A 55599-nucleotide genomic window follows, 5' to 3' on the forward strand; every position below is an offset into this window, starting at 1 on the left:
CACCGGACAACGACTCCTCGCCCTGGCAGCCGGCATCTGGCACAACTGGACCACCGGCGCCAAGATCAAACGATCCCTGATCGCCTACGACCACTGAGAACATCGGACTCACTCATCTAGAGGACTTTCACGGTTCTGTCGTGCCGATTTGGCCTCCGGCCAATCCCCTCGACTGGCCGCCGCGATACCGGTTCGACGCCACCTCCATCCAGGCGCTCGCCGCGAGGATCAACGACAACCGCGAGAACGTGACGATTGACGTGAATCTCGACGCAGCACAACGCGTGAAGCAGGCACCACCGGAAAGCGAATCCACCAGCGAGTCACAGCGGACGGAATGACCTGCACCCTGTCCCGCCAGCAGGGACACCCCGGACCATACTTTCGAAGGCGCCCGAAGCGTCCCACCTCGCTGGCAACTGACCTGGGGCCGCATCTTGCACCCGCCAGATGCCCCATAGGCCCTATCCACCCCTTATCGACAGGACAGGATGGACGATACGAGCGGTATATCTCCGCACCGTCACCCACACGGCCCGAATTCGACCCGGATTCGACCCGGCCAGTTTGTTCAGCGAGAAAACATGGCCTCTGACCTGCGGAAACGTGGAGCGGCAGACGAGCCGGGCCGTACGCCGGGTTCTGTTTCTCCGGGGTCCTCGCGGGCCCTGGAGCGACGGCCATCCATCTAGGGCCAACGTTGCCGTTGGCCTCGTGCGGTCTACCCGCGGACTCGGGCGGGCAGCCCTCGAACGTCCGCGCAGAGCGCTTTTGACGGCGCTCCTTTTGACCTTGCTCCGGGTGGGGTTTACCTAGCTGCCCAGGTCACCCTGGGCACTGGTGGTCTCTTACACCACCGTTTCACCCTTACCCAGCGCCTGAGCGCCGGGCGGTCTGTTTTCTGTGGCACTGTCCCGCGGGTCACCCCGGGTGGCCGTTAGCCATCACCCTGCCCTGTGGAGCCCGGACGTTCCTCGGGAAGCCCCCTAAGGGGACTCCACGCGGCCGTCCGCCCGGCTCGTCTGCCGTGTCGACCATGGTACCGGTCGGGTGCGCCGCCGGGGACCGGCCGCCGTCGCCAGCACCGAGCCCGCCAGGATGAAGGCGAAGGAGAGCAGCACGGTGAGGGTCAGGGGCTCGTGCAGGAAGGCCGCGCCCGCGGCGACCGCCACGGCCGGGTTCACGTAGGTGATGACCGTGGCGCGGGTGGGGCCCGCCTCCTTGATCAGTTCCAGGAAGGCCACAAAGGCGAGGGCGGTGCAGATCACGCCCAGCGCGGCGAGCGCGGCCAGGGCCTGCGGGGAGGGCAGCGCGGTCGGGTGGGTGAGGGCGGCGGCGGGGGCGTAGACCAGGGCGGCCAGGGTCAGGCAGGGGGCCGTCAGGTGCAGGGAGGGGACGTCCCCCAGGTGCCGGGCGGCTATCAGGGGCGCCGTGGCGTAGCCCACGACGGTGAGCAGGACCTCGGCGAGGGACCGGGCGTCGCCGCCGGTGAGGTGGGGCAGGGCCAGGACCGTGACCCCGGCGAGTCCCAGGGTGAGGCCGATCAGCCGCCGGGGGCCGAAATGCTCCGTGCTGCCGAGCAAGCGGGCCGCGAGGAGGCCCACGATCGGCACCCCCGCGATCAGCAGGCCCGACGTGGAGCTGGACAGATGCCGTTCGGCGTCGGTGAGGGTGAACCAGGGGACGACGATCTCCAGGACCGCGAAGGCCAGCATGGGGCGCCAGTGGGTGCGGATCGTGCGGGGCAGGCCGCCCTGGCGCAGCGCGAACGGCAGCAGCAGGGCCGCGCCCAGCGCACAGCGGGTGAACACCAGGACGGGCGGCGACACCTCGGCCACCGCGACCTTGATCAGCAGATAGGGGATGCCCCAGACCACTCCCATCAGGGAGAACAGGAACCAGCCACGTGCAGTCATGCGGCGAGTCTCGGCCACGTGCTCAGCGGGCGTCTTGAACGCTGTTGCGGTACACCGCCGGGGTCACCCCGAGCACCCTGCGGAACCAGCGGGTCAGATGCGCCTGGTCCGCGAAGCCGACCAGCCCCGCCACCTCGGCCGGCCGCAGCCCCGCCTCCAGCAGCACCCGCGCCCTGCCCACCCGGTACTGGGCGAGCCAGGCGTACGGCGGTATGCCCGTCGCCGTACGGAAGGCCCGCAGCAGCTGGTAGCGGGAGAGGCCCAGGTCGGCGGCGAGCAAGGCGAGCGTCGGCGGGGCGGTCAGCTCGTCGGCGAGCCGGTCGCGGACCGTCCGCGCGATGCTGGCCGCGCCGGGTACGCGGTCGTGCAGCGGCCGTGCCGAGGAGTGCCGCCGGGCGAGCGCGGTGAGCAGCCAGGGCAGCCGGGACTCGGCCTCCAACGGGTCGGGGCAGGCGCTGAGTTCGGCGTGCGCGCGGGCCAGCGCCAGGGCCAGCTCGGGGTCGTCCAGCAGGGGTTCGGGAAAGTGCGGGGCGCCCCCGGCGGTGCCCTCCCCCAGCAGGGACGGCTCGGCGTACAGCGCGCGGTAGGCGTATCCGTCGGTGGCGTTGCCGGGGCCGCCGGTGTGCATCTCACCGGGGTCCAGTACGACGATCGTCCCGGCCCCGGTGCGTATGTGGCCGCCCCGGTAGTCGATCACCTCGTACCCGCCGACGCAGACGCCGATCGTGTACTCGTCGTGGGCGTGCGGGGCGTAGGTGTGCCGCTGGAAGCTCGCGGTGAGCAGGTCGAGGGGCGGCCCCTCGTGGCCGAGTCTGGCCCGTCGCCACTGGGCCTGTTCGGGCCCGGATGCGCTCACCGCTTCGGTCATGGACGCCCCCTCGTCGTACGGCGATCATCTCGCCCGCCGTTGGAACGCCCACCGGGCCCCGCTTCCTTCCGCGCAGGTCAGCCGACGGGCCGGTGGCCGAGGCCCGTCCGCTCCAGCGCGGTGAACGCCGTCTCCAGGCGGGCCCGGTGGTCCTCGGCCACCTCTGCCACCGGATCACCGGCGAGGAGCCTGCGGGCGGTGGTGACGAAGACCGTGCGGTACGCGGCGACGGCGAGGGCCGCGAGGAGGTCGGGGTCGGGTGTGCCGGTGTCGGCGAGGGCCGCCGCGAGGGCGGTCTCCACCTCCTCGGCGCCCTCGCGGGCGCGGGCGCGCAGGGCCGGGGAGCCGATGACGATGCGCCAGAAGGGGACATAGTTCTCCCCCACGGCGCTCAACGGGTGCCGTTCGTCCAGGAGTCGCAGGGCCAGGCGGCGCAGGGCGGCCAACGGGGGTTCGCCCGGGGCGCGTTCGCGTACGGCCGCGGCGAGGAGGTCGGCGGCCTCGGGGATGCGGTCGAGGAACAGGTCCTCTTTGCGCGGGAAGTAGTTGAAGACCGTCATGGCGGAGACGTCCGCCGCGCGGGCCACCTCCGCGACCGTCACCGCGTCGAAGCCGCGCTCGCCGAACAGCCGCGTCGCGATGTCGGAGATCCGCCGGCGCGTCGCGCGCTTCTTGCGCTCCCGCAGCGGGAGCGCGTGCGCGCCGTCCAGGCCGTCCCGGCTGCCCACCGGCCCATCGCTCAACTCATCGTTCATGACAAAACTATAGCGGATAAAAACTTTTAGTGACTATAGTTCGGCTCATGACGACGACACAGGGCACGGAGCAGGGCACGGAGCAGGTCACGGAGTACGACGTGGTGGTGGCCGGTGCCGGCCCCGTGGGGCTCTTCCTCGCCGGTGAGCTGAGGCTCGGCGGGGCCTTACGGGTGCTGGTGGTGGAGCGGCTGACCGAGGTGGACGAGACCATCAAGGCGGGCTGGATCAACCACCCGAGCGCGGTCGCCCTGAACCGGCGGGGGCTGCTGCCCGAGCTGGCGGCGGTGCGGGAGGCCGTGCGGGAAGGGCTCCGGGCGTTCCGGGACGCCGAGGAGAACGGGGAGAGCGGGGAGGGCGGGGGCGGCGACCGTACGACGAGGCGCCCCGGGTTCGCCGGGCACTTCGCCGGGATCACCCTGGACCCCGGGCTGTTCGACGACTCCGGCCCCGAGTGGGCGGACGCCGATCCCGCCGCCGGACCCGGACTCGTGCTGCCGCAGGCCGAGTTGGAGCGGGCGCTGGGCCGCTGGACCGAGCGGCTCGGGGTGGAGGTACGGCGGGGCGTGGAGCTGACCGGCTTCGCCGAGGACGCGGACGGGGTCGCCGTACAGCTCGACGGGCGGACCGTGCGCGCGAGTTGGCTGGTCGGCTGCGACGGCGGCCGGAGCACGGTGCGCAGGCTCGCCGGGTTCGAATTCCCGGGCACCGCACCGGAGATCACCGGCTACCAGGCGCTGGTCGAACTCAGCGGCGCCGAGCGGCTGAAGGCGGGCTGGAACACGACGGACGTGGGGACGTACGCGCACGGGCCGTTCCCCGGGCGGATCCTCACCGTCGAGTTCGACAGCCCGCCGGCCGACCGGCACGCGCCCGTCACCGCCGAGGAGTTGGAGGCGAGCCTGCGCCGGGTCTCGGGCGTGCCGGAGGTGCGCGTCACCGGGGTGCGCACCGCGACCCGGTTCACGGACAACGCCCGCCAGGCCACCGAGTACCGCAGGGACCGGGTGCTGCTCGCGGGCGACGCGGCGCATGTGCACTCGCCGTTCGGCGGGCAGGGGCTCAATCTCGGCCTCGGGGACGCGCTGAACCTCGGCTGGAAGCTCGCCGCGGTCGTCGGGGGCCGGGCGCCCGAGTCGCTCCTGGACACCTACACCGCCGAGCGGCATCCGATCGGCGCCTGGGTGCTCGACTGGACCCGCGCCCAGATCGCGCTGATGCGCCCGGACCGGCACGCCCGCGCGCTGCGCCGGGTGGTCGAGGACCTCGCGGGCAGCGTCTCCGGCACGACCTACCTGGTCAATCGCATCTCCGGCGGCTGGCAGCGCTACGACCTGCCCGGCGGCCATCCGCTGACCGGCGCGAGCGCCCCCGATCTGCCGCTCTCCGACGGCACCCGCCTGAACGAGCATCTGCACACCGGACGGCCCCTCCTCCTCGACCTCACCGACTCCCCCGAGCTGCGCACCCTGACCGCCCCCTACGCCGACCGCCTGACCGTCCTCACCGCCGCCTGCCCGACCCGGCCCGCCCTCAGGGCCATCCTCGTCCGCCCGGACGGCTTCGTGGCCTGGGCGGCCGACACGGGCGGGGAGAAGGGGCCGGACGAGGACGAACTCGGCGCGGCCCTGGAGCGCTGGGTCGGGGTGCCCGGGGCCGCCGCGAGGGCGCTCACGCGGGGATGAACAGGGGTTTGGCCCCGCCGGGGGACGCCTTGACGAGACGGACCCGTAGGGGGTCGCCCAGGGGGAGGTCGGGGCCCTCGACGCGGCCGAGGACGGCCGGGGAGGCCAGTTGGACGGTGCCGACGTCCGGGTGGTGGTCGTCCAGGTCGACCACGCAGGCGTCGAAGGTCTCCCCGACCCGGTCCCTCAGCAGGGCCGCGGCGACGATGTCGATGGACTCGTGCTCGACCGCGCTCGCGCGCTGCGCGCCGTCGGCCATCCGGTGCGGCAGGGCGTCGAGGGCGGCGAGGACCCAGTCGGGCGCGGGGTCGTCCGAGGCGGCGGCGAGGGAGAGTTCGAGCGCGTACCTGTCGGCGAGACGCCGTAGGGGGGCGGTGCAGTGGGTGTAGGGGGCGGCCATCGCGGCATGGGTGGTGATCGCGGGCAGCGCGCCGTCGCGGAAGACCGTGTAGCCCGCGCCGCGCAGCAGGGTGGTGCACTCCTGGAGGAACGCCGCGTGGTGCGGCACCCGCGGGTCGAGGGCGCCGATCACGGCCGAGTACGGCACATGGTGCGGCCAGTCGATGCCGAGGGCCCGCGCGGTACGGCGCAGCCGGGCCACCGCGCCGTCCGGGGCGGGCGGCAGCGTGCGCAGGATGCCGGTGCCCCGCGCGAGCATCAGCTCGGCGGCGGCCATGCCGGTGAGCAGGGACAGCTGGGCGTTCCAGTTCTCGGCGGGCAGCGGGGCGCGGTACGACAGCGCGTAGGTGTGGTCCCGTTCGGTGATCTCCTGCTCGGGCACCGTGAGCGAGATGCCCCCGCGCGCGGCCTCCTGCCGCTCCCGCGCCCGGCCGATCTCCCTGAGCAGCGCGACCGGCTCCTCCGCCGTCCCCGCGTCGATGGCCCGCTGGACGCCCGCGTAGTCGAGCCGGGCGCGGCTGCGCACCAGGGCCCGGCGCACCTCGACCGCGAGCGTCCGCCCCTCCGCGTCCAGGTCGATCGTCCACAGCACGGCGGGCCGGGTCCGCCCGGGCAGCAGGCTGGCCGCGTCCTCGCTGAGCACCGCGGGGTGCAGCGGGACCCGCTCGTCGGGGAAGTACAGGGTGTTCACCCGCCGCTGCGCCTCCGCGTCCAGCGCCCCGCCGGGTACGACGAAGGCGGCGACGTCGGCGATGGCGTACCGCACCCGGTAGCCGCTCCCCCGCCGGGACAGATGCGTCGCCTGGTCGAGGTCCGGGGAGCCGGGCGGGTCGAGGGTGAAGAAGGGGAGGTCCGTCGCGTCGTACGACGGTGGCGGCGGGCTCTTCGCCGCGCGCTCGGCCTCCTCCCCCACCTTCGGCGGGAACCCCTGCGGGACGCCGAGGCGGGCGCGCAGGGCGGCGAGCGCGGCCCTCAGGGGTGCCTCGGGGGCGCCGGTCACGCGGATCCTGCGGCTGAGCATGAGTCGAGCGTAGGGCGCGGGGGCCCGGGCAGCACCCCGTACGCTGGCGCCTGAGCGCAAGAGAAGGAGTACGTGTTGCTGGTCCTGCTGCCGCCCTCGGAAGGTAAGGCCGACTCGGGCAAGGGCGCCCCGCTGCGGCTGGAGTCGCTGTCCCTGCCGGGGCTGACCGGCGCGCGCGAGGCCGTGCTCGGGGAACTGGTCGAGCTGTGCGCGGGCGACGAGGAGAAGGCGCGCGAGGTGCTGGGGCTCAGCGAGGGGCTGCGCGGCGAGGTCGCCAAGAACGCGGCCCTGCGCACGGCCGGCGCGCGCCCCGCCGGGGAGGTCTACACCGGTGTCCTGTACGACGCCCTGGGCCTCGCCTCCCTGGACGCGGCGGCGAAGCGGCGGGCGGCGCGCTCGCTGCTGGTCTTCTCCGGGCTGTGGGGCGCGGTGCGGGTGACCGACCGCATCCCCTCCTACCGCTGCTCGATGGGGATCAGGCTGCCGGGGCTCGGCGCACTGGCCGGGCACTGGCGGGCGCCGATGGCCGAGGTGCTGCCGGAGGCGGCCGGGGACGGTCTGGTGCTGGATCTGCGCTCGGCGGCGTACGCGGCGGCGTGGAAGCCGAAGGGCGAGATCGCGGGGCGGACGGCGACGGTACGGGTGCTGCACGCGCCGACCCGCAAGGTCGTCAGCCACTTCAACAAGGCGACCAAGGGCCGGATCGTCCGCTCTCTGCTCTCGACCGGCCTCGCGCCCCGCGACCCCGCCGAACTGGTCGACGCGCTGCGGGAGTTGGGGTACGGGGTGGAGGCCCAGGCCCCGGAGCGGGCGGGGAAGGCGTGGGCGCTGGATGTGTTGGTGGAGGAGGTCCACTGAGGGGGCGTTGCACTGTGCGCAATGGTGATTGCGGGGAGTGTGACCGGTCGGGACGATGAGGGCATGCCGTTGCCGTTGTCGTCGCAGGTGGACTCCGTGCTTGATCTCGCGGCCGTGGTGCCGGTGGTCGTGATCGCGGAGGTGTCCGATGCCGTGCCGGTCGCGCGGGCGCTCGTGGGCGGGGGGTTGCGGGGGGTCGAGGTGACGCTTCGTACGCCCGCCGCGCTGGAGGCGATCCGGGCGATCGCCGAGGAGGTGCCCGAGGCGGTGGTCGGGGCGGGGACGGTGATCACGCCGGGGCAGGTGGCGGCGGCCGTCGGGGCCGGGGCGCGGTTCCTCGTCAGTCCCGGGTGGACGGAGGGGCTGCTGGCGGCGATGCGGGGGTGCGGGGTGCCGTTCCTGCCGGGAGTGTCGACCGCCTCGGAGGTCGTGGCGCTGCTGGAGCGCGGGGTGCGGGAGATGAAGTTCTTCCCGGCGCAGGCGGCGGGCGGTACGGCGTATCTGCGGTCGCTGGCCGGGCCGTTGCCGCAGGCGCGGTTCTGTCCGACCGGCGGGATCGGGCCCGGGAACGCCCCGGAGTATCTGGCCCTGCCCAACGTCGGCTGTGTCGGCGGGAGTTGGATGGTCCCGGCGGACGCCGTTGCGGCCGGGGACTGGGCGCGGATCGAGGCGCTCGCGCGGGCGGCGGCAGGGCTGCGCGGGCCCGCGTCAGCGCAGGTGTGAGGTGTCGTTGAAGAGGCGGACGCTCGCGTTGCCGTCGGCGTAGTACGCCACCGCGGAGAGGGAGGCGGCCGAGAGTTCCATGCGGAACAGGGACTCCGGCGGGGCGCCGAGGGCGAGCCGGACGAGCGTCTTGATCGGCGTCACATGGGTGACGAGCAGGACGGTGCGGCCCGCGTGCGCGGTGACCAGCTCGTCCTTCGTGACGGCGATACGGGCGGCGACCTCGGCGAAGCTCTCGCCGCCGCCGGTGGGGCGGGCGGCGGGGTCGGCGAGCCAGGCGTTCAGGTCGTCCGGGTAGCGGTCGCGGACCTCGCCGAAGGTCAGCCCCTCCCAGGCACCGAAGTCCGTCTCGCGCAGCCCGTCCTCGACGACGACGTCCAGGCCCAGGCGGGCGGCGACGATCTCGGCGGTCTCGCGGGTGCGGGCGAGAGGGGAGGCGAGGACGGTCTGGGCGGTGCCGCGCCTCGCCAGGGCGTCGGCGACGCGGTGGGCCTGGTCGCGGCCCGCGTCGGAGAGGGACGGATCGGTGCCGCCGCTGCCCGAGAAGCGCTTCTGGGGGGTCAGGGAGGTCTCGCCGTGGCGGAGGAGGACGAGGGTGGCGGGTGCGCCGAGGTCGGGGGCCGAGGTCCAGCCCCGCGTGGTGGTGCCGGGTGCGTCCTGATGGCCCGCGGCCACGACGGCAGGCGTGCCCGCGGCACTGCTGCCCGCGGCTGCGGCGGCCGTAGCGATCGGGCCGGCCTCCAGTTCCGCCACCGAGTCCCCCGGGCTCCACCGCTCGCCCCGCGCCCCCGCGTCCATCGCCTCGTTCGCCAGGCGGTCGGCGTGTTTGTTCTCGGCGCGGGGGATCCACTCGTACGTCACCCGGTCCGGCGGGAAGACCCCCCGGGCCTCCGTCGCCAGGGGCTTCATCGAGGGGTGCTTGATCTTCCAGCGGCCGGACATCTGCTCGATGACCAGCTTGGAGTCCATGCGGACATGGACGGTGGCGGCGGGGTCCAGGGTGCGGGCGGCGCGCAGACCGGCCAGCAGGCCCCGGTACTCGGCGACGTTGTTCGTGGCGACGCCGATGTACTCCGCCGCCTCCAGCAGCGTCTGACCCGTCGCCGCGTCGCAGACCACCGCGCCGTAGCCCGCGGGGCCCGGGTTGCCCCGGGAACCGCCGTCCGCCTCGACGATGAACTCCCGCACGCCGTAAGCCCCCTACAGCCCGGACTCGGCCGTACGCACCAGGATCCGGCGGCAGTTCTCGCAGCGCACCACGGTGTCGGGGGCGGCCGAGCGGACCTCGTTCAGCTCGGTGATGGCCAGCTCCTGGCGGCAGCCCTGGCAGGTGCGGGCGTACAGCTTGGCCGCGCCGATGCCGCCCTGCTGCTCGCGCAGCTTGTCGTACAGCTTGAGCAGGTCCGCCGGGACGGAGCCCGCGACGACCTCGCGCTCCTTGGTGACGGACGCGGCCTCGCCGTCGATCTCCTCGAACGCGGCGTCCCGGCGGCCGGTCGCGTCGTCGATCTTCGACTGGACGGAGGCGGCCCGCTCGGTCAGCTCGTTCACCCGCTCCTGCGCGGACTCGCGGCGCTCCATGACCTCCAGGACGACGTCCTCCAGATCGCCCTGCCGCTTGGCGAGCGAGACGATCTCGTGCTGGAGGTTGGCCAGGTCCTTCGGCGAGGTGACCGCGCCGGAGTCCAGGCGCTGCTGGTCGCGGGTGGCGCGCTGGCGCACCTGGTCGACGTCCTGCTCCGCCTTGGTCTGCTCGCGGGCGCAGTCGCTCTCCTCGGTCTGCGCGGCCACGAGCAGGTCGCGCAGCTGGGTGAGGTCCTTGTTCAGCGTCTCGATCTCGGCGTGCTCGGGCAGCGACCTCCGCTTGTGCGCGAGCTGCTGGAGGCGGACGTCGAGGGCCTGGACATCGAGGAGTCGGATCTGGTCGGCGGGCGCGGCGTTCAGTTGGGGGCTCCCATTAATTAGTGGTGGCGGAGGACGCCGCGTGGGCGGTCCAGGGGTCGGTGACCGTCGTGGAGACATGGACCCGCAGGTCCCAGCCGTGGCGGTCGGAGATCTCGTCGAGCTGGCCGGCGGCCTGCTCGCACCAGGGCCACTCGGTGGCCCAGTGCGCCGCGTCGAGCAGCGCGAGCGGGGAGTGCGAGACGGCCTCGGAGACCGGGTGGTGGCGCAGGTCGGCGGTGAGGTAGGCGTCCACCCCGGCCGCGCGCACCTGGTCGAAGAGGCTGTCGCCGGAGCCGCCGCTGACCGCGAGGGTGCGGACGACGGTGTCGGGGTCGCCGGCCACCCGGATGCCCTGCGCGGTGGCGGGCAGCCGCTCGGCGGCGCGTGCGGCCAGTTCCCGCAGGGTGAGCGGATGATCGAGCTCACACACCCGGCCGAGGCCCCGACGTCCGTTCGGGTCGGTGGGGTCCGGCACGAGGGGGCGTACGACACGGACGTCGAGCGCGCCCGCGAGGGCGTCGGAGACGCCCGGATCGGCGGTGTCGGCGTTGGTGTGGGCGACGTGCAGCGCGATGTCGTTCTTGATCAGCGTGTGCACGACCCGGCCCTTGAAGTGCGAGGCCGCGACCGTGGTCGTGCCGCGCAGATAGAGCGGGTGGTGGGTGACCAGCAGGTCGGCGCCGAGCCGCACGGCCTCGTCGACGATCTCCTGGACGGGGTCGACGGCGAACAGGACCCGGGTGACCTCCTGATCGGGGTCGCCCACGACCGTGCCGACCGCGTCCCAGGACTCGGCCCGCTCGGCGGGCCACAGGTTCTCCAGCGCGGCGATGACTTCAGACAGACGGGGCACGGGAAAAGGCTACCTGGCTGTTCGGCGGGGCCGTACCGCGTCCGCCCCTCCCGGCCGCTCGCAGCACAGTCATGTCCGCTTCCTCAGAGGAATCGCTTCTGCGCCACCCGTATGTGTGAAGCGGTGGTCGGCCCCCCGCACGGCCGTGCGTTCAGACCTAGCTTCGTCGCCGGAGGTGACCGAACGATGACGGCCTGTGCAATCGAATCCCCGTCCGTCGGTACGGACGTCCGCTCCCCGGAGCGCGGTTGCGTACTCACGGCGGACGGCGCGTACGCCGCGCGGCTCACGCGGGACGGTGACTCCTGGTTCCCGGAGCGCTGGACGCTGGACGGCCCGGAGCCGTACGCGGTGCCGCTGCCCGGCAACCAGCCGGAGGAGCCCGGCACCGAGCTGCAGCCGCTGGGCGACGGACGGGTCCTGATCCACCGGCGGGCGGGGGTACGGCACCTCTTCGCGCTGCTGTACCCGACCGGACCCGGCACCGGGGAGCTGCCGCTGGGCGCCATGGAGTGCGCCGGGCCCGGGGTCCGGCTCGATCTGCTGCCCCCGGCGCCGGGGGGCGCGCGGGCCTACGCCGTCACGGTCGGTTCCCGCAGCAGCTCGGTGTGGCAGGTGGCGGGCGGCTCGGCCGGGCCCGAGCGGCTGGTGGAGGTGCCGGGGCGCTGTTCGGGCGGGGTCTGGCTGGACCGCACCGGGCGGCTGCTGGCGCTGGACCGGGAGCTGGAGGGGCGCGTCAAGACGGTCGTGGTGGACCTGGAGCGGGGCGAGGTGACCCCGCTGCTCCAGATCACACCGGGCAGTGACGACCGGCTGCTGATGGCCGACCCGGACAGCGGGCTGCTGCTGATCTCCTCCGACGCGCCCTCGCCGGGGCGGGAACGACTGGGCTGGGGCGTCCTCGGCTCCACCCTGCCGGTGCGCTTCCCCACCTCGCTGCGGCTGCCGGAGTGCGCGGCGGTGCCGTTCGCGATCCAGCCGGGTCAGGTGCTGGAGCCGGAGAACTGCGCGGTGGCGCTGCGCATCGAGGGGCCGGTGGGCACCTGGGTGGGCATCTGGCGGCCGGCCGAGCGGCGGGTACGGCATCTCGCCGCGCCCAAGGGCTGGTTGACCGGGTCGGGGCTGTGGACCCCGGAGGGGGTGCTGCGGCTGCCGTACGCCACCCGGGAGACCCCGTGCGGGGTGGCCGAGCTGCGGGCGCCCGCGGGTGAGCCGCGCACCCGGGCGGCCGGTGCGGACCCGGCTGGGCCGCGTATGCGTCCGGGCGGTGCGGACCCGGCCGCCGCCACCGCCGTCGGGGCGCCCGTCGCGGAGATCGCCGGGGCGGCCGATGCGGGCTCCGCGGAACCGGCGGCGCCGCGTCCTGTGCCCTTGGCGCAGGCTCCCCTGGGACGTCTTGTAACGAACTAGTGCCGGTTGGCGTGTGCGCCTGGATTCGGCCCGTGGTGTGCCGGTTACACTCCTCCGGCTGTACGAAAGATGATGTTGACGGGGTGAATACGTCCAATGAGCGACACCAGCACGACGGAGCAGCTGTCTGCCGACTCTCTGGAAGACGCCGGCCACGGCCGGCACCGGGGCTCGGTCTCGGTCTCGGAGACTGACCAGTCTCCGCACGGCCGGCACCGCAAGGCCGCCGAGGAGACCACCGAGGCGGCTGCCTGAAAGCAGTGAGGGAAGAGGGGGTACCCACCAGGGTGCCCCCTCTTCCCGCTTCCCGTGCCGCCGGGTCCTACCGCCCGCGCTTCAGGGTCAGCACCTCCGCCGCCGCGAACGTCTCCCCCGGCGGCCGCCCCGCGTAGTGCGGGGTGAGCAGCGCGTCGAGTTCGTCGTAGGTGAATGTCTCCTGCTTGCTGTCGAACCGCTCCCGGACCTTGGGCCGTTCGACGATCGCCACCATGCCGCCGTGCACCACGAGCAGCTGTCCGTTGACGCGGGCGGCGGCCGGTGCGGCCAAGTAGCCGACGAGCGGGGCGACATGCTCGGGGGCGAGCGGGTCGAGGCCCTCCTCGGGTGCCTTCAGGCCCGCGAAGACGTCCTCGGTCATCCGGGTGCGGGCGCGCGGGCAGATGGCGTTGGCGGTGACGCCGTACTTGGCGAGGGCGAGGGCCGTGGAGGTGGTGAGGCCGACGATCCCGCCCTTGGCGGCCGCGTAGTTGGGCTGTCCCGCGGATCCGGCAAGGAAGGCTTCCGAGGAGGTGTTGATGATCCGCCCGTAGACCGGTTCCCCGGCGGCCTTGGAGCGTCCCCGCCAGTGCGCGGCGGCGAGGCGGGTGGTGTTGAAGTGGCCCTTGAGATGGACGCGGAGCACCGAGTCCCACTCGTCCTCGGTCATGGAGAAGATCATGCGATCGCGCAGGATGCCCGCGTTGTTGACGAGGATATCCAGCTTGCCGAACTCGCCGATCGCCAACTCGATCAGTTCTCGGGCCTGTTCGGCGTCGGCGACGTCTCCGGTGTGGGCGAGGGCGGTGCCGCCGAGGGTGTCGCGGATCTCGGCGACGACCTGTTCGGCGGGTCCGGCCGAGGCGTCCCCGGTCCCGTCCCGGCCCGGGCGGCCGTAGTCGTTGACGACGACGGCCGCGCCGAGGCGGGCGAGTTCGAGGGCCTCGACCCGGCCGAGCCCGCGCCCGGCCCCGGTGACGACGGCGGACAGCCCCTGAAGTGGCAGTGTCATGGGCGGCGTTCCTCAGATCTCGACGCACGTACGCAGGGCGGTCCCGGTACGCATCTGGTCCAGTGCCTCGTTGATCGCGGCGAGCGGCACCCGGTGGGTGATCAGCCCGGCCAGGTCGATGCGGCCGGCCCGCCACAGGGCGATGGCGCGCTCGCAGGAACGGACCACGTCCCCGCCGCCGTAGAGGGAGGGCAGGATGCGCTTCTCGTCGAAGAACAGCTCGAACATGTTGAGTTGGAGGAAGTCGTCCATGGCACCGGCGCCGACCACCACGAGGGTGCCGCCGCGCCGGGTGGTCTCGTAGGCGGTGCGGGCCGTCGCGGATCTGCCGACGACCTCGAACACGTAGTCGAAGCCCTCGCCGCCGGTGACCTGCTGCTTGGCCTCGGCCAGTCCGTCGGGGGAGACGGCCCTGGTGGCGCCGAACTTGAGGGCGGCCGCGCGGCGGGCGGGTACCGGGTCGACGGCGACGATCTCGGCGGCGCCCCTCAGCCGTGCGCCCTGGATCGCGGAGACGCCGACGCCTCCGCAGCCGATGACGGCGACCGTTGAACCGGCCGCCAGATCGGCGGTGTTGAGGGCCGCGCCGAGTCCGGTGGTGACCCCGCAGCCGATCAGGGCGGCGATGTCGTAGGGCACGTCGTCGGGCAGCGGGACGGCGCATCCGGCGTCCAGCACGACCTCCTCGGCGAAGGTGCCGGTGCCCGCGAAGCCGAAGACATCGCCGCCGGGGCGGCGGAAGTTGGGGGTGCCCGCGTTCATGAACCCGGCCAGGCACAGCTCGGTCTGGCCGCGCCGGCACGCCGGGCAGCCGCCGCAGGCGGGCAGCCAGCAGACGACCACCCGGTCGCCCGGCTTCACATGCCGTACGCCCTCGCCGACTTCGAGCACCTCGCCCGCGCCCTCATGGCCCGGTACGAACGGTGCGGGCTGGGGCAGTACGCCGTTCATCGCGGACAGGTCCGAGTGGCACAGCCCGGTGGCCCGCACCCTGATACGGACCTTGCCCGGGCCGAATCCGGCCGCCTCGATGTCGTCGAGGACGTCGAGCTTGTCCTGGCCGATCTCGTGCAGTACGGCTGCGCGCATGCCGTGACTCCCCTCGATACTGGCGGTTCTGGCGATACAGGCGGTGCTGGTTCAGGAGTGCTCCACGACGGTGTCCGCGAGCACCGGCGCGTCGTCCCGTTCGGCGGCGGTGACGGCGACCCGCACCCGGTCCGTCGCCTCGCGCCACATGCGGACGCGCAGGGTCTCGCCCGGGAAGACGACGCCCGCGAACCGGGTGGTGTACGACCGCACCCGGCCCACGTCGCCGTCGAGGAGGGTGTCGGTCACGGCCTTGAGCGTCATGCCGTAGGTGCACAGACCGTGCAGGATGGGCCGGTCGAACCCGGCGAGCTTGGCGAACTCGGGGTCGGCGTGCAGGGGGTTGAGGTCGCCGGAGAGCCGGTAGAGCAGGGCCTGGTCGGGGCGGGTCGGACGCTCGACGGTCCGGTCCGGCTCGCCGCCCGGTTCCGGCAGGCGGGCCGAGGGTCCCCGGTCGCCGCCCCAGCCGCCCTCGCCGCGGACGAAGATCTGCGCGTCGCTGGTCCACAACGGGCCCCCGGCGTCGCCCACTTCGGTGCGCAGCACCAGCACGGCGGCCTTGCCCTTGTCGTACACGGCCGCGATGCGGGAGGTGGCGGTGGCGCTGCCCCGGGCCGGGATGGGCCGGTGCACCCGCAGGGTCTGTCCGCCGTGCAGGACCCTGGCGAGATCGACGTCGACGCCCGGCATGGACAGCCCGCCGGTCACCCCTGGCTTGCCCGCGCCCGCGACGGTGGCGAAGCTCGGCAGCACGTGCAGCCGGGACTCCAGGGTGTAGCGCAGCTCGTCCGGGTCGGTGGCGGGGCGGCCCGCGCCGATGCCCAGGTGGTAGAGCTGGACGTCCTTCGCGGTCCAGGTGATCCCGGCCGAGCGGGGCTCGGCGGCGAGGGCCTTGGCTGCGTCGATGGGCATGGGGCTCCCAAGAGGTATCGAGACCTCGGCGCGGTCGTCCGCACCGTCGGCCGCGCCGAGGTCGTCCACGGGCGGACGCGGAACGCCGTACGGCCGACGGGGGTGCGCCGCACGGTCGACGGGCCTAGAACGCGTTCCAGTCCGGCGCCCCCTGTATAGCCCAGCCCCCCGAAGTTGTGAAGGCTCCTGACGGTACGTCAGCTCGGCTGGGGCCCGTGACATTTGTACTGCCCGAGTCCGTACAACCGCGTCTGCCGGGGCGCCGGGTCCGGCTTCTACCGTCGTAGGCATGACACAGAGGGACGAGGACACCACCGCCGTGTCCTTCACGGGGGCCATCCGGGCGTTCGGGTCCGTGCGCGCCGTGGACGGGGTGGACCTGAGGATCGGGCGCGGCGAGACCGTGGCCCTGCTGGGCCGCAACGGCGCAGGCAAGTCGACCACCATCGGGCTGCTGCTGGGGCTGTACCCGCCGGACGCCGGGCGGGTGGAGCTGTTCGGGACCGAGCCGGAGCGCGCGGTGCGGGCCGGCCGGGTGGGCGCGATGCTCCAGGACGCCCGGCCGGTGCCCCGGGTCACCGTGGGCGAGCTGGTCGGCTTCGTGGCCTCGCGCTATCCGGCGTCGATGCCGGTGGCGCGGGCCCTGGAGCTGGCCGGGATCTCCGCGCTGGCCGGGCGCCGGGTGGACCGGCTGTCCGGGGGCCAGGTGCAGCGGGTGCGGTTCGCGGTGGCGCTGGCGGGCGATCCCTCGCTGCTGGTCCTCGACGAGCCGACGGCGGCGCTGGACGTGGAGGCGCGGCACGCGTTCTGGGAGTCGATGCGCGGGTACGCCCGACGCGGGCACACCGTGCTCTTCTCCACCCACTATCTGGAGGAGGCGGACTCCTTCGCCGACCGGATCGTGGTCATGGACCGGGGCCGGATCGTCGCGGACGGCACGGGAGAGGAGCTGCGGCGGGCCGCGGGCGGCAGCCTGGTCTGCGTGGACCTCGGGGGCCGCGCCCCGGACGACCTCGCCCCGCTGCCCGGCGTCCGCTCCCTTGAGGTGGCCGGCGACCGGGTCCGGCTGCGCACCGACGACTCCGACGCGACGGTGCTCGCGCTGGCCGAACTGGGCGCGATCCGCCGCCTGGAGGTGGCTCCGGCGTCGCTGGACGACGCGTTCCTGGCGCTGACCTCCGCGGCGGAGCGCGGCACCGGCCCGGAGCACCGGACATCCGTTTCCCTCGACACCGCGAAGGCCCTGTGATGCTCGCTTACGTCCGGCTGGAGATCCGTCGCACCTTGCGCGACGTGGGATTTGTGATCGGCGCGATCCTGATGCCCGTCATGATGTACCTGCTGTTCACCAACATCGGTGAGAACGACGGGACATGGCGTACGGCGGCGATGGTCGGCATGGCGGCGTACGGCGCCGTCGGCTCCGCCCTGAACACCGGCGGCGCGGTCGCCGAGGACCGCGCGGTGGGCTGGCTGCGGCAGCTGCGGGTGACGCCGATGACCCCGCGCGAGGTGGTGGCCGGGCGGGCGCTGACCGGTGTGGTGACGGTGCTGCCCTCGATCGTCGCCGTGCTGGCGGCGGGCGGCCTGGTCAACGGGGTGCGGCTCGCGGTGTGGCAGTGGGCGGCGATCGCGCTGCTGCTGTGGCTGGGCTCGGTGCCGTTCACGCTGCTGGGCCTCGGCAACGGCTACGGGCTGACCGGTCCCGCCACGGGCGTGGTCAACATGGTGTGCAGCCTGGGCCTGGCCGTGCTGGGCGGGCTGTGGTTCCCGACGACGCTGTTCCCCGGGTGGCTGCGGTCGGTCTCGGTGTACACGCCGACCGACCGGTTCGCCGAGCTGGGCGACGCGGTCGCGGAGGGACATGCCCCCGGCGCCGGTGCGATCATCGTGCTGACGGGCTGGCTGCTGGTGTTCGGATCGTACGCCGTGCTGTCCTACCGCCGCCGGGCGGGGACCGTCTGACCTGGGGGAACGAGAACATGTCGGGATGGCGGAGGGTGCGCTGCCAGGCGCGGGCCTGGCGGGCGGCGCGGCGGGAGTGGAAGGCGGAGCTGGAGCGCTGGAAGGCGGAGAACGAGCGGTTCAAGGCCGCCTCGCGGGCCGCCCGTAAGCGGGGCGAGACACCGGCGGTCAGTGATCCCGGGCCGCCGCCCACCGGCTTCGCGCTGCTGCCCTGGCTGCTGATGGGGATGGGGGCCTTCGCCAATCTGCTCCAGGGGCGGACCCCCAACCCGCTGATCGGCGGGCTGGGTCTGTTCGCCTTCAACAGCCTGTACATCTACGTCACCTTCCGCTCCTTCGACCGGGCCAGGCGCGAGGAGCCGCGCACCCGGGTGGCGCTGCTGCTGATGGGCCTGCTGACCACGGGCCTGGCGCTCGGCTACGGCGGCAACTGGCTGATGTTCTTCCCGCTGCTGGGCCTGGCCACGGGCGCCGCCCTGCGCGGGCCGTGGCTCGGCCGCTCGGGGATCCTGCTGGCGGTCTACGCGGCCGCGCTGTCCGGGGTGCGCGGCGACTGGTCGGACGCGACGAACATCGGGTACGCCACGTTCCTGTCCACCATGGTGACCGCCGCGATCCTCGGACTGTCCGAGGCGGTACGGGAGTTGCGTGCCGCCCGGGAGGAACTGGCCCGGCGCGCGGTGGAGCAGGAGCGGGCGCGCTTCTCCCGTGATCTGCACGATCTGCTGGGCCACACCCTGTCGGTGATCGTGGTGAAGTCGGAGGCGGCCCGTCGGCTGGCCCCGCGCGACATGGCCGCGGCGCTGGGCCAGATCACGGACATCGAGTCGGTGGGACGGCAGGCGCTGACCGAGATCCGGGAGGCGGTCACCGGCTATCGCGAGGGCAGCCTTGAGACCGAACTGGACCGCGCCCGCTCGGCGTTGACGGCGGCGGGCGTCGACCCGGTCTTCCGCCGGTCCGGCACTCCGCTCGCGCCGCAGACGGAGGCCCTGCTGGGCTGGGTGGTCCGGGAGGCGGTCACCAATGTGATCCGGCACAGCGACGCGGGCCGCTGCGAGATCGCCGTGACCAACGCGGCGGAACGGGTCCGGCTGACGGTGACCGACGACGGCTCCGGCACTCCGGTCGGCCGCCCCGCCCCCGGCATCGGCGGCACCGGTCTCACGGGCCTCACCGAACGCCTGGCCGCCGCGGGCGGCTCCCTCACGGCGGGCCCGGCGGCGCGCGGCGGCTTCACGGTGACGGCGGAACTCCCGCTGGTGGCGGAGGAACCGGCGGCGGCCGGCCCGGCGGCGTCGGATCCTTCGTGAGGCGGTCGGCCGTACGCTGACCCCATGAACGAGACACCCCGGGGGGCGATCCGGGTTCTCCTCGCCGAGGACCAGGGCATGATGCGCGGCGCGCTCGCCCTGCTGCTCGGGATGGAGGAGGACATCGAGGTCGTGGCGCAGGTGGCCGCGGGCGACGCCATCGTGGCCTCGGTGCTCCGACACGGGCCGGACGTCGCGCTGTTGGACATCGAGCTGCCCGGGATGAGCGGCCTCGACGCGGCGGAGGAGCTGCGGACGCGGGCGCCGGGCTGCCGGGTGCTGATCCTGACGACCTTCGGGCGGCCGGGGTATCTGCGCCGGGCCCTGGAGGCGGGGGCGGCCGGGTTCCTGGTCAAGGACGGGCCGGTGGAGGAGCTGGCGGCGGCGATCCGGCGGGCGCTGGCCGGGGAGACCGTGGTCGATCCGGCGCTGGCGACGGCCGCGCTCAGCGCCGGGCCGAATCCGCTCACCCCGCGCGAGCGCGAGGTGCTGAAGGCGTCCGCGGACGGGGCGACCGTCGCGGATGTCGCGGGCCGGCTGCATCTGTCCGAGTCCACCGTGCGCAACTACCTGTCCTCGGCCATCGGCAAGACGGGCACCCGCAACCGGGCGGAGGCGGTGCGGGAGGCCCGTCAGCAGGGCTGGTTGTGAGACCGGTGGCGCAAACGCCCCCGGGAGCGGCTCACTTGTGCGGCAGATGGCGCGGCAGCCACAGCGCCATCAGCAGCGCCCCGCCCAGCAGCACCGCCGTGGAGGCGCGGAAGGCCAGCGCGTAGCCGTCGGTCAGGGCCTGGGGGCCGGTGCCGGTGCCCATGCCGGACGCGGCGATGGTCGACATCACCGCGAGACCGAGCGAACCACCCATCGTGCGCGAGGTGTTGATCAGGCCCGAGACCACCCCGGCCTCGCCCACCGCCGCCCCCGAGGTCGCCAGCGCGGCCAGCGGGGTCATCGCCAGACCGCCGCCCAGCATCATCAGGATGCCCGGGCACATGATCGCGGTGACGTACGCCTCGTGCGCGCTCATCGTGGACTGCCAGGCGAATCCGCTCGCGCCGATCAGGGTGCCGAGCACCGCCACGAAGCGGGGCCCCGCCGTCCGCATCAGCCGCGGCGCCACCTTGGAGCCGATGATCACGGCCAGCGAGCTGGGCACCAGCGCGGCACCGGCCGCCAGCGGGGAGTAGCCGAGCACGTTCTGCGCGTACAGCGTCATGAAGTACCACATGCAGAACATCGCCGAGCCGGACACCAGCATCGCCGCGTTCGCCGAGGCCACCGGGCGCCGCCGCAGCAGTCCGAGCGGCATCAGCGGGGCCGGGGTCCGCGCCTCGACCAGCAGGAACAGGGCGATCAGCAGCACCCCGGCGGCCAGCGGCAGCAGGCTCGCCGGGTCGGTCCAGCCCTTCTCCTGGGTGCGCGAGATGCCGTACGCCAGTGTGGCGAGACCGGCGGTGACCAGCAGCGCGCCGGGCAGGTCGAGGCGGCGGCGGTCACCGGCGCGGCTCTCCACCAGCCAGCGCAGCGAGCCGGCCAGCACGACCGCGCCCACCGGCACGTTGATCAGCAGCACCCAGCGCCAGGACAGCACGTCGACCAGGACTCCGCCGACGAGTCCGCCCGCGGCGCCGCCGCCCGCGCCGACCGCGGCCCAGGTGGCGATGATCGGAAGAGCGTCCCCAGGTGGCGATGGCCCGCGCGCGGGCGGCGCCCTCGGGCACCGCGGCGGTCAGCAGGGTGAGCGTGGAGGGCGCGAGGACCGCCGCGCCGAGGCCCTGCACCGCGCGGGCGAGCAGCAGTTGCCAGCCCTCCTGGGCGAGGCCGCCGCCCAGCGAGGCCAGGGTGAACAGGCCGAGGCCGACGAGGAACATCCGCTTGCGGCCGTACAGGTCGCCGGCCCGGCCGCCGAGGAGCATGAACCCGGCGAAGGCGATCGCGTACGCGTTCACCACCCATTGCAGGCCGGAGGCGCTGAGAGCGAGGTCGGTGCGCATGGAGGGCAGCGCGACGTTCACCACGGAGACGTCCAGCACCACCAGGAACTGTCCGGCACAGGCCAGCGCCACCACCAACCAGGTCGGGGGCGTCGTACGTCGGGATATGAGGGGCGGGGTGTCGGCGGTCTCCAGCATGGATGTCATGGTCTCAGGCCCGTTACGGTCCTTGCATCGGCATTTCGGACCAGGGGGACCTACTCCGCGCGGACTACGTCACCCCGCCCGCCCTGATCACACCGCCTTCAGTACGGTCACCACCGCCGCCCCGCCGAGACCGATGTTGTGCGCGAGCCCCACCCGCGCCCCGGCGACCTGCCGCCGGGCCGCCTCGCCGCGCAGCTGCCAGACCAGTTCGGCGGTCTGGGCGAGGCCGGTCGCGCCCAGCGGATGCCCCTTGGAGATCAGGCCGCCGGAGGGGTTCACCACCCAACGGCCGCCGTACGTCGTCGCGCCGGACTCGACCAGCTTCCCCGACTCCCCCGGCTCGCACATGCCCAACGCCTCATAGGTGAGCAGCTCGTTGACCGAGAAGCAGTCGTGCAGCTCGATCACGTCCACGTCCTCGATGCCGAGCCCGGCGCGGTCGTACGCCTGCCGGGCGGCCGCGCGGGACACGGGCTGTCCGACGACGTCGACGCAGGAGCCGGACGCGAAGGTCGCCTCGGTGTCGGTGGCCATCGCCTGCCCCGCGATCTCGACGAGGCCGGTCAGCGACCGCCGCTCGGCGAACCGTTCGGAGACGACCACGGCCGCCGCGGCGCCGTCGGAGGTGGGCGAGCACTGGAGCCGGGTCAGCGGCGGGTGCACCATCGGCGCGGCGAGGACGGCGGCGATGTCGTACACGTCCCGGAACTGGGCGTTGGGGTTGTGCGCGGAGTGCCGGTGGTTCTTGGCGGCGACGGCGGCGAGCTGCGCCTCGGTGGTGCCGTACCGCTCCTGGTGCTCGCGGGCCGCGGCGGCGAAGAGCTGCGCGGTGGGCGGGGTGCGCGCGAAGCCGTGCCGGGCGGCCATGACGCCGTAGTGGCGGGCGACCGGGGAGGCCGCGAGGTCGCCGGAGCCGGACCCGCCGCCGAGCGAGCCCCTGCTCATCTTCTCGAAGCCCAGGGCGAGGACGCAGTCGGCGGCGCCGCCCTCGACCAGTTGGCGGGCGAGCATCAGCGCGGTGGCGCCGGTGGCGCAGTTGTTGCTGACGTTGTAGACGGGGACGCCGGTGAGCCCCAGTTCATAGACGGCGCGCTGGCCCGCGGTCGAGGGCTGGAAGCAGTACCCGACGGGAACCTGTTCCACCTCGTCGTATCCGATCCGGGCGTCCGCGAGCGCGGCCCCACCGGCCTCCCGCACCATGTCCCAGTACTGCCAGTCACGGGTCTCGGGCTTCTCGAACCTGGTCATCCCGACCCCGGCTACATAGGCCTTCATGGCGCGCACACTAGAACGCGTTCCATAACATGGCCATCCCTGACGCCGGATCAGAAACCCATAGGATGGTCAAATAATCATTAGAGGCCCGAAGCAACGGAATAGTTGCCTGTGCATACGAGGTTTACCCCGCACTCATGTCTACGGGAGGCCGCACTCAATGACCCACACGACGACCGACGAACCGCGGCGCGAGGCGAGCGGGGCCGTCGTCCCGGTGCTCGCCTTCGCCGGCATCGTGGTCGCGGTGATGCAGACCCTGCTCGTGCCGGTCATCAAAGACCTGCCCCTGCTGCTGCACACCGCACCCAGCAACGCCACCTGGGTCCTCACCTCGACCCTGCTGTCCGGCGCCGTCGCCACCCCGATCATGGGCCGGCTCGGCGATCTGTACGGCAAGCGGCGCATGCTGATCGCCAGCCTCGCCGTGATGGTGATCGGCGCGCTGGTCAGCGCGCTCACCAGCCAGCTGCTCGTCATGATCGTGGGCCGTACCCTCCAGGGCTTCGCCATGGGTGCGATCCCCCTCGGCATCGGCCTGATGCGGGACATGCTGCCGCGCGAACGGCTCGGCTCGGCGATGGCCCTGATGAGCTCCTCCATAGGCGTGGGCGGTGGCCTCGCCCTGCCCGCCGCCGCGCTGGTCGCCCAGCACATGAACTGGCACGCGCTGTTCTACGGCGCCGCCGGTCTCGGCGTGCTCGCCATCGCCCTCACCCTGCTCACCGTCCCCGAGTCCCCGATGCGCGCGGCGGGCACCTTCGACCTGCCCGGCGCGCTCGGCCTCTCCGCCGGTCTGGTGCTGCTCCTGCTGCCCATCACCAAGGGCAGCGACTGGGGCTGGTCCTCGGCGACCACCCTCGGCCTGTTCGTCGCGGCCGTCGTCGTCCTCCTCCTGTGGGGCCTGTTCGAGCTGCGCATCAAGGCGCCGCTGGTCGACCTGCGCACCACCGCGCGGCCCGCGGTGCTCTTCACCAACCTGGCGTCGATCATGGTCGGCGTCGCGTTCTACGTCGTCTCGCTGGTCCTGCCCCAGCTGCTCCAGCTGCCGAAGGCCACCGGGTACGGGCTCGGCCAGTCGATGGTCGTCGCCGGTCTGTGCGTGGCGCCGCTGGGCCTGACGATGATGTTCACCGCGCCGGTGTACGCCCGTCTCTCCGCCCGCTACGGCCCGAAGACCACCCTGATCATCGGCCTTCTGATCATCGCCATCGGCTACGGCGGCGGGCTCGGCCTGATGCAGGCGGCCTGGGAGACGATCGTCACGTCCGTGATCCTCGGCGCGGGCATCGGGCTCGCGTACTCCTCGCTGCCCGCGCTGATCGTCGGCGCGGTCCCGGCGTCGGAGACGGGCGCGGCGAACGGGCTCAACACCCTGATGCGGTCGATCGGCACGTCGGTGTCGAGCGCCGTCATCGGCATGGTGCTCGCCAACACGGCGCACACCGTGGGGGGTATGGCGATCCCGACGATGCACGGGTTCCGGGTGTCGTTCCTCATCGCGACGGGGGCGGTGGCGGCGGGTCTGGTGCTCGCCCTGTTCCTGCCGAAGGCGGGCCGCCCGGTGCGGCAGGTGCGGCTGCGGGCCAGCAGCGCGGAGGACGAGGCGGTGCTGGAGCTGGCGGAGGAGGTGCTGCGGGGGTTCCGGGGGCGGGTGCTGGACGCCACCGGCGGGCCCGTCGCCCGCGCCAAGGTGACGCTGATCGACCACCGGGGCCGACAGGCCGGGGCGGCCGTCTCCGACGAGGCGGGCCGGTACGAGCTGGCGGTGCCGGCGCAGGGGGCGTACGTCCTCGCGGCGCGGGCGTACGGCCATGGGCCGCTCGCTTCCGCGGCGACGCACCACGGTGAGGAGCGGGCGGTCGAGGTCGATCTCTCCCTGCCGGGTGAAGCGGTGAGCGTGTAGCGCCTCTTAGGGGCGCCTCTTAGGGGCGCCCCACGTCACGCCCGTTCACAGCGGTGCGGCAGCATGGGGCCCGAACAGCCGTGCCACCTGCGAAAGGCGTCCTATGGCCACCGCCCCCCAGCCCGAGATTCTCGCCGCGTTCGAGGCGGCCAAGGGGTTCATGCCCGTGGACGAGGGGCTCGCCCTGTACGCGGCGGCGGTGGAGGCGGGGGCGCTGGGGCTGCCCCTGCTGGAGGTGGGGACGTACTGCGGGCGGTCGACCCTGCTGGTGGCCGACGCGGCGCGGGCGGCGGGGGTGAGCGCGCTGACCGTGGACCATCACCGGGGCAGCGAGGAGCAGCAGCCGGGCTGGGACTACCACGACCCGGAGACCGTCGACCCCGAGGTCGGGCTGATGGACACGCTGCCCACCTTCCGGCGCACGCTGTTCAAAGCGGGCCTCGAAGAGCATGTGATCGCGCTGGTCGGCCGGTCGCCGCAGGTCGCGGCGGTGTGGGGCGGCCCGCTGGGCTTCGTCTTCATCGACGGCGGCCACACCGACGAGCACGCCGGCGCCGACTACGAGGGCTGGGCCCCGCACCTCGCCGACGGCGGACTGCTCGCCATCCACGACGTGTTCCCCGACCCGAAGGACGAGTTCACCGGCCAGGCCCCCTACCGCATCTACCTCCGCGCCCTCGCCTCCGGCGCCTTCACCGAAATCACCGCGACCGGTTCCCTGCGGGTCCTGCGGCGAACGGGGGCGGGGATCTGAGGTCTCTCACACAGCCGTCATCACGCGTTCGGGCAGCAGCGCCCATGCCCGTGCCGTCAGCTCCGGATCGTCGAGTGTGAACCGGCCCGCGTGCACGCGCTGGTGCCCGTAGTAGGAGCCGTCGAGGTCGACGGTCCGTGCCATGTCCAGCGTCCAGGCCGCCTCCTGCACATCGATCGTGTCCGCCTTCCGTACCGTGCGGGAGCCCGAGCCGGTGCAGGCCAGCCAGCAGGCGGCCCGCTGTTCGCGCGCCCCTTTCCACTCCCCGATGAACCCGTGCCGCACGGCCGTCGCGAACAGATCGCCCGGCTCGAAGACATTGCCTTCGACGGGAACGGATCCGAGGACGGCGGTGAGGCCGTTGTCCACGGTGGTGTAGGCGAGGACACAGTGCGAGGCCGTCTCCCAATCGTGCAGCAGGCTGAAGATCGTCACTCGCCCGGTCCCCGTGATGGTCCTTGCCATGTGTTCACTCCTCAAGTGCTCATCCCCCGCGCACTGTAGGGACGGGCACTGACATCACATGCCTGGTCACGTTCCGTCAGACACCGTGCCCGCAGTCGGGCGGGTTTCCGGGCACACCGTCGTCGCCGCAGGTGTCCTCGCAGTCCACGCCGGCCGTCCACAGCTCGTGCTCGACCCGGTAGCCCGCGGCCTCGATCGCCGCCACGGTCGGGGGAAGCGCCTCGGTCTTCGACGGATAGACCTGCGCGCCGTCCGGACCGCCGTCACAGGGATGGTGGTGGACCTTGGGCCAGCCGTGGCGCGCGAAGAACCGGTCGTACTCGAAGGTGTAGTGCATGAACTCGTGCCAGGCCGGGTCGACGTCCGCGCTCATGTACAGCGCCGGAGCGCCCTCGGGCTTCTGCGCGGCGGTGGCGAGGTAGGCGAGGGCCTGGTCGGTGATGTCTTCGGCCCTGGAGATGTCCAGTCCATGGTTCTTGGCCACGCGGCGGCTGAGTCGCCCGAAGAACGCGGGGTCCACGAGGGACCTGCCGCGCACGGCCTCGATGACGGGTGCGGACAAGGCTCACTCCTCTGGTCGGGGGCTGCTGAGATGCCCTGACCCCGACCGTATGCGGCAAGATTGCCCGGTGGTGTGACGATTGCATGGGATTGCGTGCGCTGCCGTCGGAGTTGGCGGTGATTGCCTACGAGAGGCCGAGAGCTGCCCGTGCGCGGCCGATCAGACGCCGCGCCGGGGACCCGTATTCGGCGGATTCGGCGAACCAGTCCCATGCCCGCTCGTACAGCGCCACGTCCTCGTCGCCGGTCAGCCAGAGCTCCTCGCTGATGGTCTCCACGATGACCAGCCGACGGTCGTAGATCCAGAACGCGTGCGGCACCGTGCGACGAAGCTGCGCGCCGAACGGGATGATCCCGAGTTCGACGCGCTTTTGACCGACGAGGTTGTAGAGGCGGTCGAGCTGCTCGGCCATCACGTCGGCCGGGCAGGGACGGTGGTACAGGGCGGCCTCGCAGACAAGGAAACGGAATGTCTTCTCCGGGTCGTACAGGGCCTCTTGTCTGCGCATCCGGCGTTCGACGGCCGCGTCGGTGGTCGAGGGGATGCCACGGAACTCGGCGAGCGAGTCGAAGACCACGCGTGCGTACTCGGGTGTCTGGAACAAGCCGGGGACGCGGGAGACTTCGAGGCCGCGGATCTGCCGGGTGTTCTCGGTGAGCCGTACGGCGATCTCCTGCCGTCCCCGGTGGCCGCCGGCCAGTTGCTTGCGCCAGGACCGGTTGCGCTGCTTCATGTCCAGGCCGGCCAGCAGCCCGTGCAGTTCGCCCTCGGTGTCCAGCCGGTCGACGGCGCCCGCCCACGCGGTCAGATCGTCACGGGTGGGGGTCTGCTTGCCGTTCTGCATGCGGCTGACCTTCGACGTCTGCCAGCCGAGGCGGGCGGCGAGTTCCTTGCCCGCCAGCCCTGCCTCGGTGCGCAGCTCGCGCAGCCGGGCACCAAGAGCTTCACGAGCCGTCTGGAAGTCGGTGGTCACACGGTCGAAGCTACCCCGCGAGCGAACTCCCGTGTGGGCACGGCGTGCTGCCAGGCGGCGTCCCGGGCCTGGCAGGCCGCGAGTACCTCGGCGGGGTCCTCGGTGACGTACACGCCGAGGGTGACATCGTCCTCGTCGAAGGCGAACCGGGCCACGGTCTTCGAGTCGAACAGCCAGAAGTCGTCGTCGGGCAAACGCAGCCGCGCCGCCTGCGCCCGGGTCAGGTTGCGGATGTCCTCGCCGACGGCGACGTTGGCCGGCGCGCACGCGAGCAGGAACCGCTGGCCCTCGGTGGCCGGCTCGTCGACCAGGCGCACCCGTTCGAACCGTTTCCCGGCCGCCGTCTGCTCGGCGACGTTCTCCAGCCACCCGCTGGCCCCGGCGGAGATGTCCTCGCCTGCCTGCCAGCGCGTCCACTTGGGGCCGCGCCGGTCGGAGGCGTACCCGCGGCGGGTCTCCAGCCGCCAGGCCGTGTGCCGGTACTCGCGGAAGAGGTGGGAGATCGCCGAGAACGGCCGGAGCTCGGGAGCCGGACTCCTCGGCGCACAGCGGACGAGGAGGCTACGGGGGACGCGGACGAACGCCTCAGAGGGCTTCACGTCCCGCAACCGCGCCAGGTGCCGGGGGTCGGCCTCGCGATCGCCCTGGACGAGGATCTCGTCGGTGCCCTCGATCTCGTACAGGGTGGGACAGTCGCCTTCGTCACTGGTCGTACCGATGAGCCTGAGAGCCATGCCGTCTCCGTCTCCAGTTGGCGGTCGGGGTCCCAGAATGCGCGGAATGGACGCGGTGGCGCCGTGCGATTGCGGGAGATTGCGCCCGGCCACGCGAGATCAGCGATTGCGTGCAAGCCGCTGCCGCGCGGGAGCCCGCGCGGGATCCGGACGCGCGGGTCACCCGTAGGGCCCTCCTGAACCGGCTGGGCGCCCTGGACTGCCGTTAGGGTGGCCGACGTGTCATACACAGATCCGGAATCCGAACTCCCGCGGCAGCGTCGTTCCTGGCGGGTGCCGATCGTTGTGGCCGGTGGGGCGCTGGTGGTCGGGGGGATGGTCGGGTGGGGGGTGTACGCGGCGGGCGGGGGGTCGGCCGAGAAGGAGGGCGCGGCGAAGCCGGTGGTGCGGAGTTCGCCGTCCGGCGCGCCGAGCGCCGATGACAAGGCGGCCGCGCCGCTCAAGGGCAAGGTCGTGGTCATCGACCCCGGGCACAACGTGGACAACTTCCGGCACACGGCCGAGATCAACCGCCCGGTGGATGTCGGCAACGGCCGCAAGGAGTGCGACACCACCGGTACCTCCACGAACGACGGTTACGCCGAGGCGCGGTTCACGCTCGATGTGGCGCACCGGCTGCGCGCGCTGCTGGAGCGGCAGGGTGCCACCGTGCGGCTGACCCATGACGAGAAGGGCCCGGACTGGGGGCCCTGCGTGGACGAGCGGGCGGAGATCGGCAACAAGGCGCACGCGGACGCGGCGATCTCGATCCACGCCGACGGTGCGCCGGTGGGCGACCGGGGCTTCCATGTGATCCTGCCGGGCGCCGTGCACGCGGGCGGCGCCGACACCCGGCCGATCGTCGGGCCCTCGCGCGAGCTGGGTGAGCGCGTCGCGGCGGACTTCCGGCGGGTGACCGGGGAGCCGCCGTCCAACTACATCGGCCACGGCACCGCGCTCGACACCCGCACGGACCTCGGCGGTCTCAATCTGTCAACGGTTCCCAAGGTGTTCATCGAGTGCGGGAACATGCGCGACGGCACGGACGCCGCCCTGCTGACCAGCGGCTCCTGGCGGCAGAAGGCCGCGCAGGGGATGTCTGAGGGAATCGTGAGTTTCCTGCGCGAGTCCTGACCGGGGCCTCGACCAGCCGGACAGCCGGATCTTGCGGACGGTAGGGTCTAGCGACGACGAGACGACTCACGAAGGACCTGAAGTGAACATCCGCTCCCTCACTAGAGGCGACGGCGTGGTGATCGGAGCAGCGGTGTTGCTGTTCATCGCGTCGTTCCTCGATCTCTACTCCTACTCGGCCGCCGGATACTCGGGCAGCCAGAGTGTGTGGGACAACCTCGGGACGGGCCTCGGCACGTACATGGGGGCCGTCATCGGGGCCGTACTGATCGTGCTCAACCGCTGCCTGCCGCAGCCGCGCAAGGTGCTCGGCCTGGATCTCGGCGTGGTGGGCACGGCATTCACGATCCTCTCCGCCTGGACCCTGTTCTGGACGCTGGTGGATGTGCAGAACGGGGTCGACGCGGGCGCCGGGCTGGTGCTCGGGTTCATCGCCGCGCTGGTCCTCGCCGGTGCCGCCGTCGCCACCCCGCTGGTCCCGGCGCTCCAGGGCGCGCTGGTCCCGGCGCCCAAGCCGGTCGCGCCGAGCCCGTACGGCGCGCAGCCGCCCGCCGGTTACGGCTACCCGGGCGCCCAGGGTGCCCCGCAGCAGCCGTACGGCGCCCAGCCGCAGCAGGGGCAGCCGTACGGATCGCCGCAGCCGGCGCCCGCGGGGGGTGCCGCGCCGCAGCAGGCCGCTCCGGCGGACTTCTCGCCGTTCTGGTTCGCGGTGCCGGTGACCCGTCCGCTGTTCGGGGAGGACGGTTCGCCCGCCCCGATCGCCGAACTGGCGCCGGGTACCTGGTACTTGGCGGTCGAGCAGCGTGGCGCCACGCTGATCGCCCAGACCCAGGACGGCCGTCGCGGCGTGCTCCAGGACACCTCGGGCATCCAGCGCGGCTGAGCAGCCACACCCAGGGCCACGGCCCCTCGCCCTTCCGGGTGGGGGGCCGTTGTCGTACAGTCGCCTCCCGGACCGGATAACTGACGGTACGTCAGGAGGGGTTCGTATGCGGCTCGGTCTCGCGCTCGGGTACTGGGGACGCGGCCCGGACGCCGCCCATGTGCCGCTCGCGCAGGAGGCGGAACGGCTCGGTTACGACTCCGTGTGGACGGCCGAGTCCTGGGGCTCGGACGCCTTCACCCCGCTCACCTGGATCGCTGCGCGGACCTCGACGATCAAGCTGGGTACGGCCGTTGCCCAGATGGCGGCGCGCTCCCCGGCCACCACCGCGATGCACGCGCTCACCCTGGACCACCTCTCCGGCGGGCGGATGATGCTGGGGCTCGGGCTGTCCGGGCCGCAGGTGGTGGAGGGCTGGTACGGCCGACCGTTCCCGGCGTCGCCGCTGACCGCGACCCGGGAGTACGTGGACGTCGTACGGCAGGTGCTGCGCCGCACCGCGCCGGTGTCGCTGGACGGGCGGTTCCATCCGCTGCCGTACCGGGGCCCGGACGGCACCGGGCTGGGCAGGCCGCTCAAGCCGATCACGCATCCGCTGCGGGCCGGGCTCCCCGTGCTGCTCGGCGCGGAGGGCCCCCGGAACGTGGCGCAGACGGCGCGGATCGCCGACGGCTGGCTGCCGCTGTACTGGGCGCCGGACCGGCCCGAGGTGTACGGCGAGGCGGTGCGGGACCTGCCCGCGGGGTTCCGGGTGGCGCCCATGGTCCGGGCGAAGGTGTGCGACGACGTGGCCGCGGGGCTGCTGCCGGTGAAGGCGATGCTCGGCTTCTACATCGGCGGCATGGGGCACGCCTCCCGGAACTTCCACGCCGACCTGATGGCCCGGATGGGATACCCCGAAGCGGCCCGCCGGATACAGGAGTTGTTCCTGGCGGGGCGGCGCGAGGAGGCGGTGCTCGCCGTACCGGACGCCTTCGCCGACGAGATCTCGCTGGTCGGCCCCCGCGCCCGGATCGCGGAGCGGCTGGAGTCATGGCGCAGGGGCCCGGTGACCGACCTGCTGGTCCTGTCACCTGACCCCTGCACACTCCGCGTGCTGGCGGAGCTGAACTCCTAGATTCTCCCAGGGACTTACTGACCGCCACTGCGAAGGTCGCTCGGCGAGGGCACCTTGTTCTGGACCGGGGCGCCCGCGCCCTTCCCGGCGTCCTTCACGTTGTTGATGACGTTGTTGAAGTCGCTCGCCGCGCCGGTGTCACCGTGCCGCAGCTTGGCCGGCAGGTCCTTCAGGTTCTCGATGCTCTTGCTCAGCGGCGCGAGGGCCTTGGAGAGCAGCGGGTCGCCCTTGGCGTTGCGCTCGGCGGCCTTCAGCCGGTTGTAGGTGAACAGACCGGCGACACCGGCCTTCACCAGGGCCAGCCTGCGGCCATGGGCACCCTTCTTGAACTTGCCCGCCTTCCACGGCTTGTAGATCCACTCGTAGGTGGCACCGGCCGCGAGGCCCGCGTTCGCCACGAACCTGGTCTTGGCGAACCGCTGCTTCTCGGCGGAGGTGGTGGGGCTGGGCTCGGCCGCGGGCTGGTTCAGCGCCGCGGCGGTGACCGCCGTCTTGGTGTGGGTGTGGGAACCGGCGTTGCTGTTTCCGCAGGCCGTGCCACCGGCCACCAGGGCGCAGCACACGGCCAGCGCCAGGCAGAGACGCCGTATCGGTACAGGCACGAGGTCCTCCCGACGTGTCTTTCCGAGTGGGGAGCTTCCTTCTCCACCGTCACTCCGCAGGCGCGGTTACGCCACTCGGGGGAAACGCCGGGGGGACGGCGCCGACGACGGACGGGTCAGCAGCAGTCCGGGTCCAGGCCCGCCGGGAGGTACATGCCGCCGAAGACCGCGCAGGTCGCCTCGTGACCGCCGAGCGCGGCGACCGCGAGCAGCAGGGAACCCGCCGTCCAGGTGGTCAGTTCGCGCGGCCAGATCGCCTCGTCGTCGAAGACGTAACCCGTCCAGTACAGACCGGAGTCGGCGTCCCGCAGATGCTGCACGGACTTGAGGATCTCCAGGGCCCGGTCCGACTCCCCCACCGCCCACAGCGCGAGCGCCAGTTCGCAGGACTCGCCGCCGGTCACCCAGGGATTGGGTACGACACAGCGCACCCCGAGGCCCGGTACGACGAACCGGTCCCAGGACTCGGCTATCCGCGCCTCGGCCTCCGCGCCGGTCAGGGCGCCGCCGAGGACCGGGTAGTACCAGTCCATCGAGTAGCGGTCCTTGTCCAGGAACCGCTCCGGGTGCCTGCGGATCGCGTGCCGCAGCGCGCCGGCCGCCAACTCCCAGTCCGGCTGCGCCTCTTCACGCTGCTCGGCGATGGCGAGCGCACAGCGCAGCGCCTGGTGGATGGAGGAACTGCCGGTGAGCAGCGCGTCCGTGGCGGGCGTCCCGTCCGCGTCGCGCCGCCAGCCGATCTGCCCGCCGGGCCGCTGGAGGCCGAGCACCCACTCCACGGCCGCGTAGACGCAGGGCCACATGCGGTCGAGGAAGGTGTCGTCGCCCGTGGACAGGTAGTGGTGCCAGACGCCGACGGCTATGTACGCCACGAAGTTGGACTCGCGGGCGCGGTCGGTGACCTCGTCATGGGCGCCGTCCGCGTAGGCCGCGTACCAGGAGCCGTCCTCGTTCTGGTGCCGGGCGAGCCACCGGTAGGCGCGCTCGGCGGCCTCGTGCTCACCGGCCGCGTCCAGGGCCATCGCGGCCTCGGTGTGGTCCCAGGGGTCCAGGTGGTGGCCCCGGAACCACGGGATCGCGCCGTCCTCCCGCTGTACCGCGAGGATGCCGCGTACGGTCGCGGCGGCCTGCTCGGCGGTGAGGACTCCGGGCAGGACGAGGTGTTCTGTCCGGGGGGTGGTCACTGGGCGGCCGCCTCCTCGGCGAGCCGGGGCAGGTGCGGCTTGGTCGCGTAGACCACGAAGCTCTTGCCCATCACCGGGTTGAGGGTGCGCTCGGCGAGCCGGGTGGCCAGCGGCTTCTTCATGATGTCCCAGACCAGGAGCTTGTGGTACGCGCGCACCGGCAGCGCCTTGTCGTTGTCGACGCCGAAGGCGCACTTCAGCCACCAGTACGGGGCGTGCAGGGCGTGCGCGTGGTGGCTGCCGTAGGGCTTCAGACCGGTTTCGCGGACCTTCGCCACCAGCTCGTCCGCCTTGTAGATGCGGATGTGGCCGCCCTCGACCTCGTGGTAGGCGTCGGACAGCGCCCAGCAGACCTTCTCCGGGCCGTAGCGGGGCACGGTGATCGCGATCCGGCCGCCGGGGCGCAGCACGCGCACCATCTCGGCGAGCACGCCCTTGTCGTCGGGGATGTGCTCCATCACCTCGGAGATGATCACCACGTCGAACGAGTCGTCCGGGAACGGCAGCGCCAGCGCGTCGCCCTCCATCGCGGTCGCGGTGGCGCCCTCGGGGGCCTCGCCGGCCTCCTTCATCGCCGCGAACCACTTGGTGACCTCGCGGATCTCCTCGGGGTTCTGGTCGAGGGCCACGACCTGGGCGCCGCGCCGGTAGCACTCGAACGCGTGCCGGCCGGCTCCGCAGCCGAGGTCCAGGACGCGGTCTCCCGGGGCGATGGGGAACCGGGAGAAGTCGACGGTCAGCACGTGGCCCTGCTTTCGGGATAGACGCTGGTGTCACTCGGGGAGGCCGTGGAAACGGCGGCCACCGAAGGGGCCGCGGAGCGGCCGGGAGTCTCGGGCGCGGGGCGGCGGGGGCCCGCGGCAAGGGCGCCGGACGCGGGCGCGGAGCGGGCGATGGCCTCGCGGTACCGGGCCACAGTGCCCTGGGCCGCCCGGGCCCAGGTGAAGTTGGCAGGCCCGCCGCCAGCGCCCCCGCGTCGCCGGGCGGCACCGCGAGGCAGGTCTCGCCGTCGCGGCCCGCGACCTCGGGGATCGCGCCGCCGGTCGTGGCGAGCAGCGGTGTCCCGGTGGCCATGGCCTCCGCGGCGGGCAGCGAGAACCCCTCGTACAGCGAGGGCACGCAGGCGACCTCGGCGGAGCGGATCAGGTCGACCAGTTCGGCGTCCGAGATGCCCTTGACGAACTCGACGGCGCCGTCGAGGCCGTACCGTTCGATCGCCTGGGCGACCGGACCCTCCTCGGGGCGCTTGCCGACGACGACGAGATGCGCGGCCGGGTGCTCGGTGCGCACCTTGGCCAGCGCCTCCACGAGGAACACCAGCCCCTTGAGCGGCACATCGGCGCTGGAGGTGGTGACGATCCGCCCCGGCACCTCGGGCACCGCCGGATTCGGCGCGAACAGATCGGTGTCGGCGCCGATGTGCACCACGTGGATACGGTCCTGCCGCACCCCGAGATGGTCGACGATCTCCTGCCGGGAGCTGCCGGAGACGGTGAGCACCGAGGGCAGCCGGCGCGCGACCCGCTTCTGCATCCGGGTGAAGGCGTACCAGCGGCGCACCGCGTACCGGCGCCCCCGCCCCTCGGCCGCGTCCAGCTCCAGCCGCCGGTCCACGGTGATGGGGTGGTGGATGGTGGTGACCAGCGGCGCGCCGACGTCGCCGAGGAGGCCGTAGCCGAGGGTCTGGTTGTCGTGGACGACGTCGAAGTCGCCGCGCCGGGCCCGCAGCATCCGGCGGGCGCGCAGCGAGAAGGTGAGCGGCTCGGGGAAGCCGCCGGTCCACATCGTGCCCACTTCGAGGGCGTCGATCCAGTCCCGGTACTCGCCGCGGCCGGGGGTGCGGAAGGGGTCGGGCTGGCGGTAGAGGTCGAGGCTCGGCAGCTCGGTCAGGGTGAGCGAGGGGTAGCCCTCGTCGAGCACGGGGTACGGCTGGGAGCCGATGACCTCGACGCGGTGTCCGAGGCGGGCCAGCTCGCGCGAGAGGTGCCGTACGTAGACGCCCTGCCCGCCGCAGAACGGGTTCCCTTTATAGGTGAGGAGCGCGATGTCGAGCGGTCGCTCCCCGTCGGCGGCGAAGTCCTCACGGGCACCCGCTTCCCGGGCCTCGGCGGTCACTCTGTGCCCCCTTCTGCCTGCACTGTCCCGCGAGACTACGACGGGACGCTAATCTAGAACAAGTTTCAGACTTGATCGTTCGAGAGCCTCTGAATCTACCGGCAGGTAGGGGTGCTGTGAGCAGTGGATCAGGTGATTCGCGCCACGGCGCGCGGCCCTGCCATGCTGTCTGATCACGTGCCCTGCCGACCCCCTCACCGATTGTCACGGAACGGGACCCATGCCCCCGGAAGCCAGTACGTCGCGCACTCCCTCGTCGCCCCTCACGGAGCGTCAGGAAGCCCGCCGTCGCCGGATCCTGCACGCGAGCGCGCGGCTGGCGGGCCGGGGTGGGTTCGACGCGGTGCAGATGCGCGAGGTGGCCGAGTCCTCCCAGGTGGCCCTGGGCACGCTGTACCGGTACTTCCCGTCCAAGGTGCATCTGCTGGTGGCCACCATGCAGGACCAGCTGGAGCGGATGCACGGCACCCTGCGCCGCAAGCCGCCCGCCGGTGACACCGCCGCCGAGCGGGTCGCCGAGACCCTGATGCGGGCCTTCCGGGCCCTGCAGCGCGAGCCGCATCTGGCCGACGCCATGGTCCGCGCGCTGACCTTCGCGGACCGCAGCGTCAGCCCCGAGGTGGACCAGGTGTCCCGGCAGACCACGGCGATCATCCTGGACGCGATGGGCCTGGACGACCCGAGCCCCGAGCAGCTCTCGGCCGTGCGGGTCATCGAGCACACCTGGCACTCGGCCCTCATCACCTGGCTCTCCGGCCGTGCCTCCATCGCCCAGGTGAAGATCGACATCGAGACGGTCTGCCGGCTGATCGATCTGACCACCCCGAAGGAGTAGCGGGGGCCCGCTCACTCCTCGGGCGGGAACACCGGCTCCCCGCTGCCCCGCAGGGTGATGGAGATGGCCTCCGCGGGGCAGGTCTCGGCCGCCGCGAGGACGGGTTCGGCGGCGTCGGTGTCGGGGTCCACCGGGTGGGACTGGCGGGCGGAGTCGAGGCGGAAGCGGCCCGGCGCGTGGTGCAGGCACTGGCCCGAGCCGATGCACAGGGACCGGTCGACCTCGATGTGCCAGCGGTCGGCCATGGCTCACGCACCCGCCGGGAGGTGGATCATCTTGTGCTCCAGATAGGCGCCGTACCCCTCGGGCCCGAACTCCCGCCCGATCCCGGAGTTCTTGTAGCCGCCGAAGGGGCCCAGCATGTCCAGGCTGAAGGTGTTGACGCTGTAGGTGCCGGTGCGCACCCGGCGGGCGACCTCGATGCCGCGCTCGACGTCGGAGGTCCATACGCTGCCGGAGAGGCCGTACTCGGAGTCGTCGGCGATCCGTACGGCCTCCCGCTCGTCGCCGTACGGCAGCAGGCAGATGACCGGCCCGAAGATCTCCTCGCGGGCGATCCGCATGGCGTTGTCGACGCCCCCGAACAGGGTCGGCTCGACGTACCAGCCGCGCTCAAGCCCTGCCGGACGGCCGCCGCCCGCGAGGACCTTGGCGCCCTCCTCCTGGCCGACGCGGATGTAGTCGAGGCTGCGCGCCTGCTGGCGGCGGGCGACCAGCGGGCCGACCTGGGTGGCGGGGTCCAGCGGGTCGCCGACCACGAGGCCGGCCGCGGCGCGGGCGAAGGCGTCGGCGAACTCGTCGTAGCGGGCGCGCGGCACGAGGATGCGGGTCTGGGCCACGCAGGCCTGCCCGTTGTTCATCCAGGCCGCCGGTACGATCCCCGCGACCGCCGTCGCGAGGTCCGCGTCGGGTAGCACGATCGCGGCCGACTTGCCGCCCAACTCCAGGGTGACCCGGGTGAGTTGCCGGGCCGCGACCGCCATCACCCGCTTGCCGGCCGCGACCGACCCGGTGAAGGAGACCTTGTCCAGGCCGGGGTGTCCGACCAGGTACTCGCTGACCTCCCGGTCGGCGGGCAGGATGGACAGGACCCCCTCGGGCAGTCCGGCCTCGCGGGCGATCTCGCCGAGCAGATAGGCGTCCAGCGGGGATTCCGGGGACGGTTTGAGTACGACGGCGCAGCCGGTCAGCAGCGCGGGCGCGAGCTTGGCGGCGGCGACGAACTGGGGCACGTTCCACGGCACCACGGCCGCCACCACCCCGACCGGCTCGCGGCGCACCAGCAGCGGCCCGAGGGCGCCGTCGCGCCGCTCCTCGTACACGTACTCCCGGGCCACGCGGATCGCCGAGTCCCACACCATCATCGCGCCGAGCGCCTGGGCGAGGACGCTCCAGGAGTACGGGGAGCCGTTCTCGGCGGAGATCACCCGGGCGATCTCCTCGTGCCGGGCGGCGATGCCGTCCTTGATCCGGGTGACGACGCCGATCCGCTCCTCGGGGGTCATGCGCGGCCAGGGACCCTCGTCGAAGGCCAGGCGCGCCGCGGCCACCGCCCGGTCCACGTCCGCGCGCGAGGCGTGCGGGACCCGGCCGATGACCTCCTCGGTGTGCGGGGAGATCACCTCGATGACGTCCTCGCCCAGCGGCTCGGTCAACTCCCCGCCGATGTACAGCTTTCCGTGTTCCACGAGCCCGGTCATGGCTGCCTCCCAGCGCGCCGCCTGCCGCACACTACTTTCTGACGATGCATCAGAACTGATATCAGTTCCAGTAATAGTGGGCAATGGTCGGGTCGGAGACCGGCGGGCAAAGGGGCGGACCATGGCGCGGACGTTCGATCACGGCGGGGGCGTGCGGTCGATCCGGGTGCCCATCCCGGACAACCCGCTGGGCTACACGCTGGTGTACGTGGTGGACACCGACCGGGGGCCGGTGCTCGTCGACACCGGCTGGGACGACCCCGGCTCCTGGGACGCCCTGGTGGCGGGCCTCGACGCGTGCGGCACCGGGGTGGCGGAGGTGACCGGGGTGGTCGTCACCCATCACCACCCGGACCACCACGGGCTGTGCGGGCGGGTGCGCGAGGCGTCCGGGGCGTGGGTGGCGATGCACGCGGCGGACGCGGCGATCGTGCGCAGGACCCGCGAGGCGCGGCCCGAGCGGTGGTACGCGTACATGGCCGCCAAGCTGACGGCGGCGGGGGCGCCGCGAGAGCAGGTGGCGCCGCTGCGGGCGGCCGCGGCGGGCGGGCGGGAGCTGCCCCGGTTCTCCCCCGCGCCGCCGGACCGGGAGATCGTCCCCGGTGAACTCCTCGACCTGCCGGGCCGCCGGCTGCGCGCGATCTGGACCCCGGGGCACACCCCCGGCCATGTCTGCCTGCATCTGGAGGAGGAGCATCCGGGCGAACTCCCGGGCCGGGGGCGGCTGTTCAGCGGGGACCACATGCTCCCCGGGATCACCCCGCACATCGGCCTGTACGAGGATCCCGAGGACGCGACCGTGACCGATCCGCTCGGCGACTACCTCGACTCCCTGGAGCGGGTCGGCCGCCTCGGCCCCGCGGAGGTGCTGCCCGCGCACCGGCACGCCTTCACCGACGCGCCCGCCCGGGTACGGGAGCTGCTGGACCACCACGAGGAGCGGCTGCGGGGTCTCCTCGCCCTGCTCGCCGTCCCGCTCACTCCCTGGCAGCTGGCCGAGCGCATGCGCTGGAACCGCCCCTGGGCCGACATCCCGCCCTCCTCCCGCACCATCGCCGTCTCGGAGGCCGAGTCCCATCTGCGCCATCTGCTCAAGCAGGGCCGGGTGGAGCCGGTGCCGGGGAGTGATCCGGTGACGTACGCGGCGGTGTGAATTCCCTTCGCGGGCGGGGCGCTCGGGCTGGTACACAGGCGCATGGACCCCGTGCAGCGGCTTCTCGCCGAGCGCGCCTGTGAGCGCCTGATCCTGGAGTTCGTCCACCGCCTCGACCTCGGTGAACCGGCGGCGGTGGCCGAGCTGTTCACCGAGGACGGCAGCTGGGAGTGGCCCCCGCCCGGGGACGGGCGCGCGGTGCGGGGCCGGGCGGCGCTCGGGGAGTACTTCGGTGGCCGTCCCGCCGACCGGCTCTCCCGGCGGCTGATGTCCAACGTCCTGGTCACGGTCGCCTCCCCGGACACGGCCACGGCGGTGTCGTACTTCTCCACCCACCGCGTCGACGGCTGGACCGGCGGCCTGGTGCCCGCCGGGCCGCCGGTGCAGATCGGGCACTACGAAGACCGGTTCCGCCGCACCGGCGGGCGCTGGCTGCTCGCCTCCCGGGTGCTCCGCCTGCCCTTCGGCGGCCCTACACCCAGGGTTTGAGGCCGGTCAGGAAGTCGCGTTCGGTGGCTGTCAGCGGGGGGCCCGGCAGGGTGGGCAGCGGGGGGCCGGTGAGGGCGTGCAGCAGGGCGTCGGGGTGGAAGAGGCGGGCGGGCGAGGTGCGCAGGGTGGTGACGTCCCAGAGGGCGCAGGCCGCGGTGTAGGAGCCGGTGGCCGCGTGGTTCAGGCGCCGGGAGTAGGCGGCGGCCAGCCGGTCCCCGAGCGTCGGACGGCCGCCCTCCACCCCCGGGTAGAGCACATCGGTGCTGACGGCCGCCGTCCACGCGCCCCGTGCCGCCCGGGCCACCGCCCGCTGCACCGACCGGGCCAGCCCCGGCGCCTCGATGCCGTGCTCGCGCACCGCCCGGGCGAGCGCGCGGGCGCCGAGCGCGGCGGCGGACATGCCCTGCCCGTAGATCGGGTTGAACGTGGCCGCCGCGTCCCCGATCGCCACCAGGCGCTCCGGCCATCGGCGCGCGTCCTCCAGATACCGGCGGGAGTTGCTGGTGCTGCGGCTGACGTGCACCGGGCCGAGCGGCTCGGCGGCCTCGATCAGCCGGCCCACCAGGGGGCTCGGCAGGTTCAGCGCGTAGGCGACGAAGGCGTCCGGGTCCTTCGGAGGCTCGCTGCCCCGCATCCCGCCGAGGCTGACCATCCACCTGTCGTCCTCGATCGGCACGATCATGCCGCTGCGGCCGGGCCGCCCGCTCCAAGGGTCGGCCTGCACCAGGGTCATCGGCCAGTCCGGGGCGCCGGGCGGGACGCGGTAGACGCGGGTGGCGTTGGCCAGGCCGCTGTCGACATGGCGCTCGCGGATGCCGCCCACGCCGAGGACGTCGAGCCAGGGCAGCAGCCGGGTGCCCCGGCCGCTCGCGTCCACCACCCAGTCGGCGTCCAGGTCCTCGGGCGGGCCGCCGCCGATGCCGGCCAGCCGTACGCCGGTCACTCGGCGGGCGCTGCCGCGCAGCCCGCTCACCCGGGCGCGGCGCACCGTGACCCGCGGGTTCGTGTCCAGCACCGCCCGGCGCACGCCCCATTCGAGCAGCGGCCTGCTCGCGGTCATGGTGATGAAGGTGCGGTGCCGCCAGCGCCGGAACCAGCCCGTCGGGCCGAGCGCCAGCAGGTCCGAGCTCAGCGCCGTCTCCCTGGCCCCGGCCGCCACCAGCCGCCCGCGCAGGTCGGCCCCGGGGAGCAGTTCCTCCATCACCGCCATGCCGCCGGGCATCAGCAGATGGGCGTGCCGGGACTGCGGCACCCCCCTGCGGTGCCGGGGCGCCTCGGGCAGCTCGTCGTGGTCGAGTACGACGACCTCGGCCACGGCGGGCTCGAGCGCGGCGGCGGCGAGCAGACCGGCCGGACCGGCCCCGATGACAACGGCTCTTCGTGCGTTCACGGTTCCCCATTCTTCTGGTGAGACGTCCGGTGGGACGTCCGGTGACACGTGCGCATGGACATCGCTTGCGGCGCCCGCGCCGGGCGGGCGGGCGCCTCGGCCCGGGCCCCCTCAGCTGCGGGCGGTCCGTGCCGTGCCCTCCCGGGCCGCCCTGACGATCGGCGATCCGGCCAACGCCCTTGCCAGCCGCACCAGTTCACCGGTGTCGGAGAAGAGCGCGGTGTGCAGCCGGGACCCGCCCTCCGGGCCGGGGCTCTGCGGGGGCCGCGGCCGCCCCGCCTGCCGGGCGGCGTCCACGACCATCGCGGCCGCCGCGATGAAGTGCGCCTCGCCCGGCGGGCTGCCCTGGCCGCGGGCCTGCCGGTACGCCGTCTCGCGCACCCGGCCGTCGCAGCGGGACTGGAGGGCGAGCAGCGCGTCGAGGATGCGCAGCTCGCGGTAGTAGAGCCGGCCGCGTGGCAACTGCCAGCGCGGCGGGGCGGGTTTGGCCGCGGTCGGCACGTCCCGCAGCTCCGCCCACAGGGGGCCGAGCGCCCGGTAGTCCCAGATGCTGCGCCACTGGGCGAGGGTCGCGGGCAGCAGCCGGGGCAGCACGAAGCCCGCCGCGCACAGCAGGGCGCCCAGCGCGGCGGCGCGCGGGGCGAGCCCGGTGGACAGCCGGTCCAGGTCGTACCCCGCCCAACGGGCCACGACCGCCGTCGACTTGGCGCACTCGAAGCCGAGCACGTCCACGACCAGGCCCGCCATGATGAGCCGCAGCCCGGTCCGCAGGATCCCGGTCACCTCCCGGGACCAGCGCAGACACACATAGGTGGTGATCACCGCGCAGGCGCCGTGCCCGAGCAGGTACAGCACGATCATCTCGCGCATGTACGGCGTGTTCGCGTAGTAGGTGTCGAGGTCCCGCAGCCGTTCGACGGGCGCGTGGGCGAGCGCGAACAGCGTGATGACGGCGATGATCGTCAGGCTGTACACGGTGGCCACCCGCACCACCTGGCTCCGCACCCGGTCGGCGGGCCCCCCGCGCCAGTTGATCAGCAGGATCAGCAGGGAGGCGCTGTAGGCGGAGATGACGCTGTAGGTCATCGGGGCGCCGAAGTTGGGGACATGGGTGAGGTCGTTGACCGCGCCCAGGGTGACGGGGGCCGAGCAGAAGAAGCAGAGCCCGCCGAGGAAGATCGACACACAGGTGGAGGCGGTCAGCGGGTCCCGCAGGGCGAGGCGCGGTCGGCGGAAGATCAGCAGGGCGGTCACGGTGAACAGGCTCGCCACCGTGTACACGATCAGGCTCATGGTGCGGCGGGCCCCCTCAGCACACGGCCAGGGCGCGGTCGCCGCTGCCCTCGGCGAGGGCGTCGGAGACGCGCAGCAGCACCGGGAGGTCGGGCCGGTCGGCGAGCCGTACGACCGGGTCCGCCCGCTCCTCGTACGGCGCCCGGACGGCGGCGGCGATGACGGCGGCCCACGCGGCGGCCTCCGCCCGCTGCGGGTCGGCGCCGGCCCGGACCCGCTCGGCGTACGTCTGCCGGTACAGGCCCTCGTCCAAGTGGCGCCCCAAGTAGTGCAGTCCGTTGTAGATGGAGCTCTGCCGCCAGGTCAGCCAGCGGGTGGCGGAGGGCCACCGCGGGCGCGGCGCGCGCAGGCTCTCGCGGGTGAGCAGCCCGGTCAGCGTCCGCTCCAGCGGGCCGAGGCGCGCGTACGCCCGCCAGCAGCGCGCCCGGACGGCCAGGAAGGGGGCGAGCAGCGGGATCACGATGCCGACCACGGTGATCGCGGCCCCGAGTCCGGCGCAGGCCGCCGGGAAGGTCGTGGCGAGCACGGACCAGTCCCGGCCGCACCAACGGGCGGCCACGGCCAGCAGTTTGGCCACGCTGTAGCCGCAGCCGACGAGGTTGCCGACGCCCATCGTCACCAGGCCCGCGCGCAGCGCGCCGCGCAACTGCCGGGCCCAGGACAGGGAGCGGCACGCGGTGAACGCGACGGCGGTCAGATGCGCGCCGAGGTACAGGACGATCATCTCGGCGATGTACGGCGTGGTGGCGTAGTACGTGTCGAAGTCCGTACGGCGCTCCACGGCCGCGTCGCCGAGCAGGAACAGGGCGGCGATGCCCGCGAGTACGGCGGTGTAGCCGAGGGTCCAGCGGCGGATCGCGCGCCCGGTGCCGGGGCCGCCGCGCCAGCGCATGACGAGCGCGAGGGAGGCGGCGCCGTACGCGGTGACGGTTCCGTACGTCAGCGGGGCGGCGAGGTTGGGCACGCCGCTGGTGTCGTTGACGAAGCCGACCGTGCCGGGGGCGCCGAGCAGGAAGCACAGCGAGGAGAGGGCCAGCGCGGCGCTGAGGGTGAGCAGGAAGGGGTCCCGCCAACGGCGCGCCAGATCGGGTGCCTTGGTCAGCAGCCCGAGCCAGAGCAGCCCGCAGCTGGCGTAGTTGATCAGGTCGCTCATCTGGCTCCGCGGTAGTTGAGGGCCGCGCCGATGCGTCCGGCGAGGTCGTCGTGGCCGGAGGTGTGCGCCGCGTACACGGAGTCGGGGGAGGCTTTCAGCCAGGGCCGCAGCCGGTCGCCGATCAGCATGCCGAACAGGTCGGCGCGCTGCTCCGCGGCCTCCAGGAAACGGGTGCGGGCGGCGGTCGCCACGGTGCCGTCGGCCCCGGCGGGCGCGGGCGCGGTCTCGGTGTGCGCGGCGCGGTGAGCGGGGTCGTCGTCGGCCATGTGCCACAGCTCGTGGCCGAGGATCACGAGCTTCATCCAGGGCGGGGCGTCGGCCTCGATGACGATGTCGTCGCGGTCGGCGCGCTCGATCCACAGTCCGGTCGCGGAGGTCCCCGGCGGAAAGTTCGCCTGATGGACGACGATGGGGCGACCGCGCCAGCGGATCGCGGATTCGACCAGGGCGGCCAGCAGATCGCCGGGGTCGGCGGGGATCGACACGCGCAGGGGGTCGATCAGCTCGTTGGCGAACCGGCGCATCTTCCTGGTTGTCCGCACCATTCCCCCGGAGGCTGCGAGCGGTCACGTCTGACCGCAATATGCCAACTCCGCGCCGCTCGGGCCACCTTCACCCGTGGGGCCCGGCCGACACAAACGCGACGTACCTCGCCAACGGGGCACCGCCCGGCCCGCCCCCTGGCCGAAACAACCACTCCGCGCCCCGGCCCGGCACCCCTACTTTCAGCCAACACGAAAGTGCCCTCAGGCCCGTTGTGTCACCCCGCGTATCAAATCCCCTGCCGCGCCCAGGAGTTCCGTCTCCTCCCTACTCATCGTCGGATTCTCCGCCCTGCGCCGCAACGCCTCCACGAGCCCCTCCTCGGTGAGCCGGGAGGGGTCGGCGAGCAGCGCGCCGAGCAGGGCGCGGGCCGGTCCGGCGAGACCGGTGGAGCCCACGGCGACCTGGCCGAGGATGACCGCGGACATGCCCCAGTCCAGACCCGGGTGCCCGTCCCGCGCGTTGGACCAGTCGATGACACGGGGTCCGTCCGGGGTGAGCATCACGTTGTCGGGGTGCAGATCCAGGTGCAGCACCCGCGCCCCCGGATCGGCCGGGTCCCGCCCGGGCAGGGCGTGCAGCCGCCGCAGCAGCCCGGCGAGCAGCGCGCCCGCCTCCGCCGGGTCCACCCGGCCCTCGACGAGGGCGGCGAGCAGGGTCGGGCCGGACAGCCGCTCCAGGACCAGCTCGGTGCGCGAGCCGGTGGGGCGCACGCGGGGCACCGGATAGCCGTGCCGTCGTACGTACGTCATCACGGCCGCCTCGGCCGCCGCGTCCCCCCAGCCCTCGCGGTCGCGGCGCAGCACCCACGCGCCGTCGATCTCGTAGATGTCGGCCGTGCGACCCGAGCCGAGGAGCTTTCCCGGTGTTGTCATGGCCGTGACCCTAATCACCGTCCCGGTGTGCTCACGGGCACTCGCCGGGTCCCGTGGGGCTGCCGGTAAAGTGGCGGGGTCGTCATCACACCCGTACGGGGGGAAGCCGGTGCAATTCCGGCGCTGACCCTTCCCCAGTCCTCGGCTTCGCTCGGATCGGGGAGACCCCGATCCGTGAGCCGTTCCACCAGGAACCGGTGAGCCGGAACGCCCCCGGGGCGGACGTGACCGGCTCGCGTGCGTCGGCCACTCGCCGCGCACGGCACCGTCGAGGTATACGGAGTCGAGCCGCCCGGGTCCCCTCCCGTGCGCTGCCCGGCTCCCCGCAGGGAGAGGCAGTCGCCGACCATGAACGTCCGCCGCAATGCCGCGGCTCTCGCCGCCATAGGCGTGCTGGCAGCCGCCGCACCCGCCGTGGCCGCCGGCCCGTCCCCTTCCCCCAAGGCATCGGTCCCGGCCGGTCTCTACGGCACGTCGGACCCCACGTACGACGGTGTGTGGCGCCAGTCGCTCACCCTCGTCGCCCAGCGCACCCTCGGCTACCGCCCGGCCACCGCCGCCGTCGACTGGCTCACCGGCCAGCAGTGCGCGAACGGCTCCTTCGCCGCCTTCCGCGCCACCCCCGCCGCGTCCTGCGACGCCAAGACCATGGTGGACACCAACAGCACGGCCGCCGCGATCCAGGCCCTGCACGCGACCGGCGGCCACGACGCCGCCGTCACCAAGGCCGTGGACTGGCTGAAGTCCGTGCAGAACAAGGACGGCGGCTGGGGCTACAACCCCGGCAGCCCGAGCGACACCAACTCCACCTCGGTCGTCGTCGGCGCGCTCGCCGCGACCGGCGCCGACCCGGCGGGCGTCCGCAAGGGCGGCAAGTCCCCGTACGACGCGCTGGCCACCTGGTCGATCCCCTGCGACCAGGACGGCGGCGGCGCGCTGGCCTACCAGCCGGACAAGAAGGGCAAGCTGGCCGCCAACGCGGACGCCACCGCCGCCGGTGTGACCGCCGCGCTCGGCAAGGGCTTCGTGGCGGAGACCGGCAAGGCCCCGGCGTCGGACGCCTGCGCCAAGGCCGGCCACCCCACCCCGGCTCAGCTCGCCGACAACGGCGGCGCGTACCTGGCGGCCGCGGTCGCCAAGACCGGCCACCTGATGTCCGTGCTGCCCGGCGCCACGGACCAGCCCGACTACGGCAACACCGCCGACACCGTAGTCGCCCTCGCCGCCGACGGACGGACCGCGGCGGCGAAGAAGGCGTACGCCTTCCTGGAGAAGAGCGCGGGCCCCTGGGCCGCGCGGACCGGCCCGGCGGCGTACGCCCAGCTGATCCTCGCCGCGCACGCCGTCGGCGCCCAGCCCGGCGACTTCGGCGGCACCAGCCTCGTCACCTCCCTCAACGCCCTCGGCCCCGAGCCGCGGATGGGGGCCGCCGAGAAGCAGGCCAAGGCGTCCGACGGCACCTCGCACGCCGGGGTCTGGTGGAGCGTCGGCATCTGCCTGGTCGCGGGCATCGGCATCGGCTTCCTGGTCAGCACCCGCAAGAAGCAGCAGCCGTGACCGCCGTCCGCCGTGCCGTGCCGGTGCTGCTGGCCGCGCTCGCCCTGCTGCTCGGCACGGGCGCCGGGCAGGCGGCGGCCACCGGGTACCGCTACTGGTCGTTCTGGGAACGCTCCGGCGACCACTGGACGTACGCCACCCAGGGCCCCTCGCTCGCCCGCCCCGAGGACGGCGCCGTGGAGGGCTTCCGCTTCTCCGTGAGCGCCGACTCCGGCGACGCGAGCAAGCCGCGCGGTACGGCGGACTTCGCCACGATCTGTTCCGGCACGGCCGCCGAGGCGGGCACGAAGCGGGTGGCGCTGGTCATCGACTTCGGCGTCCCGGCGGACGCGCCGTCCGGTGAGACCCCGCCGGCCCGGCGCACGGCGTGCGCGCGCGTCGCGCCGTCGGCCTCCGCCGCGGAGGCGCTGGCCGCGGTGGCCAAGCCGCTGCGGTACGACACGAACGCGCTGCTGTGCGCGATCTCCGGGTATCCGCGCACGGGGTGCGGGGAGCAGGTGTCGTCGGGGAGCGCGCCGCTGACGACTCCGGGCCATACGGAGAACCGGACGTCCTCCTCCGGCGGCCCGTCGCTGGGGCTGCCGATCGGGGCCGGCGTCGTGGCTCTCCTGGCGGGCGCGGCGGTGTGGCAGTCGCGTCGACGCCGGTGACTCCGTCGGATCGGCCGGTGGGGCGCGCGGTTCCTCATGGGCGGGAGGGTGTCGAAGGCGGCGGCCGTCCTGCCCCGACCGACGTGCCCGGACGCGGGTCGTCCGTGGCCGGGCGCGCAGTTCCCCGCGCCCCTTCGGGGCCGGGAGCTGGCCGGGGCGGCGACCGTCCTGCCCCGACCGACGTGCCCGGACGCGGGCCGTCCGTGGCCGGGCGCGCAGTTCCCCGCGCCCCTTCGGGGCGCGTGCATCCCGGGGCGTGGTGGGTCTGGGCGATATCGCTGGGCATTGCGGCGACCCGTACCACCAATCCGCTGCTGCTCGCGCTGCTCATCGCCGTGTCGGCGTACGTCGTGGCGACGCACCGCTCCCCCGCTCCCTGGGCCCGTTCCTACTCCGCGTTCGCCAAGCTCGCGTTCGCCGTGCTGCTCATCCGCCTGGTCTTCGCGGTGGCCCTCGGCTCCCCGATCCCCGGCACCCATGTCCTCCTCACCCTCCCGGAGATCCCGCTGCCGCACTGGGCGCAGGGCATCCGGCTCGGCGGCGAGGTCACCGCGGAGGCGCTCGTCTTCGCGGCGTACGACGGGCTGAAGCTGGCCACCCTGCTGATCTGCGTCGGCGCCGCGAACGCCCTCGCGAGCCCCTCCCGGCTGCTGAAGTCCCTGCCCGGCGCCCTGTACGAGACCGGTGTCGCCGTCGTCGTCGCCCTCACCTTCGCGCCGCACCTCATCGCCGACGTCCAGCGGCTGCGTGCCGCCCGTCGGCTGCGCGGCCGCCCTGACCGGGGCGTCCGGGGCCTGCTCCAGGTCGGACTCCCGGTCCTGGAGGGGGCGTTGGAGCGCTCCGTCGCGCTCGCCGCCGCCATGGAGGCCCGCGGCTACGGCCGTACCGCGGACGTCCCCGCCCGGGTCCGCCGCACGACCGCCGCCCTCACCCTCGGCGGTCTGCTCGGCGTCTGCGCGGGCACGTACGGGCTGCTCACCGCCGAGGGCGGCGGCTACGGCGCCCCGCTGCTGCTCGCCGGGGTCGCGGCCGCCCTCGCCGGACTGCGCCTCGGCGGCCGCCGTTCGCTGCGCACCCGGTACCGGCCCGACCCCTGGGGCCCCCGCGCCTGGCTGGTCACCGGCTCCGGTGCCGCCGTGGCCGCGCTGCTGACGCTCGCCTCGTCCCGGGCCCCCGAGGCCCTGCACCCGGGTGTGGTCCCGCTGACCGCCCCCGCCCTGCCGCTGTGGCCGGCCGCGTCGATCCTGCTCGCCCTGCTGCCCGCCTTCGTCGTCCCGAGGGAGCACTCGTGATCCGCTTCGAGAAGGTCAGCGTCACGTACGACGGTGCCCCCGAACCCACCGTCCGCGACGTCGACTTCGAGGTGCCGGAGGGTGAACTGGTGCTGCTCGTCGGCCCGTCCGGGGTCGGCAAGTCCACCGTGCTCGGTGCGGTCAGCGGGCTCGTCCCGCACTTCACCGGCGGCACCCTCGGCGGCCGGGTGACCGTGGCGGGGCGTGACACCCGTACCCACAAGCCCCGTGAACTCGCCGATGTCGTCGGCACGGTGGGCCAGGATCCGCTCGCCCATTTCGTCACGGACACCGTCGAGGACGAACTCGCCTACGGCATGGAGTCGCTGGGCCTCGCGCCCGAGGTGATGCGGCGCCGGGTCGAGGAGACCCTCGATCTGCTGGGCCTCGCGGGGCTGCGCGACCGGCCCATCGCCACCCTCTCCGGCGGCCAGCGCCAGCGCGTCGCCATCGGCTCCGTGCTCACCCCGCACCCCCAGGTCCTCGTCCTCGACGAACCGACCTCCGCGCTGGACCCCGCCGCCGCCGAGGAGGTCCTCGCGGTGCTCCAGCGCCTCGTGCACGACCTCGGTACGACCGTCCTGATGGCCGAGCACCGCCTCGAACGCGTCATCCACTACGCCGACCGCGTCGTCCTCCTCCCCACCCCGGGCGCACCCCCCGTCACCGGCACCCCCTCGGACATCATGTCCGTCTCCCCGGTCCACCCCCCGGTCGTCGCCCTGGGCCGCCTGGCCGACTGGTCCCCCCTGCCGCTGACCGTGCGGGACGCCCGCCGCAAGGCCGCCGGCCTGCGGGACCGCCTCGCCGCCGCGGCCCCGGCCGGGCCCCGGCCGCCCCCGCGGCACCCGGCCCGCGCCGGCAAGCGACCCCGCCCCCGGCCGGCGGCGGTACCGGGCGCCTGTTCAAACGCCGTACCAAGAACACCAAAACCCAACCGCCCCACCCCGCCGACGCCCACCACCTCACCGTCCGCCGCGACCACCTCACCGCCCTCCACCGCATCGACCTCACCGTCACCCCCGGCGAGACCATCGCCCTCATGGGCCGTAACGGCGCGGGTAAATCCACCCTCCTCAACACCTTCGTCGGCCTCCTCGAACCCACCACCGGCACGGTGACCGTCGGCGGCCGAACCCCCCACCGCACCCCGGCCCGCGAGCTGATCCGCCATGTCGGACTGGTCCCCCAGGAACCGAGGGACCTCCTGTACGCCGACACCGTGGCGACGGAGTGCGCCGCCGCCGACCAGGACGCCGAAGCGGCCCCCGGCACCTGCCGCGCCCTCCTGGACCGGCTCCTCCCCGAGATCGCCGACGGCACCCACCCCCGCGACCTCTCCGAGGGCCAGTGCCTCGCCCTCGCGCTGGCCGTCGTACTGACCGCCCGCCCGCCCCTGCTGCTCCTGGACGAGCCGACCCGCGGCCTGGACTACGCCGCGAAGGCCCGCCTGGTCACCGCGCTGCGCGAACTCGCCGCCGAGGGGCACGCGATCGTGCTGGCCACGCACGACGTGGAGTTGGCCGCGGAGATCGCCCACCGGGTGGTGCTGCTCGCCGAGGGCGAGATGATCGCGGACGGCCCGACGGCGGAGATCGTGGTGTCGTCCCCCTCCTTCGCCCCGCAGGTGACCAAGATCCTCGCTCCCCAGCGGTGGCTGACCGTGTCCCAGGTCCAGGAGGCCCTGGGATGACCCCGCCCGCACCGGCCACCGCACCCACCACCGCACCCACCGCCGCACCCGCCACCGCGCCCCCGCGCATCCGCGCCGTCCGCCTCGGCCCCCGTTCCGTCGCCGCCCTCGCCCTCGTCACCGCCGTCGGTGTGATCGCCTTCGGCTGGCCCTTCCTCGCGCCGCCCGCCTCCCAGCTCAGCGCGCACGCCCAGGACGCCCCCTGGCTGTTCGCCGGTCTGCTGATCCTGCTCGTGGCGGTGGTCGCGGCGACGATCTCGGAATCGGACCTTGGCCCGAAGGCGGTCGCGATGCTGGGTGTGCTCGCCGCCACCGGTGCCGCGCTGCGCCCGATCGGCGCGGGCACGGCCGGGATCGAGCCGATGTTCTTCCTGCTGGTGCTCAGCGGCCGCGTCCTCGGCCCCGGCTTCGGCTTCGCGCTGGGCTCGGTGACGATGTTCGCGTCCGCGCTGCTGACCGGCGGCGTCGGGCCCTGGCTGCCGTTCCAGATGCTGTCGATGGGCTGGTTCGCGATGGGCGCGGGACTGCTGCCGGGCCCGGTGCGGCTGCGCGGCCGGGCCGAGCTGCTGCTCCTGGCCGGGTACGGCTTCCTCGCCTCCCTCGCCTACGGCACGGTCATGAACCTGGCCGGGTGGCCCTTCATGGGCGCCACCGCCTCGGGCATCTCCTTCCACCCGGGCGCCTCGGTCGCCGCCAATCTGGCCCGCTTCGCCGCCTACTGCCTGGCCACCTCCCTCGGCTGGGACCTGGGCCGGGCCCTGTGCACGGTGGTGCTGACCTTCGCGCTCGGCCCCGCGGTGCTGCGCGCGCTGCGCCGGGCCACCCGGCGGGCCGCGTTCGAGACGCCGGTCACCTTCGACGGTCCCGGGGCGTGAGGGCCCGTACCCACGCGGTGAGCGGGCCGGTGAAGCACCCCACATGACGCAGCTCACCTACGAGGCGGGGTCGTAGTGGGTTATGTCCGATACGTTCCGCCCCGCACCCCCACTGACCTGCGATGTGAGAGCTGCGCCACAGAACACCCATTCCTGCTCGATCCGGCCACAACTAGTAAAAGGGGTGATTGCGGACGATTTTGCGGGCTGCTTATCTGGTCGGCGTCGCCAGGCACCACGGGCCCCCAGGGGTTCGGGCCGGTGATCCCCCGTCCCCGACGCAAGAGGTGCTCCGTGTCCGTCATCCGCCGCATCGCTTCCCCGAAGAAGGCCCTCACCGTCGCCGCCGTGGCCGCCGCCACCGCCGGTATGGCGCTGTCCGCCGCCCCCGCCCAGGCCGCCGCCCCGGCCTCGGCCTCCTCGGCGCAGGCGATCGCGCACAAGATGATCCCGGACGCCGCGCAGTTCAACGCGTTCAGCCAGATCGTCCAGCACGAGAGCGGCTGGAACCCGAGCGCCACCAACGCCTCCTCCGGCGCCTACGGCCTGGTCCAGGCGCTGCCGGGTTCGAAGATGGCGTCCGCGGGCGCCGACTGGAAGACCAACCCGGCCACCCAGATCAAGTGGGGCCTGGACTACATGAACTCCCGCTACGGCAGCCCCGCCAAGGCCTGGTCCTTCTGGCAGACCAACCACTGGTACTGAGCCGGCCCCCGGTAGCCGGTACACCGCGAAGCACCCTCGCCCCGCTCGGCGAGGGTGCTTCGCGGATCTTCGGGCATTGCCGATCGGCACGTGGTGAAGTGGTCCCCGCCCCTGTCCGTCCGGCGCACCGGAGGAACCGTGACGACACCACCGACACCCCCGACACCCCCGACCACGCAGCCCGCGCCGGACCCGGAGGCGCGCGGGCTGCGGCTGGTGCTCGTGCTGATCACCCTGACCGTGGTGAGCGGCCTGATCGACGCCGTCAGCTATCTGGGCCTGGGCCGGGTCTTCACCGCGAACATGACCGGCAATGTGGTGGTGCTGGGCTTCGCGGCGGCCGGGGCGCCCGGGTTCTCGGTGCCGCGCACCGCGACCTCGCTGTGCTGCTTCCTCGTCGGCGCGGTGGCGGGCGGCCGGGTGGCGGCCCGGTTCGGGGGCGGCGGGTCCCGGCGCCGCTGGGCGCGGCTGACGCTGGCGGCCGAGGCGGTCCTGGTGGGGCTGTCGGCGGTGGCCGCCTTCGTCCGGCCGGACCCCACCGGCACGGTCTACGCCCTCATCGCCCTCACCGCCTTCGCGATGGGCCTGCGCAACGCGACGGTCCGCAAGCTCGGGGTCCCCGATCTGACGACCACGGTGCTGACGATGACCCTGACCGGGCTGGCCGCCGACTCCCGCCTCGGCAACGGCACGGGGCACCGCTCCCCGCGCCGTACCGCCTCGGTGATCGCCATGCTCGGCGGCGCCTTCCTCGGCGCGTGGCTGGTGCTGCACCATGGCCTGGGCATCCCGCTGCTGATCGCGGCCGTCGCCTCGGCGGTGCTCGCGGTGTCCGCCTCCGGCAAGGAGTGAGGCCCGGATGACCCTTCTCAGCCGGTGGTCACCTGGAGCTGCTTGATGCCGTTGATCCAGGCCGAGCGCAGCCTGCGCGGGGCGTCGACCAGCCTGAGGTCCGGCATGGCGTCGGCGATGGCGTGGAAGATGAGGTCGATCTCCAGGACGGCGAGGGACTTGCCCAGGCAGTAGTGGGGTCCGCCGCCGCCGAAGCCGAGGTGGGGGTTGGGGTCGCGGGTGATGTCGAAGGACCCGGGGTCGGTGAAGACGGCCGGGTCGTGGTTGGCGGAGGCGTAGAAGAGGCCCACCCGGTCGCCCTTCCTGATGAGCGTCCCGCCGAGTTCGGTGTCCTGGGTGGCCGTGCGCTGGAAGGAGTTGACCGGGGTCGCCCAGCGCACGATCTCCTCGGCCGTGGTCGCCGGGCGCTCCCGCTTGAAGAGGTCCCACTGCTCGGGGTGGGTGAGGAAGGCGTGCATGCCGTGGGTGATGGCGTTGCGGGTCGTCTCGTTGCCGGCGACCGCCAGCATCAGCACGAAGAAGCCGAACTCGTCGGAGTTCAGGTTGCCCTCGTCCTCCGCCGCGACCAGCGTGGTGACGATGTCCCGGGCCGGGCAGCGCTTGCGTTCGGCGGCCATGTTCATCGCGTAGGAGATGATCTCGGCCGCGGACTGGGCGCCGATCTCCTCGGTGATGGCGTACTCGGGGTCGTCGTAGGCGATCATCTTGTTCGACCAGTCGAAGATCCTTGTGCGGTCCTCCTGGGGCACCCCGATCAGCTCGGCGATGGCCTGGAGGGGCAGTTCGCAGGCGACCTCGGTGACGAAGTCGAAGGGGCCCGTGCGGGTGCGGGCCGCGCCGACGATCGCCTCGGCGCGGGCGCGCAGCCGGTCCTCCAGGGCGCGGATCGAGCGTGGCGTGAAGCCGCGCTGCACGATCTGCCGTACCCGCGTATGTTCCGGGGGATCCATGTTGAGCAGGATCAGCCGCTGCACATCGATGGCATCGCGCGAGATGTGCTCGTTGAAGCGGATGACGGCGGTGTTGAGGAAGGAGGAGAACAGCTCCGGGTGCGTGGAGACGTGCTTGACGTCCGCGTGCCGGGTCACGGCCCAGTAGCCGGTGTCGGCGAATCCGGCGACGCCGTGCGGCTGCGAGATCCAGCGGACCGGCTCGGTGCGGCGCAGCTCGGCGAACTCCGGCAAGGGCACACGGTGGTGCAGCAGGTCGGGGTCGGTGAAGTCGAACCCGTCGGGCAGCGCGGGGCAGTGCATCGGCGGCTCCAGCCATCCATTCTGCGGACGTCCGACAGGATGTCTGACGGACCATCAGCTGTCGCTCCCGAACGTAATAACGGGTTCTAGAAGTGGCAAGGGGCGAGGTCCGGCCAATCCGTGCGGAATTCGTGCAGATCGCGACTTCGGCGGCTGCACGCCCCTTGCGGTGACGTACGACACGTCCCCAGACTGCACCACAGAACTAGTACGCGTTCTAGTTCTGGAGGAGCGCCCCTCTCGGAGAGGACCCGCACGCATGGCCGCGGAACCCGTGATCGTCGAAGCCGTCCGAACCCCGATCGGCAAGCGCGGCGGCGCGCTCGCCAACCTGCACCCCGCCTATCTGCTGGGCGAGACCTACCGTGAACTCCTCGGCCGTACCGGCATTCCCGCCGACGCGGTCGAGCAGATCGTCGGCGGCACGGTGACCCATGCCGGCGAGCAGTCCATGAATCCCGCGCGCACCGCCTGGCTGACCGTGGGGCTGCCGTACGAGACCGCCGCGACGACCGTGGACTGCCAGTGCGGCTCCTCGCAGCAGGCGTCGCACATGGTGGCCAACATGGTCGCGGCGGGCGTCATCGACGTCGGCATCAGCTGCGGTGTCGAGGCGATGTCCCGGGTCCCGCTGGGCTCCGGCTCCAAGCACGGGCCCGGCAAGCCCTTCCCCGACGAGTGGAACGTCGATCTGCCCAACCAGTTCGAGGCGGCCGAGCGGATCGCGCGCCATCGGGGGCTGACGCGCGCGGACGTGGACGCGCTCGGGCTGCTGTCCCAGGAGCGGGCGGCGCTCGCCTGGGCGGAGGAGCGCTTCAAGCGGGAGACGTTCGCGGTGCAGGTGCCCACCACGGAGGAGGAGCAGTACGCCGGTCAGGGCATGTGGCGCCTGGTCGACAAGGACGAGGGGCTGCGGGACACCTCCCTGGAGGCGCTGGCCCGGCTCAAGCCGGTGATGCCGACCGCGGTGCACACGGCGGGCAACTCCTCGCAGATCTCGGACGGTTCGGCCGCGATCATGTGGGCGTCCAAGCGGATGGCCCGCGCGCTGAAGCTGAGGCCCCGGGCGCGGATCGTCGCGCAGGCGCTGGTGGGCGCCGACCCGCACTTCCATCTCGACGGGCCGATCGACGCGACCCGGGCGGTGCTGGGCAAGGCGGGGATGTCGCTGAAGGACATCGACCTGGTGGAGATCAACGAGGCGTTCGCGTCGGTGGTGTTGAGCTGGGCGCGGGTCTTCGAGCAGGACCTGGCGAAGGTCAACGTCAACGGCGGCGCGATCGCGCTCGGCCACCCGGTCGGCTCGACGGGCGCCCGCCTGATCACCACGGCCCTGCACGAACTGGAGCGCACCGACAAGGAGTTCGCGCTGATCACGATGTGCGCGGGGGGCGGCCTGGCGACCGGCACGATCATCCAGCGCCTGTAGCCGCGACCGCCCCCGGCCGGCTATCTCACCGGCACCGGTTCCATCAGCCCGGCCGCGTCGAGCGCCGGGGCCCGCGCCGCCCGCGGCCCCTGGACCACGTACGACAGGGCGAAGCCCGCGGTGACCACCACGGCGCCGCCGACCGCGTCGAGGACCCAGTGGTTGGCGGTGGCGAGGATGGCGGAGAGGGTGCACAGGGGGTGCAGCAGGCCGAGTGCTTTCATCCACCACTTCGGGGCGAGGGCCACGATGACGACACCGCACCACAGGGACCAGCCGAAGTGCAGGGACGGCATCGCCGCGTACTGGTTGGTGAGCGCCGTCATCGCGCCGTAGTCCGGGTGGGCGAGGTCCTGCGCGCCGTGCACGGTGTCGATGAAGCCGAGGCCCGGCATCAGCCGCGGCGGGGCCAGCGGGAAGAGCCAGAAGCCGATCAGGGCGAGGAAGGTGGCGAAGCCGAGGGAGGTGCGGGCCCAGCGGTAGTCGACGGGGCGGCGCCAGTACAGGACCGCGAGGACCGTGAGCGGCAGCACGAAGTGGAAGGACTCGTAGTAGAAGTCGAAGAAGTCCCGCAGCCAGCCGATCCCGGCCACCGTGTGGTTGAGCCAGTGCTCGATGTCTATGTGCAGGAACCGCTCGGTGTCGAAGACGATCCGCCCGTGGTGCTCCGCGGTCGCCCGCCCCTGGTCGTCCCCGCTCGCGCCCGCGGCCAGCCGGACCTGCGCGTACGCCGCGTACACGACCCGGATCAGCAGCAGCTCAAGCAGCAGGTTCGGGCGGCTGAGGACCCGGCGCAGGAAGGGCAGCAGCGGGATGCGCCGGAAGCGGGCGGGCACCGCGGCGGCGTACTCGGTGGGCACGGGCTCCCGGTAGTACGGCGAGGTGCGGGACAGGAACGGTACGGCGACGGCGGCGGCCAGCGCCGCGACCAGCACCAGGTCGTCGCGCAGGGCGTACAGCGCCGGGGTGTTCGGCAGCATCATCTTCGCCGGCAGGGTCATCACCAGCACCACCGCGACCGGCCACACGCTGCGGTCCGAGGCCCGGCGGCCGACCCGGC

At 73.2% G+C, this 55599-nt stretch carries 51 protein-coding genes, 1 other RNA gene and 5 pseudogenes (1 of these 57 only partly in view); 27 read left to right on the forward strand and 30 right to left on the reverse strand.

Annotated features, from left to right (window positions below):
• Together ACLF5H_RS22960 and ACLF5H_RS22965 are read left to right on the forward strand one after the other, a co-directional pair.
• Positions 1-97: pseudogene (locus ACLF5H_RS22960) on the forward strand (IS982 family transposase); the annotation flags it as partial.
• A gap of 43 nt (positions 98-140) precedes the next feature.
• Positions 141-341, forward strand: a complete 201-nt coding sequence (locus ACLF5H_RS22965; RefSeq protein ID WP_421677904.1) for a hypothetical protein — start codon at positions 141-143, stop codon at positions 339-341.
• Positions 342-615: 274 nt separating this feature from the next.
• On the opposite strand, the gene rnpB is transcribed toward ACLF5H_RS22965, so the two are convergent.
• The 4 genes and pseudogenes from rnpB to ACLF5H_RS22985 form a co-directional block, all read right to left on the reverse strand.
• Positions 616-1021: RNase P RNA component class A (gene rnpB, locus ACLF5H_RS22970), an RNA gene on the reverse strand.
• Between the two features lie 115 nt (positions 1022-1136).
• Positions 1137-1916 (reverse strand): annotated as a pseudogene (locus tag ACLF5H_RS22975) (DMT family transporter); the annotation flags it as partial.
• A gap of 22 nt (positions 1917-1938) precedes the next feature.
• Positions 1939-2784, reverse strand: a complete 846-nt coding sequence (locus ACLF5H_RS22980) for an AraC family transcriptional regulator (protein WP_421677905.1) — start codon at positions 2782-2784, stop codon at positions 1939-1941.
• Positions 2785-2861: 77 nt separating this feature from the next.
• Entirely contained in the window at positions 2862-3539 is a 678-nt protein-coding gene (locus ACLF5H_RS22985) for a TetR/AcrR family transcriptional regulator (RefSeq protein WP_421677906.1), read from the reverse strand.
• 47 nt (positions 3540-3586) lie between these two features.
• Between ACLF5H_RS22985 and ACLF5H_RS22990 the strand changes: the two genes are divergently transcribed.
• Entirely contained in the window at positions 3587-5224 is a 1638-nt protein-coding gene (locus ACLF5H_RS22990) for an FAD-dependent monooxygenase (RefSeq protein WP_421677907.1), read from the forward strand.
• On the opposite strand, the gene ACLF5H_RS22995 is transcribed toward ACLF5H_RS22990, so the two are convergent.
• Complete coding sequence (locus tag ACLF5H_RS22995; protein WP_421677908.1) at positions 5211-6644, reverse strand: RNB domain-containing ribonuclease; 1434 nt, start codon at positions 6642-6644, stop codon at positions 5211-5213. The two genes, ACLF5H_RS22990 and ACLF5H_RS22995, sit on opposite strands and share 14 nt — an antisense overlap.
• Before the next feature lie 75 nt (positions 6645-6719).
• Here ACLF5H_RS22995 and yaaA point away from each other — a divergent pair, with 75 nt between their 5' ends.
• Together yaaA and eda are read left to right on the forward strand one after the other, a co-directional pair.
• On the forward strand, positions 6720-7502 hold the full coding sequence (yaaA, locus tag ACLF5H_RS23000) for a peroxide stress protein YaaA (protein ID WP_421677970.1): 783 nt from the start codon (positions 6720-6722) through the stop codon (positions 7500-7502).
• A 63-nt stretch (positions 7503-7565) separates the two neighbouring features.
• A complete protein-coding gene (gene eda / locus ACLF5H_RS23005) occupies positions 7566-8225 on the forward strand; it encodes a bifunctional 4-hydroxy-2-oxoglutarate aldolase/2-dehydro-3-deoxy-phosphogluconate aldolase (RefSeq protein ID WP_421677909.1) in 660 nt (219 codons plus the stop codon).
• On the opposite strand, the gene ACLF5H_RS23010 is transcribed toward eda, so the two are convergent.
• The 3 genes from ACLF5H_RS23010 to ACLF5H_RS23020 are packed head-to-tail and all read right to left on the reverse strand — an operon-like array spanning position 8211 to position 11022.
• Complete coding sequence (locus ACLF5H_RS23010; protein WP_421677910.1) at positions 8211-9413, reverse strand: bifunctional RNase H/acid phosphatase; 1203 nt, start codon at positions 9411-9413, stop codon at positions 8211-8213. The genes eda and ACLF5H_RS23010 overlap by 15 nt on opposite strands.
• Before the next feature lie 12 nt (positions 9414-9425).
• Positions 9426-10169, reverse strand: coding sequence for a zinc ribbon domain-containing protein (locus tag ACLF5H_RS23015; protein WP_421677971.1), 744 nt, complete (start codon positions 10167-10169; stop codon positions 9426-9428).
• Positions 10170-10182: 13 nt separating this feature from the next.
• Positions 10183-11022, reverse strand: coding sequence for a Nif3-like dinuclear metal center hexameric protein (locus tag ACLF5H_RS23020; protein WP_421677911.1), 840 nt, complete (start codon positions 11020-11022; stop codon positions 10183-10185).
• A gap of 186 nt (positions 11023-11208) precedes the next feature.
• Here ACLF5H_RS23020 and ACLF5H_RS23025 point away from each other — a divergent pair, with 186 nt between their 5' ends.
• Together ACLF5H_RS23025 and ACLF5H_RS23030 are read left to right on the forward strand one after the other, a co-directional pair.
• Complete coding sequence (locus tag ACLF5H_RS23025) at positions 11209-12432, forward strand: hypothetical protein (protein WP_421677912.1); 1224 nt, start codon at positions 11209-11211, stop codon at positions 12430-12432.
• A gap of 96 nt (positions 12433-12528) precedes the next feature.
• A complete protein-coding gene (locus ACLF5H_RS23030) occupies positions 12529-12687 on the forward strand; it encodes a hypothetical protein (protein WP_421677913.1) in 159 nt (52 codons plus the stop codon).
• 67 nt (positions 12688-12754) lie between these two features.
• On the opposite strand, the gene ACLF5H_RS23035 is transcribed toward ACLF5H_RS23030, so the two are convergent.
• The 3 genes from ACLF5H_RS23035 to ACLF5H_RS23045 are packed head-to-tail and all read right to left on the reverse strand — an operon-like array spanning position 12755 to position 15700.
• Positions 12755-13699, reverse strand: a complete 945-nt coding sequence (locus tag ACLF5H_RS23035) for a 3-oxoacyl-ACP reductase (protein ID WP_421677914.1) — start codon at positions 13697-13699, stop codon at positions 12755-12757.
• Between the two features lie 12 nt (positions 13700-13711).
• Positions 13712-14788, reverse strand: a complete 1077-nt coding sequence (locus tag ACLF5H_RS23040; RefSeq protein WP_421677915.1) for a Zn-dependent alcohol dehydrogenase — start codon at positions 14786-14788, stop codon at positions 13712-13714.
• A 51-nt stretch (positions 14789-14839) separates the two neighbouring features.
• The gene (locus ACLF5H_RS23045) at positions 14840-15700 is read right to left on the reverse strand and encodes a MaoC/PaaZ C-terminal domain-containing protein (RefSeq protein ID WP_421677916.1); all 861 of its coding nucleotides are present in this window, start codon (positions 15698-15700) and stop codon (positions 14840-14842) included.
• Between the two features lie 289 nt (positions 15701-15989).
• Between ACLF5H_RS23045 and ACLF5H_RS23050 the strand changes: the two genes are divergently transcribed.
• From ACLF5H_RS23050 to ACLF5H_RS23065, 4 genes are read left to right on the forward strand one after another with little or no spacing between them, the layout of a single operon-like run.
• Positions 15990-16949 carry an ATP-binding cassette domain-containing protein gene (locus ACLF5H_RS23050; RefSeq protein WP_421677917.1) on the forward strand — a complete coding sequence of 320 codons (960 nt, stop codon included), beginning with the start codon at positions 15990-15992 and terminating at the stop codon, positions 16947-16949.
• Positions 16949-17665, forward strand: coding sequence for an ABC transporter permease (locus ACLF5H_RS23055; RefSeq protein ID WP_421677918.1), 717 nt, complete (start codon positions 16949-16951; stop codon positions 17663-17665). The genes ACLF5H_RS23050 and ACLF5H_RS23055 overlap by 1 nt, the downstream gene beginning before the upstream one ends.
• Positions 17666-17682: 17 nt before the next feature.
• Entirely contained in the window at positions 17683-18978 is a 1296-nt protein-coding gene (locus tag ACLF5H_RS23060; protein ID WP_421677919.1) for a sensor histidine kinase, read from the forward strand.
• Positions 18979-19002: 24 nt separating this feature from the next.
• Complete coding sequence (locus tag ACLF5H_RS23065) at positions 19003-19629, forward strand: response regulator (RefSeq protein WP_421677920.1); 627 nt, start codon at positions 19003-19005, stop codon at positions 19627-19629.
• 31 nt (positions 19630-19660) lie between these two features.
• On the opposite strand, the pseudogene ACLF5H_RS23070 reads toward ACLF5H_RS23065, so the two are convergent.
• Both ACLF5H_RS23070 and ACLF5H_RS23075 read right to left on the reverse strand, forming a co-directional pair.
• Positions 19661-21119, reverse strand: a pseudogene (locus ACLF5H_RS23070) (MFS transporter).
• Between the two features lie 87 nt (positions 21120-21206).
• Positions 21207-22394: a thiolase C-terminal domain-containing protein gene (locus tag ACLF5H_RS23075; RefSeq protein WP_421677921.1), complete on the reverse strand. Its 1188-nt coding sequence runs from the start codon at positions 22392-22394 to the stop codon at positions 21207-21209.
• Positions 22395-22554: 160 nt separating this feature from the next.
• On the opposite strand from ACLF5H_RS23075, the gene ACLF5H_RS23080 reads away from it, so the two are divergent.
• Together ACLF5H_RS23080 and ACLF5H_RS23085 are read left to right on the forward strand one after the other, a co-directional pair.
• Entirely contained in the window at positions 22555-24300 is a 1746-nt protein-coding gene (locus tag ACLF5H_RS23080; RefSeq protein ID WP_421677922.1) for an MFS transporter, read from the forward strand.
• Between the two features lie 103 nt (positions 24301-24403).
• A complete protein-coding gene (locus ACLF5H_RS23085) occupies positions 24404-25054 on the forward strand; it encodes a class I SAM-dependent methyltransferase (protein ID WP_421677923.1) in 651 nt (216 codons plus the stop codon).
• Between the two features lie 6 nt (positions 25055-25060).
• Here ACLF5H_RS23085 and ACLF5H_RS23090 read toward each other — a convergent pair whose 3' ends face one another.
• The 4 genes from ACLF5H_RS23090 to ACLF5H_RS23105 all read right to left on the reverse strand — a co-directional run bounded on the left by ACLF5H_RS23090 (position 25061) and on the right by ACLF5H_RS23105 (position 27788).
• The gene (locus ACLF5H_RS23090) at positions 25061-25519 is read right to left on the reverse strand and encodes a hypothetical protein (protein WP_421677924.1); all 459 of its coding nucleotides are present in this window, start codon (positions 25517-25519) and stop codon (positions 25061-25063) included.
• A 76-nt stretch (positions 25520-25595) separates the two neighbouring features.
• Positions 25596-26081 carry a hypothetical protein gene (locus tag ACLF5H_RS23095; protein ID WP_421677925.1) on the reverse strand — a complete coding sequence of 162 codons (486 nt, stop codon included), beginning with the start codon at positions 26079-26081 and terminating at the stop codon, positions 25596-25598.
• Positions 26082-26205: 124 nt separating this feature from the next.
• A complete protein-coding gene (locus ACLF5H_RS23100; RefSeq protein ID WP_421677926.1) occupies positions 26206-27054 on the reverse strand; it encodes a helix-turn-helix domain-containing protein in 849 nt (282 codons plus the stop codon).
• Entirely contained in the window at positions 27051-27788 is a 738-nt protein-coding gene (locus ACLF5H_RS23105) for a DUF6879 family protein (protein ID WP_421677927.1), read from the reverse strand. Before ACLF5H_RS23105 ends, ACLF5H_RS23100 begins: the two co-directional genes overlap by 4 nt.
• Before the next feature lie 219 nt (positions 27789-28007).
• Between ACLF5H_RS23105 and ACLF5H_RS23110 the strand changes: the two genes are divergently transcribed.
• From ACLF5H_RS23110 to ACLF5H_RS23120, 3 genes are all read left to right on the forward strand, one after another.
• Positions 28008-28901 (forward strand): N-acetylmuramoyl-L-alanine amidase, encoded by an 894-nt coding sequence (locus ACLF5H_RS23110; protein ID WP_421677928.1) that lies wholly within the window; start codon positions 28008-28010, stop codon positions 28899-28901.
• A 115-nt stretch (positions 28902-29016) separates the two neighbouring features.
• The gene (locus tag ACLF5H_RS23115; RefSeq protein WP_421677929.1) at positions 29017-29784 is read left to right on the forward strand and encodes a hypothetical protein; all 768 of its coding nucleotides are present in this window, start codon (positions 29017-29019) and stop codon (positions 29782-29784) included.
• A 106-nt stretch (positions 29785-29890) separates the two neighbouring features.
• Positions 29891-30901, forward strand: coding sequence for an LLM class F420-dependent oxidoreductase (locus ACLF5H_RS23120; RefSeq protein ID WP_421677930.1), 1011 nt, complete (start codon positions 29891-29893; stop codon positions 30899-30901).
• Between the two features lie 14 nt (positions 30902-30915).
• Here the strand turns inward: ACLF5H_RS23120 and ACLF5H_RS23125 are convergent, their stop codons facing one another.
• The 4 genes and pseudogenes from ACLF5H_RS23125 to ACLF5H_RS23140 all read right to left on the reverse strand — a co-directional run bounded on the left by ACLF5H_RS23125 (position 30916) and on the right by ACLF5H_RS23140 (position 34802).
• Positions 30916-31503: a hypothetical protein gene (locus tag ACLF5H_RS23125; protein ID WP_421677931.1), complete on the reverse strand. Its 588-nt coding sequence runs from the start codon at positions 31501-31503 to the stop codon at positions 30916-30918.
• A 116-nt stretch (positions 31504-31619) separates the two neighbouring features.
• Entirely contained in the window at positions 31620-32687 is a 1068-nt protein-coding gene (locus ACLF5H_RS23130) for a prenyltransferase (protein WP_421677932.1), read from the reverse strand.
• Positions 32684-33430, reverse strand: coding sequence for a class I SAM-dependent methyltransferase (locus ACLF5H_RS23135; RefSeq protein ID WP_421677933.1), 747 nt, complete (start codon positions 33428-33430; stop codon positions 32684-32686). The genes ACLF5H_RS23130 and ACLF5H_RS23135 overlap by 4 nt, the downstream gene beginning before the upstream one ends.
• A pseudogene (locus ACLF5H_RS23140) lies at positions 33424-34802 on the reverse strand (glycosyltransferase). Before ACLF5H_RS23140 ends, ACLF5H_RS23135 begins: the two are co-directional and overlap by 7 nt.
• A gap of 220 nt (positions 34803-35022) precedes the next feature.
• On the opposite strand from ACLF5H_RS23140, the gene ACLF5H_RS23145 reads away from it, so the two are divergent.
• Positions 35023-35637 carry a TetR family transcriptional regulator gene (locus ACLF5H_RS23145; RefSeq protein WP_421677934.1) on the forward strand — a complete coding sequence of 205 codons (615 nt, stop codon included), beginning with the start codon at positions 35023-35025 and terminating at the stop codon, positions 35635-35637.
• Positions 35638-35648: 11 nt separating this feature from the next.
• On the opposite strand, the gene ACLF5H_RS23150 is transcribed toward ACLF5H_RS23145, so the two are convergent.
• A complete protein-coding gene (locus ACLF5H_RS23150) occupies positions 35649-35882 on the reverse strand; it encodes a ferredoxin (RefSeq protein ID WP_421677935.1) in 234 nt (77 codons plus the stop codon).
• 3 nt (positions 35883-35885) lie between these two features.
• Positions 35886-37337: an aldehyde dehydrogenase gene (locus ACLF5H_RS23155; RefSeq protein ID WP_421677936.1), complete on the reverse strand. Its 1452-nt coding sequence runs from the start codon at positions 37335-37337 to the stop codon at positions 35886-35888.
• Between the two features lie 121 nt (positions 37338-37458).
• On the opposite strand from ACLF5H_RS23155, the gene ACLF5H_RS23160 reads away from it, so the two are divergent.
• Entirely contained in the window at positions 37459-38490 is a 1032-nt protein-coding gene (locus ACLF5H_RS23160) for an MBL fold metallo-hydrolase (protein ID WP_421677937.1), read from the forward strand.
• A 42-nt stretch (positions 38491-38532) separates the two neighbouring features.
• Positions 38533-38979: a nuclear transport factor 2 family protein gene (locus ACLF5H_RS23165; protein WP_421677938.1), complete on the forward strand. Its 447-nt coding sequence runs from the start codon at positions 38533-38535 to the stop codon at positions 38977-38979.
• Here ACLF5H_RS23165 and ACLF5H_RS23170 read toward each other — a convergent pair.
• From ACLF5H_RS23170 to ACLF5H_RS23190, 5 genes are all read right to left on the reverse strand, one after another.
• Positions 38963-40369, reverse strand: coding sequence for an NAD(P)/FAD-dependent oxidoreductase (locus tag ACLF5H_RS23170; protein ID WP_421677939.1), 1407 nt, complete (start codon positions 40367-40369; stop codon positions 38963-38965). The two genes, ACLF5H_RS23165 and ACLF5H_RS23170, sit on opposite strands and share 17 nt — an antisense overlap.
• Before the next feature lie 111 nt (positions 40370-40480).
• The gene (locus ACLF5H_RS23175) at positions 40481-41662 is read right to left on the reverse strand and encodes an MAB_1171c family putative transporter (protein WP_421677940.1); all 1182 of its coding nucleotides are present in this window, start codon (positions 41660-41662) and stop codon (positions 40481-40483) included.
• A 16-nt stretch (positions 41663-41678) separates the two neighbouring features.
• Complete coding sequence (locus ACLF5H_RS23180; RefSeq protein ID WP_421677941.1) at positions 41679-42815, reverse strand: DUF6545 domain-containing protein; 1137 nt, start codon at positions 42813-42815, stop codon at positions 41679-41681.
• Positions 42812-43357: a toxin gene (locus ACLF5H_RS23185; RefSeq protein WP_421677972.1), complete on the reverse strand. Its 546-nt coding sequence runs from the start codon at positions 43355-43357 to the stop codon at positions 42812-42814. The genes ACLF5H_RS23180 and ACLF5H_RS23185 overlap by 4 nt, the downstream gene beginning before the upstream one ends.
• A gap of 204 nt (positions 43358-43561) precedes the next feature.
• Positions 43562-44233, reverse strand: coding sequence for a phosphotransferase family protein (locus ACLF5H_RS23190; RefSeq protein ID WP_421677942.1), 672 nt, complete (start codon positions 44231-44233; stop codon positions 43562-43564).
• 348 nt (positions 44234-44581) lie between these two features.
• On the opposite strand from ACLF5H_RS23190, the gene ACLF5H_RS23195 reads away from it, so the two are divergent.
• The 7 genes and pseudogenes from ACLF5H_RS23195 to ACLF5H_RS23225 all read left to right on the forward strand — a co-directional run bounded on the left by ACLF5H_RS23195 (position 44582) and on the right by ACLF5H_RS23225 (position 51857).
• The gene (locus ACLF5H_RS23195) at positions 44582-45790 is read left to right on the forward strand and encodes a prenyltransferase/squalene oxidase repeat-containing protein (RefSeq protein WP_421677943.1); all 1209 of its coding nucleotides are present in this window, start codon (positions 44582-44584) and stop codon (positions 45788-45790) included.
• On the forward strand, positions 45787-46440 hold the full coding sequence (locus ACLF5H_RS23200) for an SCO2322 family protein (protein WP_421677944.1): 654 nt from the start codon (positions 45787-45789) through the stop codon (positions 46438-46440). Before ACLF5H_RS23195 ends, ACLF5H_RS23200 begins: the two co-directional genes overlap by 4 nt.
• 203 nt (positions 46441-46643) lie before the next feature.
• The gene (locus ACLF5H_RS23205; protein WP_421677945.1) at positions 46644-47732 is read left to right on the forward strand and encodes an energy-coupling factor transporter transmembrane component T; all 1089 of its coding nucleotides are present in this window, start codon (positions 46644-46646) and stop codon (positions 47730-47732) included.
• Positions 47729-49425: pseudogene (locus ACLF5H_RS23210) on the forward strand (ABC transporter ATP-binding protein). The gene ACLF5H_RS23205 and the pseudogene ACLF5H_RS23210 overlap by 4 nt, the downstream one beginning before the upstream one ends.
• Positions 49422-50300, forward strand: a complete 879-nt coding sequence (locus tag ACLF5H_RS23215) for an ECF transporter S component (RefSeq protein ID WP_421677946.1) — start codon at positions 49422-49424, stop codon at positions 50298-50300. The pseudogene ACLF5H_RS23210 and the gene ACLF5H_RS23215 overlap by 4 nt, the downstream one beginning before the upstream one ends.
• Before the next feature lie 294 nt (positions 50301-50594).
• Positions 50595-51005 carry a transglycosylase SLT domain-containing protein gene (locus ACLF5H_RS23220; protein ID WP_232985435.1) on the forward strand — a complete coding sequence of 137 codons (411 nt, stop codon included), beginning with the start codon at positions 50595-50597 and terminating at the stop codon, positions 51003-51005.
• 138 nt (positions 51006-51143) lie between these two features.
• Entirely contained in the window at positions 51144-51857 is a 714-nt protein-coding gene (locus ACLF5H_RS23225; protein WP_421677947.1) for a YoaK family protein, read from the forward strand.
• 17 nt (positions 51858-51874) lie between these two features.
• On the opposite strand, the gene ACLF5H_RS23230 is transcribed toward ACLF5H_RS23225, so the two are convergent.
• The gene (locus ACLF5H_RS23230) at positions 51875-53110 is read right to left on the reverse strand and encodes a cytochrome P450 (RefSeq protein WP_421677948.1); all 1236 of its coding nucleotides are present in this window, start codon (positions 53108-53110) and stop codon (positions 51875-51877) included.
• A gap of 259 nt (positions 53111-53369) precedes the next feature.
• Between ACLF5H_RS23230 and ACLF5H_RS23235 the strand changes: the two genes are divergently transcribed.
• On the forward strand, positions 53370-54539 hold the full coding sequence (locus ACLF5H_RS23235) for a steroid 3-ketoacyl-CoA thiolase (RefSeq protein WP_421677949.1): 1170 nt from the start codon (positions 53370-53372) through the stop codon (positions 54537-54539).
• Between the two features lie 20 nt (positions 54540-54559).
• On the opposite strand, the gene ACLF5H_RS23240 is transcribed toward ACLF5H_RS23235, so the two are convergent.
• Positions 54560-55599: the 3' portion of a bifunctional glycosyltransferase 87/phosphatase PAP2 family protein gene (locus ACLF5H_RS23240; RefSeq protein WP_421677950.1), read on the reverse strand. It continues 988 nt past the right edge of the window; only the last 1040 of its 2028 coding nucleotides appear in the window; its start codon lies beyond the right edge, outside the window; it ends in the stop codon at positions 54560-54562.

Source organism: Streptomyces sp. LaBMicrA B280 (assembly GCF_049222185.1).
In the GTDB taxonomy this organism is placed as follows: Bacteria; Actinomycetota; Actinomycetes; order Streptomycetales; family Streptomycetaceae; genus Streptomyces; species Streptomyces murinus.

Coding starts and splice junctions, on each gene's coding strand:
- ACLF5H_RS22980 (WP_421677905.1), bottom strand. CDS start 2,784: ATGACCGAAGCGGTGAGCGCATCCGGGCCCGAACAGGCCCAGTGGCGA.
- ACLF5H_RS22985 (WP_421677906.1), bottom strand. CDS start 3,539: ATGAACGATGAGTTGAGCGATGGGCCGGTGGGCAGCCGGGACGGCCTG.
- ACLF5H_RS22990 (WP_421677907.1), top strand. CDS start 3,587: ATGACGACGACACAGGGCACGGAGCAGGGCACGGAGCAGGTCACGGAG.
- ACLF5H_RS22995 (WP_421677908.1), bottom strand. CDS start 6,644: ATGCTCAGCCGCAGGATCCGCGTGACCGGCGCCCCCGAGGCACCCCTG.
- eda (WP_421677909.1), top strand. CDS start 7,566: ATGCCGTTGCCGTTGTCGTCGCAGGTGGACTCCGTGCTTGATCTCGCG.
- ACLF5H_RS23025 (WP_421677912.1), top strand. CDS start 11,209: ATGACGGCCTGTGCAATCGAATCCCCGTCCGTCGGTACGGACGTCCGC.
- ACLF5H_RS23030 (WP_421677913.1), top strand. CDS start 12,529: ATGAGCGACACCAGCACGACGGAGCAGCTGTCTGCCGACTCTCTGGAA.
- ACLF5H_RS23035 (WP_421677914.1), bottom strand. CDS start 13,699: ATGACACTGCCACTTCAGGGGCTGTCCGCCGTCGTCACCGGGGCCGGG.
- ACLF5H_RS23040 (WP_421677915.1), bottom strand. CDS start 14,788: ATGCGCGCAGCCGTACTGCACGAGATCGGCCAGGACAAGCTCGACGTC.
- ACLF5H_RS23045 (WP_421677916.1), bottom strand. CDS start 15,700: ATGCCCATCGACGCAGCCAAGGCCCTCGCCGCCGAGCCCCGCTCGGCC.
- ACLF5H_RS23050 (WP_421677917.1), top strand. CDS start 15,990: ATGACACAGAGGGACGAGGACACCACCGCCGTGTCCTTCACGGGGGCC.
- ACLF5H_RS23055 (WP_421677918.1), top strand. CDS start 16,949: ATGCTCGCTTACGTCCGGCTGGAGATCCGTCGCACCTTGCGCGACGTG.
- ACLF5H_RS23060 (WP_421677919.1), top strand. CDS start 17,683: ATGTCGGGATGGCGGAGGGTGCGCTGCCAGGCGCGGGCCTGGCGGGCG.
- ACLF5H_RS23065 (WP_421677920.1), top strand. CDS start 19,003: ATGAACGAGACACCCCGGGGGGCGATCCGGGTTCTCCTCGCCGAGGAC.
- ACLF5H_RS23075 (WP_421677921.1), bottom strand. CDS start 22,394: ATGAAGGCCTATGTAGCCGGGGTCGGGATGACCAGGTTCGAGAAGCCC.
- ACLF5H_RS23080 (WP_421677922.1), top strand. CDS start 22,555: ATGACCCACACGACGACCGACGAACCGCGGCGCGAGGCGAGCGGGGCC.
- ACLF5H_RS23085 (WP_421677923.1), top strand. CDS start 24,404: ATGGCCACCGCCCCCCAGCCCGAGATTCTCGCCGCGTTCGAGGCGGCC.
- ACLF5H_RS23090 (WP_421677924.1), bottom strand. CDS start 25,519: ATGGCAAGGACCATCACGGGGACCGGGCGAGTGACGATCTTCAGCCTG.
- ACLF5H_RS23105 (WP_421677927.1), bottom strand. CDS start 27,788: ATGGCTCTCAGGCTCATCGGTACGACCAGTGACGAAGGCGACTGTCCC.
- ACLF5H_RS23120 (WP_421677930.1), top strand. CDS start 29,891: ATGCGGCTCGGTCTCGCGCTCGGGTACTGGGGACGCGGCCCGGACGCC.
- ACLF5H_RS23145 (WP_421677934.1), top strand. CDS start 35,023: ATGCCCCCGGAAGCCAGTACGTCGCGCACTCCCTCGTCGCCCCTCACG.
- ACLF5H_RS23150 (WP_421677935.1), bottom strand. CDS start 35,882: ATGGCCGACCGCTGGCACATCGAGGTCGACCGGTCCCTGTGCATCGGC.
- ACLF5H_RS23155 (WP_421677936.1), bottom strand. CDS start 37,337: ATGACCGGGCTCGTGGAACACGGAAAGCTGTACATCGGCGGGGAGTTG.
- ACLF5H_RS23160 (WP_421677937.1), top strand. CDS start 37,459: ATGGCGCGGACGTTCGATCACGGCGGGGGCGTGCGGTCGATCCGGGTG.
- ACLF5H_RS23165 (WP_421677938.1), top strand. CDS start 38,533: ATGGACCCCGTGCAGCGGCTTCTCGCCGAGCGCGCCTGTGAGCGCCTG.
- ACLF5H_RS23175 (WP_421677940.1), bottom strand. CDS start 41,662: ATGAGCCTGATCGTGTACACGGTGGCGAGCCTGTTCACCGTGACCGCC.
- ACLF5H_RS23180 (WP_421677941.1), bottom strand. CDS start 42,815: ATGAGCGACCTGATCAACTACGCCAGCTGCGGGCTGCTCTGGCTCGGG.
- ACLF5H_RS23190 (WP_421677942.1), bottom strand. CDS start 44,233: ATGACAACACCGGGAAAGCTCCTCGGCTCGGGTCGCACGGCCGACATC.
- ACLF5H_RS23195 (WP_421677943.1), top strand. CDS start 44,582: ATGAACGTCCGCCGCAATGCCGCGGCTCTCGCCGCCATAGGCGTGCTG.
- ACLF5H_RS23215 (WP_421677946.1), top strand. CDS start 49,422: ATGACCCCGCCCGCACCGGCCACCGCACCCACCACCGCACCCACCGCC.
- ACLF5H_RS23230 (WP_421677948.1), bottom strand. CDS start 53,110: ATGCACTGCCCCGCGCTGCCCGACGGGTTCGACTTCACCGACCCCGAC.
- ACLF5H_RS23235 (WP_421677949.1), top strand. CDS start 53,370: ATGGCCGCGGAACCCGTGATCGTCGAAGCCGTCCGAACCCCGATCGGC.